Origin of the sequence: Sphingobacterium sp. WOUb80, from assembly GCF_050058145.1 — a bacterium.
Taxonomy (GTDB): Bacteria; Bacteroidota; Bacteroidia; order Sphingobacteriales; family Sphingobacteriaceae; genus Sphingobacterium.
In genome coordinates this window covers 5,248,104-5,305,774 of record NZ_CP165617.1, presented here as the reverse complement: position 1 = coordinate 5,305,774, position 57,671 = coordinate 5,248,104, and the positions used below count along the sequence as shown (strand labels likewise).

Annotated in this window: 44 protein-coding genes (1 of these 44 only partly in view); 7 read left to right on the top strand and 37 right to left on the bottom strand. The window is 40.3% G+C overall.

Annotated features, from left to right (window positions below):
- The first annotated feature begins 98 nt into the window (after window positions 1–98).
- The 3 genes from AB1Z56_RS22025 to AB1Z56_RS22015 are packed head-to-tail and all read left to right on the top strand — an operon-like array spanning window position 99 to window position 2,849.
- Entirely contained in the window at window positions 99–626 is a 528-nt protein-coding gene (locus AB1Z56_RS22025) for a hypothetical protein (RefSeq protein WP_426790180.1), read from the top strand.
- Window positions 627–646: 20 nt separating this feature from the next.
- The gene (locus AB1Z56_RS22020) at window positions 647–1,450 is read left to right on the top strand and encodes a hypothetical protein (RefSeq protein ID WP_426790179.1); all 804 of its coding nucleotides are present in this window, start codon (window positions 647–649) and stop codon (window positions 1,448–1,450) included.
- Entirely contained in the window at window positions 1,425–2,849 is a 1,425-nt protein-coding gene (locus AB1Z56_RS22015) for a hypothetical protein (protein ID WP_426790178.1), read from the top strand. Before AB1Z56_RS22020 ends, AB1Z56_RS22015 begins: the two co-directional genes overlap by 26 nt.
- Here AB1Z56_RS22015 and AB1Z56_RS22010 read toward each other — a convergent pair.
- Entirely contained in the window at window positions 2,846–5,680 is a 2,835-nt protein-coding gene (locus tag AB1Z56_RS22010; RefSeq protein WP_426790177.1) for an MSCRAMM family protein, read from the bottom strand. The two genes, AB1Z56_RS22015 and AB1Z56_RS22010, sit on opposite strands and share 4 nt — an antisense overlap.
- 85 nt (window positions 5,681–5,765) lie before the next feature.
- The gene (locus AB1Z56_RS22005; RefSeq protein WP_426790176.1) at window positions 5,766–6,377 is read right to left on the bottom strand and encodes a LuxR C-terminal-related transcriptional regulator; all 612 of its coding nucleotides are present in this window, start codon (window positions 6,375–6,377) and stop codon (window positions 5,766–5,768) included.
- Between the two features lie 410 nt (window positions 6,378–6,787).
- On the opposite strand from AB1Z56_RS22005, the gene AB1Z56_RS22000 reads away from it, so the two are divergent.
- Complete coding sequence (locus tag AB1Z56_RS22000) at window positions 6,788–8,683, top strand: tetratricopeptide repeat-containing sensor histidine kinase (RefSeq protein ID WP_426790175.1); 1,896 nt, start codon at window positions 6,788–6,790, stop codon at window positions 8,681–8,683.
- A gap of 34 nt (window positions 8,684–8,717) precedes the next feature.
- On the opposite strand, the gene rfbA is transcribed toward AB1Z56_RS22000, so the two are convergent.
- The 5 genes from rfbA to AB1Z56_RS21975 form a co-directional block, all read right to left on the bottom strand.
- Window positions 8,718–9,584: a glucose-1-phosphate thymidylyltransferase RfbA gene (gene rfbA, locus AB1Z56_RS21995; RefSeq protein WP_426790174.1), complete on the bottom strand. Its 867-nt coding sequence runs from the start codon at window positions 9,582–9,584 to the stop codon at window positions 8,718–8,720.
- 60 nt (window positions 9,585–9,644) lie between these two features.
- Window positions 9,645–10,505: a dTDP-4-dehydrorhamnose reductase gene (gene rfbD, locus AB1Z56_RS21990; protein ID WP_426790173.1), complete on the bottom strand. Its 861-nt coding sequence runs from the start codon at window positions 10,503–10,505 to the stop codon at window positions 9,645–9,647.
- A gap of 6 nt (window positions 10,506–10,511) precedes the next feature.
- Complete coding sequence (gene rfbC / locus AB1Z56_RS21985; protein WP_426790172.1) at window positions 10,512–11,066, bottom strand: dTDP-4-dehydrorhamnose 3,5-epimerase; 555 nt, start codon at window positions 11,064–11,066, stop codon at window positions 10,512–10,514.
- 1 nt (window position 11,067) lies between these two features.
- A complete protein-coding gene (rfbB, locus tag AB1Z56_RS21980) occupies window positions 11,068–12,123 on the bottom strand; it encodes a dTDP-glucose 4,6-dehydratase (protein WP_426790171.1) in 1,056 nt (351 codons plus the stop codon).
- A gap of 200 nt (window positions 12,124–12,323) precedes the next feature.
- Window positions 12,324–14,324 (bottom strand): polysaccharide biosynthesis protein, encoded by a 2,001-nt coding sequence (locus AB1Z56_RS21975; protein WP_426790170.1) that lies wholly within the window; start codon window positions 14,322–14,324, stop codon window positions 12,324–12,326.
- A 477-nt stretch (window positions 14,325–14,801) separates the two neighbouring features.
- On the opposite strand from AB1Z56_RS21975, the gene AB1Z56_RS21970 reads away from it, so the two are divergent.
- Entirely contained in the window at window positions 14,802–15,596 is a 795-nt protein-coding gene (locus tag AB1Z56_RS21970; RefSeq protein WP_426790169.1) for a tyrosine-protein phosphatase, read from the top strand.
- A 31-nt stretch (window positions 15,597–15,627) separates the two neighbouring features.
- On the opposite strand, the gene AB1Z56_RS21965 is transcribed toward AB1Z56_RS21970, so the two are convergent.
- From AB1Z56_RS21965 to AB1Z56_RS21870, 20 genes are all read right to left on the bottom strand, one after another.
- Entirely contained in the window at window positions 15,628–16,572 is a 945-nt protein-coding gene (locus AB1Z56_RS21965; protein WP_309367465.1) for a UDP-glucuronic acid decarboxylase family protein, read from the bottom strand.
- A gap of 27 nt (window positions 16,573–16,599) precedes the next feature.
- Window positions 16,600–17,730 (bottom strand): hybrid sensor histidine kinase/response regulator, encoded by a 1,131-nt coding sequence (locus tag AB1Z56_RS21960; protein ID WP_426790168.1) that lies wholly within the window; start codon window positions 17,728–17,730, stop codon window positions 16,600–16,602.
- Window positions 17,731–17,851: 121 nt separating this feature from the next.
- Window positions 17,852–18,910, bottom strand: a complete 1,059-nt coding sequence (locus AB1Z56_RS21955) for an endonuclease/exonuclease/phosphatase family protein (RefSeq protein ID WP_426790167.1) — start codon at window positions 18,908–18,910, stop codon at window positions 17,852–17,854.
- An 11-nt stretch (window positions 18,911–18,921) separates the two neighbouring features.
- On the bottom strand, window positions 18,922–20,739 hold the full coding sequence (locus AB1Z56_RS21950; RefSeq protein WP_426790166.1) for an ATP-binding protein: 1,818 nt from the start codon (window positions 20,737–20,739) through the stop codon (window positions 18,922–18,924).
- Between the two features lie 13 nt (window positions 20,740–20,752).
- Window positions 20,753–21,937 carry a glycosyltransferase family 2 protein gene (locus tag AB1Z56_RS21945; RefSeq protein ID WP_426790165.1) on the bottom strand — a complete coding sequence of 395 codons (1,185 nt, stop codon included), beginning with the start codon at window positions 21,935–21,937 and terminating at the stop codon, window positions 20,753–20,755.
- A 38-nt stretch (window positions 21,938–21,975) separates the two neighbouring features.
- A complete protein-coding gene (locus AB1Z56_RS21940) occupies window positions 21,976–22,827 on the bottom strand; it encodes a glycosyltransferase family A protein (RefSeq protein ID WP_426790164.1) in 852 nt (283 codons plus the stop codon).
- A 27-nt stretch (window positions 22,828–22,854) separates the two neighbouring features.
- A complete protein-coding gene (locus tag AB1Z56_RS21935) occupies window positions 22,855–23,997 on the bottom strand; it encodes a hypothetical protein (RefSeq protein ID WP_309367453.1) in 1,143 nt (380 codons plus the stop codon).
- Between the two features lie 115 nt (window positions 23,998–24,112).
- The gene (locus tag AB1Z56_RS21930) at window positions 24,113–25,561 is read right to left on the bottom strand and encodes a lipopolysaccharide biosynthesis protein (protein ID WP_426790163.1); all 1,449 of its coding nucleotides are present in this window, start codon (window positions 25,559–25,561) and stop codon (window positions 24,113–24,115) included.
- Window positions 25,554–26,495 (bottom strand): glycosyltransferase, encoded by a 942-nt coding sequence (locus AB1Z56_RS21925; protein WP_426790162.1) that lies wholly within the window; start codon window positions 26,493–26,495, stop codon window positions 25,554–25,556. Before AB1Z56_RS21925 ends, AB1Z56_RS21930 begins: the two co-directional genes overlap by 8 nt.
- Complete coding sequence (locus AB1Z56_RS21920; protein WP_309367449.1) at window positions 26,492–27,097, bottom strand: acyltransferase; 606 nt, start codon at window positions 27,095–27,097, stop codon at window positions 26,492–26,494. Before AB1Z56_RS21920 ends, AB1Z56_RS21925 begins: the two co-directional genes overlap by 4 nt.
- Window positions 27,078–28,211 (bottom strand): glycosyltransferase family 4 protein, encoded by a 1,134-nt coding sequence (locus AB1Z56_RS21915; RefSeq protein WP_426790161.1) that lies wholly within the window; start codon window positions 28,209–28,211, stop codon window positions 27,078–27,080. The genes AB1Z56_RS21920 and AB1Z56_RS21915 overlap by 20 nt, the downstream gene beginning before the upstream one ends.
- Window positions 28,180–29,361, bottom strand: a complete 1,182-nt coding sequence (locus tag AB1Z56_RS21910) for a glycosyltransferase (RefSeq protein ID WP_426790160.1) — start codon at window positions 29,359–29,361, stop codon at window positions 28,180–28,182. Before AB1Z56_RS21910 ends, AB1Z56_RS21915 begins: the two co-directional genes overlap by 32 nt.
- Complete coding sequence (locus AB1Z56_RS21905; RefSeq protein WP_309367446.1) at window positions 29,361–30,275, bottom strand: glycosyltransferase family 2 protein; 915 nt, start codon at window positions 30,273–30,275, stop codon at window positions 29,361–29,363. The genes AB1Z56_RS21910 and AB1Z56_RS21905 overlap by 1 nt, the downstream gene beginning before the upstream one ends.
- Window positions 30,256–31,701: an O-antigen ligase family protein gene (locus AB1Z56_RS21900; RefSeq protein WP_426790159.1), complete on the bottom strand. Its 1,446-nt coding sequence runs from the start codon at window positions 31,699–31,701 to the stop codon at window positions 30,256–30,258. Before AB1Z56_RS21900 ends, AB1Z56_RS21905 begins: the two co-directional genes overlap by 20 nt.
- Window positions 31,702–31,707: 6 nt before the next feature.
- Window positions 31,708–33,864: a hypothetical protein gene (locus AB1Z56_RS21895; RefSeq protein ID WP_426790158.1), complete on the bottom strand. Its 2,157-nt coding sequence runs from the start codon at window positions 33,862–33,864 to the stop codon at window positions 31,708–31,710.
- A gap of 4 nt (window positions 33,865–33,868) precedes the next feature.
- Window positions 33,869–34,609 (bottom strand): TolC family protein, encoded by a 741-nt coding sequence (locus AB1Z56_RS21890; RefSeq protein WP_309367443.1) that lies wholly within the window; start codon window positions 34,607–34,609, stop codon window positions 33,869–33,871.
- 20 nt (window positions 34,610–34,629) lie between these two features.
- Window positions 34,630–35,826: a sugar transferase gene (locus AB1Z56_RS21885; protein ID WP_426790157.1), complete on the bottom strand. Its 1,197-nt coding sequence runs from the start codon at window positions 35,824–35,826 to the stop codon at window positions 34,630–34,632.
- Window positions 35,826–36,191 carry a response regulator gene (locus AB1Z56_RS21880; RefSeq protein ID WP_075994586.1) on the bottom strand — a complete coding sequence of 122 codons (366 nt, stop codon included), beginning with the start codon at window positions 36,189–36,191 and terminating at the stop codon, window positions 35,826–35,828. The genes AB1Z56_RS21885 and AB1Z56_RS21880 overlap by 1 nt, the downstream gene beginning before the upstream one ends.
- Window positions 36,192–36,314: 123 nt before the next feature.
- A complete protein-coding gene (locus tag AB1Z56_RS21875; RefSeq protein ID WP_309367441.1) occupies window positions 36,315–38,558 on the bottom strand; it encodes an LruC domain-containing protein in 2,244 nt (747 codons plus the stop codon).
- Between the two features lie 250 nt (window positions 38,559–38,808).
- Window positions 38,809–39,639: a helix-turn-helix domain-containing protein gene (locus AB1Z56_RS21870; RefSeq protein WP_309367440.1), complete on the bottom strand. Its 831-nt coding sequence runs from the start codon at window positions 39,637–39,639 to the stop codon at window positions 38,809–38,811.
- Window positions 39,640–40,851: 1,212 nt separating this feature from the next.
- On the opposite strand from AB1Z56_RS21870, the gene AB1Z56_RS21865 reads away from it, so the two are divergent.
- Window positions 40,852–41,007, top strand: a complete 156-nt coding sequence (locus AB1Z56_RS21865) for a hypothetical protein (RefSeq protein ID WP_426790156.1) — start codon at window positions 40,852–40,854, stop codon at window positions 41,005–41,007.
- Window positions 41,008–41,058: 51 nt separating this feature from the next.
- Complete coding sequence (locus AB1Z56_RS21860; protein ID WP_426790155.1) at window positions 41,059–42,867, top strand: hypothetical protein; 1,809 nt, start codon at window positions 41,059–41,061, stop codon at window positions 42,865–42,867.
- An 877-nt stretch (window positions 42,868–43,744) separates the two neighbouring features.
- On the opposite strand, the gene AB1Z56_RS21855 is transcribed toward AB1Z56_RS21860, so the two are convergent.
- The 10 genes from AB1Z56_RS21855 to AB1Z56_RS21810 form a co-directional block, all read right to left on the bottom strand.
- Entirely contained in the window at window positions 43,745–46,012 is a 2,268-nt protein-coding gene (locus tag AB1Z56_RS21855; protein ID WP_426790154.1) for a DUF4838 domain-containing protein, read from the bottom strand.
- 11 nt (window positions 46,013–46,023) lie between these two features.
- On the bottom strand, window positions 46,024–48,432 hold the full coding sequence (locus AB1Z56_RS21850; protein WP_426790153.1) for an aminotransferase class V-fold PLP-dependent enzyme: 2,409 nt from the start codon (window positions 48,430–48,432) through the stop codon (window positions 46,024–46,026).
- Window positions 48,433–48,452: 20 nt separating this feature from the next.
- Complete coding sequence (locus AB1Z56_RS21845) at window positions 48,453–51,323, bottom strand: tetratricopeptide repeat protein (protein WP_426790152.1); 2,871 nt, start codon at window positions 51,321–51,323, stop codon at window positions 48,453–48,455.
- Window positions 51,324–51,329: 6 nt separating this feature from the next.
- Window positions 51,330–52,838, bottom strand: coding sequence for a glycosyltransferase family 2 protein (locus AB1Z56_RS21840; protein WP_293887230.1), 1,509 nt, complete (start codon window positions 52,836–52,838; stop codon window positions 51,330–51,332).
- Between the two features lie 10 nt (window positions 52,839–52,848).
- Window positions 52,849–53,928: a HEAT repeat domain-containing protein gene (locus tag AB1Z56_RS21835; protein WP_426790151.1), complete on the bottom strand. Its 1,080-nt coding sequence runs from the start codon at window positions 53,926–53,928 to the stop codon at window positions 52,849–52,851.
- 3 nt (window positions 53,929–53,931) lie between these two features.
- A complete protein-coding gene (locus tag AB1Z56_RS21830) occupies window positions 53,932–54,948 on the bottom strand; it encodes a ParM/StbA family protein (RefSeq protein ID WP_309367434.1) in 1,017 nt (338 codons plus the stop codon).
- Between the two features lie 25 nt (window positions 54,949–54,973).
- Window positions 54,974–55,786: a response regulator gene (locus tag AB1Z56_RS21825; protein WP_309367433.1), complete on the bottom strand. Its 813-nt coding sequence runs from the start codon at window positions 55,784–55,786 to the stop codon at window positions 54,974–54,976.
- 261 nt (window positions 55,787–56,047) lie between these two features.
- Window positions 56,048–56,698, bottom strand: coding sequence for a response regulator transcription factor (locus AB1Z56_RS21820; RefSeq protein ID WP_309367432.1), 651 nt, complete (start codon window positions 56,696–56,698; stop codon window positions 56,048–56,050).
- A 22-nt stretch (window positions 56,699–56,720) separates the two neighbouring features.
- Window positions 56,721–57,491, bottom strand: coding sequence for a hypothetical protein (locus tag AB1Z56_RS21815; RefSeq protein ID WP_426790150.1), 771 nt, complete (start codon window positions 57,489–57,491; stop codon window positions 56,721–56,723).
- A 1-nt stretch (window position 57,492) separates the two neighbouring features.
- A protein-coding gene (locus AB1Z56_RS21810) for a histidine kinase (protein ID WP_426790149.1) crosses the window boundary here: on the bottom strand, window positions 57,493–57,671 show its 3' end. 2,752 nt of this gene lie beyond the right edge of the window; only the last 179 of its 2,931 coding nucleotides appear in the window; its start codon lies off the right edge, out of view — the gene reads right to left on this strand; the stop codon is at window positions 57,493–57,495.

Here is a 57,671-nt window from a genome sequence, read left to right as displayed (position 1 = left end):
CCAACTTTATAACATCATTATGTGACTTGTTTACATTGCATTTAGCGCAGTTGCTGAGTAACTTTACTAGAGTTTAATCCCATAAAATAGAGGAAATTATGAAAAAGAACCTATTTATACCCCTCATTGCACTTGCAGCCATATGCTTTGGAAATCAAGCCAAAGCCCAAGTGAAGCCAGCCGCAACCTCCCAACCTGTCACAGTCAATATCAACTTGACAGATGCTATTTCGATTACATTGGGCGCAACCCCAACCGTTAATTTTACGTATACAACTGCGGCAGATTATACCGCATCAAAAACTGTTGAGAAAGCAGGCCACTTTACTGTGGTGAGTAACAAACCGTATAATCTTACTGTTGTGGCTACGGGAGCATTTACACCTTCTGGAGGTCCTGATCTAGATATTGTAACAGTTACGGTACCAGCGGCGAGCGCCAATGGAGGCACTCCTGTGGCCAATGTACCGCTGAGCACTACTGCGGCATCGCTGGTTACCGGCTCAACAGCATCTACAGGGGCAAGCTATACCGTGGATTATACGATAGCCAATCCTGCATCACTCTTAAATCTCGGAGCATCGGCTTATAGTACAACAGTAACTTACACAGCGACACAACTCTAACTAGAAAGATAATTTTATCTGTGAGATATTATTTAACACTATTAGTCCTTTATATCTGTAATACCCTGATCTATGGACAGGGTATTTCAATTTCTCCTTCCCGCATATTTTTTACTGGCGAGCCGGGACAGACGGTTTCTCAGGTGATTACATTTAGCAACACCTCGAACGCTGAGCTCCATTTTGTCGCCAATCTTAAAGATTGGGATCGCGATTCGATTGGGGTAAAAAAATATTATTCTCCGGGCCAAAAACAGCAATCAAATGCGGCTTGGCTTACACTCTCAGAAAACACGGTACGCTTGACTCCGGGAGAGACCAAATCGGTGAATCTTTCCATGACGATCCCAAAAAATCCAGCTCCGCAGCAGCTAAGCAACGCTATGCTTTTTTTCACCCAAGTGAAAGAACAAAAAGCCGCACTCCAAAATGGCCTTAATATGAACGTGCTTATTGAAGTAGGCATCCAGGTTTACCATACTCCTTCCGGATTAAATCCTGGAGATCTGGAATTCCTAGCTTTTGAGGACAGGCATAATATGCCAAATCAAACGGGTCAGTCGGTGCGCCGAATGGATGTACATGTAAAAAATACAGGGCAGATTAACAAAGACGCCTATGTACGTTTTGAACTAACCAATACAGAAACAGGAGAAGAAATCCCTATTAAGGCCGTCGCTATCGCGATGCTCCCTAGCGCGGATCAATGGGTGCAAATCGACCTTCCAGAGAAACTTGCTGCAGGACGCTATCTTGCTGTTGCAATATTAGATGCGGGCAGCCAATATGATTTAAAAATTGCAGAAAAAGAAATTACATATTAAGCGAAATTTTGCGGTTTATTTCCTAAGCTTATTGAGCTTCTATGGGCATCGTATTCATGCGCAAACGACGTCCATCACTTTACCGCAAGCAAATATCCAGGGCCAAACAGACTACACTACATCAATCAATGCAGGTACCTATTCCAGCGTGATTACCTTACTTCCTTCTTTTTCAGTAAAATCCAGTTCAGCAACTTTTACCAGCACAACAAGTGGAAGTTTTCCGTCAAGCGTAGTGCATATGAAACTTTCGAGTATTGGCAGCTTAATATTACTTGGCTTGGGCACGAATAATGAGGTCGCCCTATCCACTGGAGGCGGTTTACTCTATACGGCGGTGGCTAGTGTTGCTTCAGGCGCAGTCTCCGCCAATGCGCGCATTGCAACAGCAAGCCAGACCTGGACCGCGGGGGTATTTAGCGATGTTGTCAGCTTTTACACGCAGGGTTTATTGGCGGGATCTATCTCTCCAGCAAGCTTCACGCTATCCATCACCGTACCCGGATTTATCAGTCCGCCAAGCAGCATAGGAACAACGAATATAGCCGTAAACGATCTTAGTTTTTACCGTTCTGCCAATGGAATCAGTGCCAGTCAAATTATACCTGTGTCAAGTACCGTATCTTACATCCCAAGTATAAGAACCAGCAATGCTCAATTTAATTTTAGCACGAGCTCTCCCTACAACACGTTGCCTGTTTCACCTGTCTCCACAGTGAGCGCCTCACTCAGCGGAGTTGCAACGGCAATCGCGGCCAACCTATCCACAACTGACCAGGCCCTAACGAGTGCAACCGGAATACCTGTCCCCACAAACAACAATAGCTCAATTACACATACCTATACGATCGGATCGTCCTTACTTAAAAGCAATTTTATACAAGCTGGAACATACACTGTCCCCCTCACTTATACTTGGAACAAGTCGTCCTCGGCCACCTACCCTACAACACCAGTGCAGGCGCAGGCAAGCGGAACTTTGAATGTTGTAGTCAGCGCCCTAGGAGAAATCATCGCAAATCAGCAATCCGTTAACCTTCCTTTTACGACGACCAGTAATTATGTTAATGGTGTTAGTACGAATATGCCCGCACATTTAAAACTGAGTAATACCGCGCCATACAACTTGTATGTACGCGCGACTTCTTCTAGTTTTACCTCTGGGGTCAACAGTATTCCATTAAGTGTTTTGCGCATCGGTCCAATGAGTGGTCAGACTGGCGTGAATACGGTTACACTGTCCACAACAGCCCAACAGCTCATCCAAAATGCCGATCCCATCATCGATCGAACAATCGATATGCAGTATAGTATTCCTGCATCGCAGACCAGCAATCTTTTTGGGAAACCAGCTGGCACCTATTCCGCGAATATCATCTATAGCTTTGTGGCTCCCTAAAATCTTTTGATACCGACTTTACGCCTTTGATCTTGATAACGCAGGGTTGGTAGATTGATCATCCCTTCGGCTTTCACCTCAACTTCGCAATTCGAATTTTCAATGACAAAAGGCATCCCTTCAGAATCAACCGTCAACTTATAAAAGCCTACGGGCAAATAGAAGATATAGGCGCCATCCTCGTTGCTCAATGTATTGTATTTTTTTCCCTGACGGTCAATGGCGGTAATGCGGATACCACTCAAATCTGGCCTAGAATCCAGGTATTTAGTGGCAATTAACTGTATTTTGCCCTTGGCAGATTTAGTTTTGATAAGCGGTATATCCACAGACTTGTTCTTGGTCAGCACAACGGTCGACGGCCCCTGGTAGATCCAGCCCTGATTGTTCACCGCTTGAATTGAAAAAGACCCCGCTTCCATAGCGACAAATTTAACGCGTCCCTTCGCATCTGTGATGGCCGCTTCTTTTCCGATTCGAATCAACACAGATTCTACAAATGGCTCATCATCATCCCGGATTCCATTGTTGTTCTTATCGTCAAAACAAGTCAACGCTAAGCTAAAACCTTTGTAACTGCCTGTCCGTCCAAAACTCTTTTCTATCCCCACTCTGATCTGTCTGTTGTTAAACGAATAGCGATCTAGAGATTGCGGTTGCGGCGGATTTATTGGATCTGTTATAATCAGTAATTTCCCTTTGTTAAACATATAAAAAATATCTGCAGTAAGGCTCCAGTTGTCTTTCATTCGCCAACGCGCATTTCCATTGATGGACAAATTATTACTTCTCGAGAAGCCATAATAACTGTACATCGTTGCAAGCTGTACCTGTAAGCTGTGCGCAAATGCTTCAAAGTGCGTGTTGGGGCCCAGCGAATACATGCTATAGTTAGAACTTGTATAAGTAGCCAAAAGATCACTTAAATAATAGGGGTTGATCTGCACAAATGCGTTAAATCCAAAAAGTGAATGATCATAATTACCCGATACACGTAATGAATGAAAAGGAGCTATCGGCTTTTCAGCGGTATTTCTGTAGGTATAACCATAATCCGTCTGCAGCGAGAAGCGATGGTTCGAGGTAAAAAAATTAAGATCTGCAACCGTTCTTATTGAACTGGATTTCCAGTTTACAGCATTAGCGCCTAATCCCAGCCAGCTGTGGTAATCTGCACCCTGCTTCATCCAATAGGGTCTCAAATCAACATTCAATCGTCCAAACATTGTGCGGTACCCAAGCTCATAAATCTCGATACGATTGCTATTGTTAAAAAGATAGTTCCTATCTCCAATTTGATATTTAGGCTGGTTATCCATAAAACTCATCCTGACGGAAATACTCTTCGTTTCCTCGAGCGGAATGACAACACGTGAGTCCGACTGCAAGAGTCCTCTTCTGAGCCCCACATAATAAGGAGAACTGTAGTAATTGATGCTTGAAATCTGAAAGCCGTCGAAGATTCCATTATAATTTATGCCTGCCGCCAAACCAGCCTTATGGCCGCCAGCATCCAGCTGTTCGATACTTGTTCCGCCTTCCCAAGTGAGGTTTTGTTTTTCGCTCCAGTCTTTATAGCCCTTTCCGCTGAGCAGATGGCTCCGGACATTTCGGTAATTGTCTTTGCTGTGCAAATAAGCCAAGCTGCTTTCTTGATTTTTTTCTGATGTAAAAGCATACTTAAGTCCTAGAACTCCTCCTCCGGGCGAAAAAGTATTCATCTGATTCCAGAGGAAATAATTGTTTTGGACTGCATACGCATTGATCGAACGCGACTTATCAAATTTATAGCTTGCTCTCACTCCCCTGCCGTTAACATATTGGTCGAGATTTTCGTAAATATTACCAGCTTTCAGCCCCCATTTTTTAGTTTGATAATCGAGGAAACTATCGTACATCGTAAAAGCATGCTGATCATGAAAATAATCCATATTCATGCGATAGCTCAACGAAGTTCCCTTATTCGATTCAAGATTTCCATAGCCCTGAAGTTGATATACATTGATATCCTGCCCCATACTCAGATAACGTAAGGCAGCCATATTGCTATAGGGCTGATTCTGTAAGTTCATATCGGACCCAAAACGTTTGACACTCCCGACGGTCATAATCCTGACCCGATTGGCAGCCAGTTGCTTGCCCCCAGCTCCGATCGCAACCATCGACAGGTCGACATCTGTAGCGACCTTCTTGGTTCGCATATGCGCTGTAAATCGCAGTGCAGATTGTCCACCTGCCGCTAAGGTGGTTGGTAAAGTTTCCCCTACGACCTCCAGTTCGGAAGGCAGGTTCGCAAACTGCAACTGAAAAGTAAGCGGTATTAAACCCGTATTGACGATACGCACCAAAAACTGCGTCAGTCCAGTCGACTGATCAATAAAATATTCCGGTTGGTCGGACTGAATCAATAGTGATGCCTGAATATCCAGTTTTGTGCAGAAAACCTGGGGTGGCTGTATATTTACAGAAGCATCCTTCGAATTCAGCCCGATGCTGAATTTTTGTATTGCATCCGAGATTGTTCGTCGATCAGTCATGTATTTCAACGGAAGGGTTTTCGTTTCATGTGGTTTCAGCTGTATAATTGGCGGCAATTTGATCAATCCCTGCAAGGCCTTCGTATTATTCGCCTCTGGACTTAGTTCGATTGATCTATCTGTATTATTAACGATCGTTAATTTGTTGGAAAAGGTCTGTGATGCGGAAACCTGAATGGAATCATATTCGAAATGATAGGCAATATCGTATCGTTGCTGACTTTTCGCAATGGATAAGAAAAGAGCAGTATAGCAGAAAAGAAACACAAAAATTAAAAGGCTTCTTATTGGCATAGCATATCATTCAAATACCCATAAAAATCAGGCTAAATTTAAAGAGATCGAAATTTAAGTAGTCACATATTCATGTAACGAATTATTAAGCGGTCAATTGGGCGATCAGTTCACCTTTGCTATTGATCTGAAATTTTCTATAGATTCGCTTGATATAAATACGGACGGTATCCAAAGAAATCGCATATTTCTGGGCAATCATTTTATAACTAAGGCCCTCAATGATGCCATTGGCGATCTGCAACTCCCTTGCAGTCAGCAAATTTTCGGATCTCTTGGCGCTAAACGCCTGTTCAATCAAAGCACGATTGACAGAAGGACTAATAAAAGAACCATTTCCAAGCGTCATTGTTATCGCATTTTTTAAAGATTGCAAACAGGTCTTCTTAAGCATATAGCCTACAGCGCCTTGCCTAAAGCAGCTACGCACCACCCTTACATCACAGTTATTGGTGAGCACTAATATTTCAGCACGTGGAAACAGGCTTTTAACCCGTTCAACAATTAAGCTATCTTGATGATCAATATCGATAATCATCACATCAGGGATTTGGTTGTGACGGGAAGAAGCAAGTGTCTCCTGATCAAACAGTACATGTATCGGTATTGTTGATTCAGATTTATCATTTTTGGATATGTTTTCTTTTGTTTCTATCCGCTCCTTCTCATCTATGTCAATTATCCCAACTGTAATCATGATATTTCACATTTTATTAAATTGAAAACTATACACTTAACTGATCTTTCACGCAATGATCGCTCAATTTTATCAACCTCTCGTAGTATAGACAAACCTATCCTTAAAATTGTTTCTAAAGAAAAAAAACAGCCAAAATAAAATTTAAAACCAAGTAAAATTAACAACATTAAAAATGAATTTCACAATAATTTACTTGAGTCCGACAAATAGATTTAAAACAATTTATATAAATATAATTTTTATTATTTAGAAATTCAAGTTTCCTTGTTAGAAAATTTAAGACAATAACATTATCTACGGCTGACAACGCTATCGACAGCGATCTAGACTTTACTAAAAACTTAATTATATTTGGAAAAAAAACGCCGATGAGCCGCCTCCCTATCTTATTTATTTTTATTTCAACAATGTTGTTTAGCTTTTGTGCATACGGCCAAAATAGTGGCTGGGACAAGTTAGACAAGCAACTTGCGGAGGCAAGTAACGATTCTACCCGAGTATTGGCTTATTATAAAACCGCCTCAGAAATTTACCGCAGCAATCCCCAAGAAGCACAGGAAATTGTTTCAAAAGGCCTTAATATGGCTTCAGAAAAGAAGTTTGCAGCGTTGGAAATTGACCTGCTTAATCTACAAGGTGTTATTTATCTGAAGCTAAATAAGTTCGATGAAAGTGTAAAAACCCATTTCAACGTACTCAAAAAGCGGGAAGAACGTAACGATAAGAAGGGGGTGATGCTTTCTTACCTTAACATAGGAAATGTGTTTAATAAGAGTTATGATCCCGATCAGGCTTTAAAATACTACCAACGCGCACTAGATCTAGCAAAGGAACTGCATGATACAAGAAATCGGGCAAATATATCGACCAATATTGGAAATATATATGCCCAAAACGCATTAAACGGAGAGAAGAAACAGGATATAACCCATGCAATTGACTATTTGGTAAAAACGGTCGAGTTCTGTAAAGCCAATGCGCCAGAAGTTGATCTTTTTAATACCTACATTTTATTGAGCTACCTCTATCTCAAGGCAGATAAGCTCGAGTGGAGTACGTACTATACCGACCTTGCGATTGACATCACCACGACAAAAAAAGACCCCGTGGGCGAAAGTTATGCCCGTATTAATCGAGCTAATATTTACGTCAAAGAAAAGCGTTTTGATCTGGCAGCAAAAGAAGTAGCTCTTATCAAAAGTGTGATCGCTAAAAGCGGTTTCACAAATCTGACGGAAGATCTTCAAGGGGATTTTGACAAAATAGCAAAAGCAATCAAAGCGCAGGATGCAAATTTAATACTGAGCGATCAAGATAGTTCGGATCGGAAGTTTCACGAAGATGCCGAAGTCCTCCGCGTCCGTATCCGGGAAGAACTCCGCGAGAAGTATGAAAGCGACAAGAAAGAGCTTGAAAATAAAAATTTATTACTGAAAAACGCGAATGTAGAACGAGAAGCCCATTGGATAAAACTGATTTGGCTAGCCACCATTTTTGTCCTTTTAATTATCTCCGTTATGGTAATGTTACTGATCAAAAAGAACAGACTATTACGTGAAGAAAAACGGAAGGTGGATCATCAGGCTGCTGAGATCAAGCATCAGCATCAAGAACTGATCCAGGCAGATCGATTTCGTTCGAGCATCTTTTCCGTTGTCTCCCATGACCTCCGAAGTCCTTTATCAACTTTCCAAGCGCTGCTTGCTGTATCCAAAATTGTCGACCTTCCAGCAGACGAAATTAAAAGTATGCTAATCAATATAGGCAATCAAGTTACAACAGCTTCCAAAATGCTCGACAGCCTACTCGTATGGTCTTCACAACAAATGGCAAATGAAAAGCTTGAAACACAGGAAATCTCACCTTATCAAATTGTTAGGGAATGTGAGGCATTATTTATCGATCGGATTAATTTAAAAAATTTATCAATAGACATCCGTGTTTCTCCTCAATTGACCATCCAAAGTGATGTTAAACGATTTGAATTTATTATTCGCAATATCTTTAACAATGCTATTAAGTTTTCCTTTAGTGGTAAGACTATTATTTTCGACCAGTGGGAAACAGACAGTGAAGTACTTATTTCAATTACAGATCAGGGAATTGGAATGGACGAGCGAAAAATTGCTGCACTTAAAAATATGCAGAAACAGCAACACAGTCTAGAAGGCACTTTTGAAGAAAAGGGAGCTGGTATCGGCTTAATGCTTTGTCATGAATTTGCAAACCGTATGGGTTATTCGATTACGGTTGAAAGTAGTGAAGGTTTTGGAAGTACATTTATCGTTCATATACCAAAATAGCATTCTGTCCCAGAAAACAGAATGCTTATAATTATTAAAAGCTTTTTACAATTCGCTTTAAGTACTCTCCATACCCCGACTTACAGAGGGGTACGGAAAGTTTTAGCAACTGCTTTCCGTCAATGTAGCCCATTCTGTAAGCGACTTCTTCAATTGCTCCTATTTTCATTCCTTGCCGCTCCTCGATTACTTGCACAAATTGACCTGCCTGCATAAGCGACTGTATGGTCCCGGTATCCAACCAAGCTGTGCCACGATCAAAAATACCGACCTTTAATTTGCCCCGGCGAAGATACTCTTTATTGATATCGGTGATCTCGAGCTCACCACGAGGAGAAGGCTCTATATTCTTAGCAATCCTAACCACCTCGTTGTCATAAAAATAAACGCCAGGAACAGCATAATTCGACTTTGGAAATTGTGGCTTTTCTTCAATAGAAATAACGTTATTTTTTTCATCAAATTCAACAACACCATACCGTTCCGGATCCTGCACCGGATAGGCAAAGACTACCCCGCCATCAGGATCTGCCGATGATTGCAATAGTTTTGAAAGCCCCGAGCCATAAAAGATATTATCGCCTAAAATTAAGGCTACTTTATCCTCACCGATAAATTCTTCACCAAGCAAAAATGCTTGAGCCAGTCCATCTGGACTAGGCTGCTCTTTATATTCGAAGCGACAGCCTAATTGCGAACCATCCCCCAATAACTTTTCAAAATTTGGCAAGTCTTGCGGTGTCGATATAATCAAAATCTCCCGTATATCAGCCAGCATCAATGTCGACAAGGGGTAGTATATCATAGGTTTATCATATACAGGCATCAATTGCTTGCTTACGGCCAATGTAAGCGGGTGTAAGCGAGTCCCTGAGCCCCCAGCTAATATAATTCCTTTCATTTTACTGTTATTTAACGAAAAAGACTTTACAACTATATTGACAAAGTCTCCTTATTATTTCTAATTATCTTTAAATCCTTCAACGAGCATATTGCCCAGACTTATTTTCCAATCCGGCACTTCCACGCCAAATATTCTCTTAATCTTTGATTTATCAAGTAGCGAATACTTTGGCCTACGTGCAGGGGTAGGGTACGCACTTGTGGGGATCGGTTTTACCTGACAATCGAACGAACGGAAATCACGTATCGCTACAGCAAAGTCGTACCAAGAAATTTCACCTTCGTTGCTATAATGATAAATACCACCTTCCCATTTGGAAGAATCTGCAATCTTTAATAGAGCTACGGCAAGATCCTTCGCATAGGTAGGGCTTCCAATTTGATCGTTGATCACACTAACTTCATCACGTTCGGTCATTAAGCGGCACATGGTTTTCACAAAGTTTTTACCATAGGTAGAATACACCCAAGAAGTACGTATGATGATCGCGTCGGGGCACCATTTCTGGATCGCCTGTTCTCCCGCCAGTTTCGTTCGTCCATATACATTGATGGGAGCGGTTTGGGCAGTTTCTGTTAAAGCAGAAGCAGAAGATCCATCAAAAACATAATCTGTTGAAATAGCGATTAGGCGTGTGCCATGAAGATGACAGTATTGTGCAATCTCGTCACAAGCCAAATGATTGACCAAATCAGCATTTACCTGATCCTCCTCAGCCTTGTCAACAGCCGTATAAGCTCCCGCATGTATAATGAGATCCGGCTGATACATCCCCAAGATATCCTGAATAATCTGGATTTGATCCAATGGCAATTGTTTCCGATCCAAAAAGTAACACTCCTTTTCGGTATTATCCAGCAAAAGATGTTTTAGTTCTGAGCCAAGTTGTCCCGAAGTTCCTGTTATAACAATCCGCATAGCATCTTAAATTAATTTCAAACGTAATCCTTCAAAAGATTGCGCCTCTTGGTCCTTTTGGGAGAGAATCATTTGTTCTGCGGGAATTTGCCAGTCTATCGAAAGTTCCATATCCAAAGGATTTACGCCATCTTCCGACTCTTTATGATAATTGTTATCACATTTATAGAAAAAGACCGCATGTTCGGACAATACAGAAAAACCATGCAAAAAGCCTCTAGGCACAAATAATTGCTTTTTATTTTCAGCAGAGAGTTCTACGCCAATATGTTGTCCAAAGGTGGGTGATCCTGGACGCACATCGACAGCGACATCCAATACTTTACCTTCCAAAACACGGACCAATTTCGCCTGAGCATGCTCACCGCCCTGCAAGTGTAGACCTCGCACCACACCAAACTGTGATTTGGATTGATTGTCCTGCACAAAGTGTGGTGTGTAACCTAATATGGCGGTTAATTTCGTTTTATTAAATGATTCAAAAAAATAACCTCTTTCATCCTCAAAAACAGTCGGTTCAAGTATAAAACAGCCTTTTAATTTTGTTTCCGTATACGTCATTCTATGCGTCCTTATATTGGTTGTCGTAATATTTTTGATAATCACCAGAAGTCACGTGATCCAACCATTCGTGATTAGCCAAAAACCAGTCTATCGTCCGTGACAAACCTTCTTCAAAGGTTACTGAAGGCTTCCACCCCAATTCCTTATTGATCTTCGTCGCATCAATTGCATAGCGCAAATCATGCCCTGGTCGGTCCTTAACAAAACTAATCAATTGCGCCGAAGAGCCATTTGCACGCCCCAGTTTCTCATCCATTTGTTTGCAGAGCTCTTTGATCAGATCAATATTTTGCCACTCATTAAATCCACCGACATTATAGGAATCTCCATTTTTCCCTTCGTGAAAAACGAGATCAATGGCTTTAGCATGGTCAATGACATACAACCAATCACGGGTGTATTTTCCATCACCATATACAGGTAGAGATTTATTATTCAAAATATTATGAATGCACAGCGGAATCAATTTCTCCGGGAAATGATTCGGTCCATAATTGTTGGAACAGTTTGTCAAAACAATAGGCAAGCCGTAAGTATCATGATAAGCCCGCACAAAATGATCTGAACTAGCTTTGGACGCTGAATAGGGTGAGTGCGGATCATATTTTGTTTCTTCCGTAAAAAAACCCGTATCACCGAGCGCGCCAAACACTTCATCCGTTGACACATGATGAAAACGTTTTCCTTCGAAATTATCCTTCCAGATTTCTCGGGCCGCGTTCAGTAAATTGACCGTTCCAATTACGTTGGTCATCACAAAAGCCATGGGATCAACAATTGAGCGGTCGACATGCGACTCCGCCGCCAAATGAATAATACCATCTGGATGATACTCTTGGAAAATAGCCGAGACAGCCTGCTGATCGGTAATATCAGCCTTTACAAAGGTATAATTAGGCAGATGCTCTATATCTTTTAAATTTTCCAGATTACCCGCATAGGTCAAAGCATCCAAATTTATAATTTGATATTCAGGGTATTTCAACACAAACTCACGGACAACGTGTGAACCTATAAAGCCTGCTCCTCCAGTAATTAAAATTGTTTTATTCATATAATGATTCTCGAATGTTTAGACCATTGGTCTGCGAATGATGAGTTCAACAAATAGTTCGCTAAAATTAGGATGATTTTTGTTAATTGACAAGTTTTAATCCATGAGTAAATGGAATAAACAGAAAAAGCCTTCAATTAAGAGGGCTTTTCACTTCTTTATCGCGTTGTTATCTAAAACTTATCCGTCTTATAACGGTATTACAGCACATTCTTTACCAAAGAATATACCGGCACTTCTGCTGGTGATTCATTAACCATTTCGATATCTCTCTCCTCCACGGCTGTATCCAAAACTTCGTATTCCGAATTTTGAGACTTAAACTCCGGAACAATCTGCTTCATCCCGGCAACAAGTTCCATAAAATCTGGCAACTTAGTATCAGCATCCAAAATTTGTTGGCAGATTGCATTAATACGCTCCGCTTTAAGCGACAATTCATCGTGATTTACTTTCGCGATCATGATTTTTGGATGGTGTGTCTTTACCGTATTCTCATTATTCGCGAGCAATTCTTCATAAATTTTTTCACCAGGGCGCAGTCCAACAATTTTGATATCAATATCTTCCGGGTAACGATAACCTTTCAATTTGATCATGCGTTTTGCCAGATCAATGATTTTAACAGACTTACCCATATCGAACACAAAGATCTCGCCTCCCTTACCCATCACGCCAGCCTCTTGCACCAATTGACAGGCTTCTGGTATGGTCATAAAGAAACGCGTGATTTCAGGATGCGTCAGGGTCAGCGGGCCTCCTTCCGCCATTTGCTTCTCAAAGAGCGGAATAACCGAACCATTTGAACCCAGTACATTTCCAAAACGTGTAATGATAAAACTGGTCGTTGATTTACCACTGCAGCTACTGACATAAATCTCAGCCATACGCTTGGTCGCCCCCATCACATTGGTTGGATTCACCGCTTTATCGGTAGACACCATGACCATCTTTTTAGTACCATACTGCATACAGAGATCAGCCACATTTTTGCTGCCCAATACATTAGTCTGGATAGATTCGTAGGGATTCGCCTCCATTAATGGCACGTGTTTATAGGCCGCTGCATGAAAGACCAAATCGGGCTTGTATTGTGCAAATATCTTCTGCATAAAGGCATAGTTACGCACATCACCTACCACGCAGTGCATCTGCTCAGGTTGTGTTGTCTTAATCGATTGTTGAATATCATATAGCGCGGACTCGGCTTGATCCAATAGAATCAAGGTCTTATAGTGACGTCTGGCGATTTGTCGGGCCAACTCCGAACCGATAGATCCAGCAGCACCGGTAACCAGGATCACTTTCCCTTGCATCTCTTCTTCAATTTCCGGATGATCCAATTTAATCGGCTTACGTCCCAATAAATCCTCAATCTTTAGTGGCCTGATTTCACGTTTGGCGCCTGAATTAAGTAAAATTCGTGCCGGCGGCATGATCTTCAATTCGAGTCCAATATTTTGGAACCAGTCGGATACATACTCCAAACGCTCGGGGTCGTTATTTTCTACAGCAATAATAACCTGAGTAATTTGGCATTTTTCGACATATTCTTTTGTAATCTCGGTAATATCTTTAATTTTAATTCCTGCCAATCGCTTTCCTATCCGTGATATCTTATCTTCCACAAAAGCAACTACTTGATATTTCGTTCTCGGATCCTCCTTCAATAGGGAGAATGATACTAGGCCTGGTCTCGAAGCTCCAAATATCAACACATTTTCACCTTTCCTACCAGGCAAGAAGAGATATTCATAAATCGTCCGATAGATTACACGTGCGCCCACCATAATAACCAGCAAAATTGTGGCTTGCATAGTCAACACACCATAAGACAATCTAAGATAATCTCCCGCCAAAGTTCCTTTCTCAAAAATAGCTTTAATAATGAAGGTGAGCACCATTAAAATCACATAGGCAGACCCCACCGTTTTAAATATTTTAATAGTATCCCGAATCCCTGTCTGCCGTACAATACCCCTGAAAGTATCATAACATAAAAACATCAAGAGATATATTGGCAATATGACGACAACTTTCTTCAACATCAATGCAATATCAAATACACCCTTAAAGTTATTGACCACAAAATTAGAAAAGACGTAGCTTGCAAATACAAACCACATATCGATCATTAAAATGACCCATCTTGGATTGTCCTTTCTCAGGCGCCTTCTTAAATCTCCTAGAGAACCCATCATAGCTTTTTCTCTTATTTAATTAAAATGTTACTGACGTGTTTGCGACAAACGAACACTATCTGATATGGCTTTATTATAATATTTTATAATGGAGATGCAAGATAGTCAAATTTTCACACCTAAAATGCCTCTTTGATAAAATATCATTAAAAAAGAACCCTATCCATTCGATCAATTTATCAACGTGGATTAAGCAACTATTATACCGAAACTGTTACATAAAAAAAATAATAGCATTTATTCTTCATAACTAACATTACAAGCACATAAAATAACGATTGTCTTAACATCAGCGATCGAACTCCCTTGGTGCTGTATGTAGGCACACAGGAATTAACGCAATTATTGGCATATTGTTTGTGTTAAATAATAAGCAATAGTCATGGAAAGGAATTAAATTTTTACTTCTCCGCTTAATATAAACTGAAACGCCGCTCCTTAACTGAACTATTTTTCACAACATAATTAATGTACATCATGGGATTTTTTAGCAACCTGTTTGGGAAAAAGACTTCATCTATTCGCTCTTTGGCGCAGTTGGAATTTCTAGAAGTAGATATGCATAATCATCTGTTACCAGGCATCGACGATGGGAGTGATTCTGTCCAACAATCCTTACATTATATACAGGAACTTCAACGCTTAGGCCTTAAAAAGTTTATTTGTACGCCACATATCATGGCTGGAGTTCATCAAAACACCAAATTTAGTATTGAACATGCGAAAGATTCGCTTGTCGAGGGACTAAAAAACTCGGGCAATAATGTGGATATTTTTGGCGCTGCCGAGCATATGATTGACGAAAATCTTCCTTTACTGATTCGTGAAAATGAACTGTGTGTCATGCCCGGCGGTTATGTATTAATCGAGATGTCGTACCTCTCAGAGGCGAAAGCATTATTTCATACCATTAGAGATATTCAAAAATTAGGGTATAAGCCCATTCTTGCGCATCCCGAACGCTATAATTATTACCATAGCAATTTTAATATTTATAAGCAAATTAAAGATGCAGGTTGTCTGCTACAGTTAAATCTCCTTTCATTAAGCCGATATTATGGCGTCGATGTGAAAGCCATTGCTATGACCCTATTGAAATCAGGCATGTATGATTTTGTGGGAACGGACCTGCATCATCAGCGCCATCTGGACGCTTTAAAAAATATTGTTGAGAAATATCCAATTCGTGAGATGTTGAAAACTTCACCGATTTTAAATGAAACGCTTCTTGATCATATCACGCAGCATAAAGCCCAAGTTATTGCTGGATAAAGCAATAATATAACAGATTGGCGTTAATACTTTATAAACATGTTTTAAAATACGCTATTGTCTTGGACAGCCCTTCTTCCAGCTGAACTGTAGGATTCCAGTCCAGGCTTTTCTTCGCAAGTTCAATGTCTGGCTTTCGCTGTTGCGGGTCGTCTTGTGGTAAGGGCAAAAACTTAATCTTTGATTTCGATCCAGTTTGTAGAATCACCTGCTCTGCTAATTGTAATATCGTAAATTCATTTGGATTACCAATGTTTACCGGGCCAATAAACGACTTTTCAGTAGCCATCATGCGAATCATTCCTTCCACCAGATCATCTACATATTGAAAACTGCGTGTCTGATTTCCTTCTCCATAAATGGTAATATCCTTATGCTGTAAAGCTTGCATAATAAAGTTAGAGACTACCCTTCCATCCTGGGGATGCATACGTGGACCATAAGTATTAAATATACGAACAATCTTTATTGCAATATGATGTTGGCGATGATAATCCATAAAGAGCGTTTCTGCACATCGCTTTCCCTCATCATAGCAGGAGCGAATACCGACAGGATTTACATTTCCCCAATAGCTTTCTTGCTGTGGATGAACCTTCGGATCACCATATACTTCACTGGTAGAAGCTTGTAAAACGCGCGCGTTGACCCGTTTTGCAAGCCCAAGCATATTGATCGCTCCCATCACCGAAGTTTTAATGGTCTTAATTGGATTGTACTGATAATGAACAGGGCTTGCTGGACAGGCCAGATTATATATTTCATCAACCTCAGCCAAAAAAGGCTCCGTCACATCGTGCCGCACAAGCTCAAAATAGGGATTCTGTAGCAAATGAACAATATTAGATTTATCGCCAGTAAAAAAATTGTCCATACAGACCACTTCATTCCCATCCTTCAATAAACGTTCACAAAGATGGGACCCTATAAATCCAGCTCCACCCGAAACCAGAATTCTTTTTTTTAGGTTATACATAAATTATCAATTTATAATTTCGAGTTTTTACCGATTAGATGCTGCGTCCATTAGCGGAATACGAAAACCGAAACGGGAGCCGACATTTTCTTCCGACTCAAAAAAGAATGCTCCACCATTTTGATGGATAAAATGGTAAACTACCCATAGACCTAAACCTTTACCTTTCTCCCTCATAGGGGTTATCTTTCCCTCTTCCATTATCTGCTCTTGCAGTTGGCGTTGTGCTTCCACACTCATTCCTACCCCCGTATCGACAAATTCAACAACAACATCATCTCCATCTCGGTATAAATTGAGCTTAATCAGGGAATCTTCATGGCTAAACTTCACCGCATTAATCAAAAGATTCCTTAAGATACTTTTCATGATATCCGCATCAAAAAAGATTTGTAATCCGGATTGTAAGATTAATTGAATTTCAATATTTTTTAATTTAGCTGTAGGCTGAAGGGTCTCTACCACACCTTTGATCATTTCATCAAGCTCAATTTCTTGTGGCATATAGCTCAATACACCCAGGCTGTTTTTGGTCCATTTAAGTAGATTGTCCAAAACACTGAAAAGTTGTTCCGCAATATCATTGCCTGTATTGATCATATCTCCATACCCAGTATTACTTCCCTCAGGACTCATAGTCAAAATATTTAAGATCATTTTGAGTGAAGAAATCGGACTTCGGAGATCGTGTGCCAGAATAGCATACATTCTATCGCGGTTTAATATTGCTTCCTGAAGCTGTGCTGTCTGCTTGGCAATTGTATGGCTCGATTCAATAAGCTTGATTTGATGTTTGATGCGCTGAAGTAATTCCTTTTTATTGAAAGGCTTCGGAATATAATCTACACCGCCACTATCAAATCCACGCACAACATCATCCGGAGATTTTAAGTTCGTAATAAATAACACTGGAATATGCTTATATAATTCCATTGTTTTTAATTCCTTAGTGAGATCAAAGCCGTTCGTATTCCCCATCATGACGTCCATTAAAATAAGATCTATCCTTTGCTGTTGCAAATTTTCAAATGCCCCTTTAGCACCGGAAGCGGAGAATACGTTGAAGTGCTCACGCTCTAAAATCTCTTTTAGCACAAAAAGATTGAGTTCAGAATCCTCTAAGATCAGAATATTATACATTGAAAAATCGATTTCCATAGATCATTATTAGCTTGTTTAGACACTGTCTAAAAGGATGCTATCCTTTTTATAAAATTCATAAATCAATAATACACTAATAATTGTACCCATAATTTGTGTAGCAAAAATGTTATAAATATCAATTTACTTTAAAATCAACCAATACGGGAAGATGATCACTATAGTCTACATCTCCTGTTCTATAATTTACAGCCTGAAAAGTAGTTCCAGAAAAGAATACAAAGTCAATACGAAAGAGCTTCATTAAATTACTGTAAGTATATCCATACCCATTACCTGCTTCCCGAAATGCATCCTTTAAACCTCCTTTAATTTTATGATAACTATAGGAATTAGGACTATTATTAAAGTCACCACAAATAACCAAAGGAAAAGAAGATTGATCGATTAAATTTCTCAAATAATCAGCCTGTCCACCTCTCAACCTAAAATTTTCAGACATAGTTTTAATTGCATTCCACCATTTAAAGGCCGTATTTTCAGCAGGCAGTAAATCCCCTTTTAACTGGTTCCAATTTGTTGTCTGCAAATGGCAGTTTCCGATCCTGATCTTTTCTCCTCTGAGGGAAAGGTCGGCAAAAAGTGCACAATTGGGCCGCTCTTTAAAAGAAACAGCCTGTACAGAGTCCAGCGGAAATTTACTTAAGATAGCAAGTTGATTCTGCCCTGATTTACTCCCTGTCATTATGAAATATTGAAACTGGCCAAAAGACTGCTTGAGTTCCGACACGGAACAGTCGGCAGGAACTTCCTGTAAACATAAGGTATTTACTCGCTGCGAATCAATATAGGAAGCAATCTGTTGCATCGAAGATAGATTAAAAATCATTTTGAATTCACGAACGTTGTAAGATGCGAAGCGTATGTCTGTCATTTCTGTTTGCGCTATCCCGTTTATCTGAATTACTTTTATGAAATAATGAAAGTTGGCCAATAGTGCTATTAAAGGGCAAATACTGTACCAACTACGTTTATATACCCCGATAATAAAAAAAAGAAAATTACCACATATAAGCCCAGGTAACAACACACCAATCCATTGGAAAATAACAGTGGTCTGTGGGGAAATAAACAAAGCCAAAAACGATAAGGAGGAAAGTATAGCCACCATTAGGATGACAATCCGGATCATTAACCCGGAGATGCTCAATGGCCTAAATTCAATATCTTTACTCATTGTATGCTATTTTAATTTTGTTCGCTTAAGGGCAATCTTATGCTAAAAGTGGCTCCCTGTCCGAGCTCCGACTCGACATCCAACTGTCCATTCATCTGCTCAATTATACCTTTACAAATTGCTAGCCCCAATCCCGTACCCTTATCCATTGAATTAATTTTATAAAATCTATTAAAGATCAACTCTTGATTTTCCTTGGCTATGCCAATACCATTATCTTTAACATAAAATTCTACATGATCACTACTTAGTCTGTAACCAACGTGTATAACACCCTCAGGTGGTGTAAATTTCAAACTGTTATTGATTAAATTGACGAGAACCTGAATCACTCTTCCACGATCCAAACGTGTCACTAATTCCTTTTCAGGAATGTCAAAAATTATGGCTGGCTGTTCCTCATCTGACAAGAAACTCATTGATAGCTCATTTAATATTCCTTTAAGGGACACGTCTGAATTCTTTAACCTTACTTTACCTGAATCCATCTGCGACATTTCCAATACATCCGTTATCAGCCGTAGCAGCTGGCTGCTATTTGCATTGAGGAGCTCACCATATTCCTTTCGCAGCTCAGGATCTGGCGTATCGGCAATAATACTTCCAAAGCCCATAATGGCGCTAAGCGGCGTCCGGATTTCATGATTCATATTGGAGATAAATGCAGATTTTAACCGCTCAGATTCCTCAGCAGCTTCTTTTGAACGCAACAGCTGCTCCTCGTAACGAAGCTGATCCGAGATATCCCGCTTGATCGTCCAGATTATATCTTCACCATTACCATTTTTGATCATCAGGGAACTGCATTCAGACCCAATAATATCCAGTTCTGGATACACCGTATCACAACGATATTGATAATAACCCGAAGCAGAAATGATTTTTTGCACAGATAAGTCCCAAGCTTCTTCTGTTGTGAACTCCCGCAGGCATTCAAAAACTTTTAAGTCTGCGATGATCTCTTCTTCTTTCAGACCATTTTGCTGTCGGCAGGCCTTATTTGCAAAAGCCATAGTCCCATCTTTATGACATGCAAAAATACTATACGGCGCATTGTCAACGACGGAAAGCACCATTTCAAGTTCATTTCTGTTTTTAATGAAATCGCTTACATTTTGAGAAAAACCGTCTATAATATGAATATTGTTTTCCAGGCGCTTGGCATATTTTGTCGCCCGTACATACGTGATGGGTGTATCGGGTTGTTTTATCCGGTACTCAAATGTGCTATACTCAATGGCATCGTTATACAGAAAAGCCTCCATCTTCTTTCTATCATCCGGGTGAACTTGTGTGAGCAGATCCTGCAAAGCGATTTTCTCAGGCTCTTCAAGATTTTTCTTTCGAAGGTTCGAATAGCCATTATGCGTAAATTCCTGCTGCTGCAGATCATAAGTCCAATGCCCAATCATAGCGACCTTCCCCACCTCGAGTTGGGCAGTCAGTGCAGATTTAAGACGGTACTTCATGTTACTACGCTGTGTGATATCCCGATATTGGCAAATTAAATGTTCCTCGTCAAATTTGTGAATGACGAACTTAAAATAATACATCTGCTCTTCAGTAGGCAGGTCATAATTTAGATTGGAAGTCTCTCCTGTTTGGCGGCAAAAGTTAAATTCCTGTTCGATAAGAGCCGAAGTTGGCTGAGGTAAAATAGACAACAGATTTCTCCCTACTAGATCAATATCGGAATTTAAAACCGGATTATTTGTCTTCATTATCGCATCCACACATATATTATCCTTATTCACCAGCAACAATGTATCACAAGTCATATTCAAGACCTTCTCCAAGAATTTTAAATCATGTAATATTTTTTTATCCATAACATTCATTAGATTATTTTCTTTGAGATTTCTCCCATCCGCCAATAAAGCTTCTACTAAACAAATAATAAATTCCACGTATTACATTGATATTCATAAACAGAAAGTAATATGGAATATAAAACAACTTTGTACTATTGGGATTATTTCGCATCAAATAGCCAAAAGCCGCACAAAGATAAAAGACACACTGAAACACAAAAATGACAGAAAACACATTGAAAGATGACGAACACCGATATCCAAGAATTGCCGCCAAGGGGAAGAGTGCAAAAAGCGCAAAAGGTGTAACAGACCAACGCAGCACACGATGTGAAATATATTGGAAGCTCAACTTCCCAAATTTAAACCCATTTAGTAACGGCAGTAACCTTCCTATAGACTGCCATCCCCCAGCAGCAATACGTCGTTTCCTTTTTCCTTCCTCTTCCATATTCAACGAACCGTACTCTACAGCATAAGCATTTGGTGTATATGCAATTCGATATCCTTTTTGCGCAATGCGCATTGACAGCATAAAATCATCTAACAGGGTATCTTCTTCCATTGGTGCAAATAATTCAGTACGTAAAGCAAACAATTCTCCAGCGGCACCTACAGCAGAATAAAATTCGTAATCTAATTTTTTTAATAGCGACTCATATTTCCAATAGGCTCCCTCCCCTTTCGAGGAAACCGTATCACCATCATCAAAAGCCACTCTTTTTTCACCCGAGACGCAGCCAATTGTCGGATCTTCAAATTGGCGAGCAATAATCTTCAACGCCCCGGCATTCAGTAAACAATTTGCATCGCTAAAAACGACAATTGGAGTTTTCACATATTCCATACCATGATTCACAGCGGCAGTCTTACCTTTCCTATGGGCTGAACTGACAATCTTAACCATAGAATACTTTGTTAACAGCTCACAACTATCATCAGTACTTCCATCTATAACCCAAAGAATGTTTAATTTATCTTTAGGATAATCAAGCTCAAGGCAGTTCAGCATTTTTTCTGGAATTATTTCTGACTCATTGTAAGCTGTAATAAATAGGGCCAATGGGGGAAGATCATTCCCGTCGTTATTTTGAGGCCTCTCCTTTATAGCAATAGGGTATGGAAATAATCTTGCCAATACATAAATTAAGATAGCATAACCGATATAGGTATATAGCACTAAGGATATACAAGTCCAGAAAACAAATTGAAGCATAGGCCGGATAGAATTTAGACAAAAATAGACAATTATTTCTACTGAATCCTATTCGATTCCTCATCCTGGTAATGCTTTTTCCCCGAAAATAGCCCACCCATGGATGTTATCGCTTTTCGCAACCTGACAAAAAAGCTATTTGCAAGAGATCCGTCGGCAGCGATTGTATTCTGCCCTGTCATCGCCCGCGCCTTTTTACTTCGAATAAACTCAATCCTTCCATAGGCCTTAAGTCCCAAAGCCATTGACCCGTCTTCGCCACGTTTTATATCTGTCCTAAAATTAACCTTGCGCCCCAGCTCGGTTTTAAAGGAAAAGACCATCCCCCGCACGCACAATTCAGGCCTTTTTATAAATTGCAGGTTCAGGTAAATATCCCGAAGTTCTTCATAAAACCAAAGGAAAGTTCTGGACTGCCCAGCTCGGGGCAAGAAACTCCACAAACTACATGTGGCGGATATCCCTGGCCTATCTAATACTTTCATATGCGTTTCAGCATAGCCTGGGGGATACATGGTGTCTCCATCCACGCAAAGCATAAATTTACCCCGTGCTTGATCAAGACCACACTGTCTAGCAAAGCCAGGCCCTTGCTTTAGTTCATTGTGATAAGTCGCACCGAGTCGCTTTAAAAGCGATTCCGTTTGATCCGTCGAATTATTATTAACGACAATTAATTCCATGGGCAAATGACAACGCTGTTCTGCTAAAGACCAGAGACATGCCAAAAGCTTCTTTTCTTCATTATAGGCGATGACCACAATACTTATAATCGGGTCAGAACTTGAAGAAAGCCGGATCTGTGCCCGAATCTTCTCGATAACATCATTATCTACAGAACCCACTTCTTGGTCATAGACCTTCTCATATTGTGAATACCATTTAGCCATCCTAGCGTCGATTATTTTGTTAAAACATTAAATTGCTTGCAGCACTTTATTCATCTGTTCGGCCCATGATAAGTCCAAAATACTATTGCGAATACAGGCTGGAGAAAATTTTTCCTTCTTTAAAAATTCCAGTATTTTAGTGATATCAATAGCGGATTCATCAGGACTCGCTTTAAGCACATAAGGTTGCCCGTCAAAGTCAGCATCAGATTCCGAGTAGATAAACGGAATTCCACGCGCCGCATATTCTCTATTCTTTAAGGTTTTTATGACTTGTATACCACTGCGATGACGGCCTAAACTACCGATTGCAAAGTCGGCCAGATTAAATATGGCATCCAATTCCTCTCCCCAAAGCGGGCCATGTAAGACTACATGTTGCTGTAAATTGAATTGCGTTATCGGCTCCAAAATAGATGTCCGTTCAGGTTCACCGCTAAATTTCCCCACCAAGTGAAAAATAATTTGACAATCAGGATGACTTTGTTTATAAATACCAAGTCCGCGAACCAGTCGATCAAATCCGTGCCAATAATGTATCTCCGCAACGCCCAGCAAATGGATCGTGCGTTTTTCCGCTCCTTCCTGTGGTTTACGAACTGGGATGGCGCTGAAGTCTATTCCATTGGAGATACATATGGCTCGCTGCCCAAAAATTGTCCGGGCATCAGAAAAAGTGACAAAAGCATCCAATTGCTTTGCAAGCTTTTTACGATAAAGACGATCGATTGCCAATTCGAGGCGCATGCGCAAGGTGACATATTCCTGATCATAGGGATAAGTTGGAATCTCCATTAACACTTTTGCTCCCGAAAGCCGCATCATCTTCACCATGCTTAATGTGAAAGGATTGGCATTATGGTCGGACCGGATATAAATCAGTTGGAACTTATTTTTATGTACGTATTCTGAAATCGCCCGATAGTCTATACGTTTACGTATTTTGGCTATTGGACCTCTACCGAAATCCACAAGAATCTCGTCTTCGATCTTCCATACACGTGATCCATTCCTCTCCACCGTGTAATAACAAAGCTGCACATCGACGCCATTGGATTTCAAACCATTAATTTGACCCCATATTTTTTTACTAATACCATTATATTCACTAAAACCATGGAATACTAAAAAAAGTACCTTATACGATTTATCTTTCACTGGGACCTTCACGTTCGATTGTTGTTAAAGACTTTTACTGCTTGACTGGAAAATACAAAAAGATTATGAATACAAGAAAAAATGATCAAAATGCTTTAATGAAAAAGCTTGATAAGATAATTTAATCTTACTGAATTGATGACTTACGTAAAAATGCCAACAGCAGATTGCGATACCCTCCGAACCAAATCATTAAGATCAAAGATAAAATATAGATACCAGTTTTGAGTGCTAAGCGAAAAACCAAATTATGGGGCAAATGGTAACCTATGACCAAATGAAAAATGAGCCCAAGTAGGAGTGCAAAAAAGATCGGGCGCCATAGGCTATTAAAAAAACCAACCATACTCCGTTTGAAAACCACGCGATACATTAACCAGTAGGCCTGTACAAAATTGACACTAAATGTAACCAATAAGCACATGGCCACTGCGTCAATACTTTTAGCGTAAAATACACCAAATAGTATTCCCGCAACATTTAATACTGCCGAAAACAAACCGCATATAAACAGATTTTTGGTATCTCCTGCCGTTTGGAAAATGGACCCCGATGACGAGAGGATCAATTGGATACCTACTGTTAGACTCAATATTTTAAAGGAAGGAACTGCTAATCCCCACTGCGGTCCAAAAAATAATAAAATGAGTTCTTCAGCTGAATAAAACAAGAAAACTGATAATGGAAATCCGATAAGCGACAATAGGCTGGTTAATTTTAGATTTGCTTCATAAAGATATCCACTATCCTTTCCTTTCTGACTTAATATCGGATGGATCACTGGTGTAATCACCTGCGTAATGTTTTGGAGTGGCAATGACATTAGTCGATAAGATTTGTCATAGAAGCCCAGCGGTACCATGCCCAGGTATTTACCAATTAATAGGGTATCCGAATTTCTGCTGAAATAGTTGATAATATTAAATAAAAACTGAAAAATAGAATAAGAAAATAAAGGCCGAAGAGGTTGAAATGAAAAACGTGGGCTAAATTTTAATGGATACTTCAGGTATGAAATAATAAAAATCGATAGTGATGAGAATATCGGATTTAAAATAAGCGCGTACACCCCCATTCCTTTAAAGGCAGCAATTATAGATAATCCTCCGCCGATAATTTGTACAATCAAACTTCGTAAAGCAATCGATTTAAATAACCTATCGCGAAAAAATAAGGCATTTGGAACTACGGTAATTCCCGAAAAAAATAGACTTAGCGCCAGTAATTGGCAGATTGGTTTCAATTGAGGCTGTGCATACCATTTTTCGATAATTTCAGCAGACAAAAAGAATAGTACTGACAAAGTGATAGCAATATATACAGAAAGGGAAAATAAATAGCCTAATGCCTTTCGATCCAGCTCTTTATGCTGTATAACTGCAGGAGACAGTCCGAAATCAGCTATTAAATTTAGGAAAGCAATGGCCACCGTAGCTATGGCCACTACGCCAAATTGATCTGGTGCGAGCAATCGTGCTAAAACTGCGGTAACGACCAGCGAAATCACCAAATTCGTGTATTTGGCCAATGCTGTGAAAAATACTCCAGAAACGATTTCCTTTTTTATGTTATCCATGCAAAAAGCCTTTCTTAAACAGTAGAACTCCCATAGTTTTAAATGAAACATATCTTCGCCAATGCTTCAAAACCAAGAGAAATACTTTCCAGCGGTCAGCGATCGACAGCACATGTGCTTTCCATACCACTGCGTCCAACATACGATGCAGATATAACTCAATAATTTGTCTGCTATCCGAATGCTTTCGTCCATACTCCCTCAAACGCAGGGCAACTGTGAAGTAACATATTATATTAAAAAGTTTTAATCGACTTGTCATAATGGAATCCGGCCTCACACGCCTCTGAAAAAATTGCTCTGGTATAAAAGCAACTCGAGCTGCCGCTAGATACAATAAGACTGTAAATAACTCATCCTCATGCACAATACCGGGTTCAAATCCAAATCCATTACGATCAAGTATGTCTTTACGAATTAAATACATACAAGCTGAAGAAAAGAAGTCGTTTGCATTCAGTTGCTGTTGCAATGCGTCCGGCCCACTAAAAACAGTATAAGCCGGCATTTTTTGTCGGGAATAATTAAAATCCTTTAGTATTGAGCTATCCGAATTATCCGCAAAAACCGAAGCATCAAAATAAACAAAATCTAGGTCTTTCTTTTCACAATAATCCACACACGTGAATAGTGCATCTGCACGCAGCAGGTCATCGCTATCCATAAAATAAATATACTGGCCGTTCGCAAGAGAAAGGCCTCTATTTCTGGCTGCAGATAGACCTTGATTTTCCTGGGAAAATAATTTGACACGGTTATCGCATGAACTCCATTTTTCCAGTATGGAGAGACTTTGATCGGTCGAACCATCGTTGATTAGTATAAGTTCAACATCAGCATATTCCTGATGAATAATACTCTGGATAGCCTGATCAACATACATAGCTGTATTATAAACAGGCATTATAATGCTAATCAATGGTCTTTCATTCATGATTTGATCCAGGCATTAAGATTAAAATCGTACTTTTTCACAATTTTGGCCGGGTTTCCAACGACAACACTATATGGCGGAACATCTTTTGTAACCACGGAGCCCGCACCTATTACAGCATGTTCACCTATGCTAATACCGGCTAAAATAACGACATTCCCGCCTATCCAGACATCGTCAGCAATCGTCACTGCAGCGGTGCTGACTCCCTGGTCTGCAATAGCTTTGGTCACATCTTCATATGTGTGGTTTAATCCTGAAATAAGTACATTTTGACCGATATTCACTTTATTACCAATCGTCACTGGCCCAATGATCGTATTCGAAATTCCTATTCGGCTATTGTTGCCGATAAACAAGTCGCCGACAGCGTTATTCAATACCGCAAATGACTCGACCACGGATCGGGACCCTATAATACATGTACGAAAAGGAACAAGATCCCGTCGTACGCTACGATAAATGACTGAACCAGCCCCCCGTTTAACATAAAAGAACTGCAGCATGCGAACATACCAGCGCGGCCGTGTACGCACAGGATTCATGATAAACCAGTGCAGCAAGCGCTTAAATTTAGGATGATTATGAATGTACGCTTTCATATATTGCTAATGTATTTTTTCCTGTATACTCCCAACTGAAAGCTTTGCTTCGCTCCAAACCTTTACGAACAAGCGAGCTATATAACTGTGGTTCATCTTCCAATTTCAACATGCCTGCTGCAATGGATTTGATATTCATCGGGTCTGTATATACTACATTATCCCCGGCTACCTCAGGAATAGCAGATGTATTGGACGTAACTACGGGTGTGCCACAAGCCATAGCTTCAAGCAACGGAAGTCCAAAACTTTCCCGGACAGAAGGATACAAAAAAGCAAAAGCACCATTGTAAACCTCAACCAATTTGTCATGAGCTATATATTCTTCGACTACAATAAAATCTTTTATTGTCAACAGATCAAGTTCTTTTAATAGTTTTTCCAAATATGTGTTATCTAAATCGGCTAGGAGCAACCTTTTCTTGTAATTGCTTCTCTCCAAATAAAAAGCATAAGCCATCAAGGTATTCCTCAGGTTTTTTTTGGGATCGGTATTACCTAAAAGAAGCCAAAAAGTCCCCTTCTCAAGCTTTAAAAATGTGCTTTCCGAAGGTATATCCATCGATTTAAATCTTGAACTTACACCATTATAGACCGTGATAATTTTTTTCTGTAGATGTGGAAAGGCCGCTTCGATATTTCTTTTTTCAAAGTTAGAGACAGTGATCACGGTATGAACCTTTTTCAATACACGCGGCACAACCCAACGCCTATAGATACGTCCCAAATTTTGATACATGGACGAATTACTACCAATCTTTTTCTCCATAAAGATGATATCGTGTAACGTAAGTACCAGTGGAATAGATAACCCCAATGGGGCAGTATTGGAGGTACAGTGCAGGACATCCGCATTGCTGGTTTTAATAAGTTTAGGTAAGAGAAGTTGCTCCCAAATAAAATAATTAGAGCTTTCCAAAACTTTAATCTCAAAATTTGCTGAACCTTCCAAACAGCGGTCCTCTCCCGGTCCGACAGCAATAATATACCGGTTAAAGGTATCCAACTTTTGAAGCGCACGGATTACTTCCAAAGCCACAAAATCCATTCCGTGTTTATTAAGGCGAAAGATTCGTTGTGCCTCAATTACTATAGTCTTCTTTTTTTTCGCCATGCGGTGTATGCACAAAAGTATTACGTCCCGATTTGATTCCCATAAAGCTACGTAAGATTGCCATAAAAATAAATGGTAATTTTAAAAAGCAGAGCAGAGTCCTTCTCGTATAAAATTTATTTGGTATGGCCAGAGCAAGTGACACGATAAACAAGCCATAGAGTATAAGCCATTTATAGGCCAACGCTGGAGCTACCAAATAGACGATACAGCCCAAAATAGGAACCATTCCCAGCAAAATAATGCGGGGTGGAATCGACCATTGGATCAGTTTGTCGAGCATAGGCCAGTTACGGGTAAGAATTATTGTGCGAAATCGCTTCAAAGTAATCAAAAAAGTGTCAATTTGAGCAGCAATCCATCTTTTTCGCTGATTTGACAGATCGCGACGGTTCTGTACTTTCTCGTCTAATACATACACATCTTCCAAATACACCGTAAATATTTTATCTAAGAGCAAATAATACTCCAGCTCTTTATCCTCACCCATGGAGCTTATTTTAGCCATCGTATTTTTAAACCACTTAATTTCAAACAACATGCCTGAGCCCGTCAATGCGGCGGGTAACCCCAGGTTCACATGCCCCTGCCTAAAAATTGAATTATTTATTTCCTCACTGATCCCATCGAGATATGCGGTATCGGTATTGCTGTTTTTTGCTATGCGATGTGTTTGGATGGCAACCGCGCCAGATGCAAAGCAATCGTTCACAAGTGCTAGATAATTTGGAGAAACTAAATTATCAGCATCCAATATAACCACGCCATCAAAATCTTCTTCTTTGATAACGTTCATTGTCAGATTTAGAGCAGCGGCTTTGGATCTTTTTTCATACGTAGGAATAAGTATTCGAGCGCCTAAATCTTCAAGTTTCTGATTTGTCTCTCTCGTCATACTATCAGAAACAACGATAATTTCGAAAAGCTCTTGAGGATAGTCTTGTTTTAAAAACGAGCGTATGCTATCAACGATTACTGCATCCTCTTTATATGCAGGAAATATGATAAGAAATCGATGTTGAATATTCGATCGTTCAAAGAATAATTTCTTAGGAATGCGATAACCGACTGAAAAAACAAGGAAATACATGATCCAGACCAGGAAAGGAATAAAAATCAATGTTTCAATAATAAACAAAACCGTTCCCATCAGCATAGACTCTCTTTAGAAAATAATTTAATCCCAGACCATGTCCCTGAACATACTGCACCAACATGCCTCCACATACCCGAAAAAACAAATCTAATCAATCTTGTACTGTTCGCTATCCCAATAAGATAAAAAATAGCCAAAATCCGATTTATCCCCGACCTATTTCGATAGGCAAATAACAAGCGGTTACGTGTCAGATAAAATGTTTTTAATGGGGAGTCCTGGCCCGTGGAAGCGCTTTCTTTATGATAAATATGGGCAGCTGCAAAATACACTATTTTATACTTCTTATTGATCCGACAGCTCCAGTCCAACTCCTCATAGTAAAGAAAGAAAAGCTCCGACATCACACCAATTTCCTTGATAATCCTGCTGGGTACCAACATAGCTGCACCATGTAAATAGGGGATCTCAATGCTTGTATCATATTGGCCTCTATCCATTTCCCGATAACCGATCTGTTTATTACGTAGGGTAATTGATGTCAGCGGTGTACACCCGGCAAATTGGATCATTCCCTTGGGTTGATAATACATTATCTTAGGTGAAATCCCACCTACTTGTGAATCTAGCGCAAATACTTCTAACATGCCCAAAATTTCGCTATCGGCGTTTTCTGGAAGCAGTGTATCATTATTTAAGAAATAAACAAACTCGCCAGTAGCTATTTCCAGCCCCAAGTTATTTCCTCCTGCAAATCCCAGGTTCATGCTAGTATAATAGCCCTTTATAAAAGGAAATTGATTTTTTAGCAGGCAATATTCGTCTTTTAACGAACCATTATCAATGACAATAACCTCATATGCAAAAGATAATCTCGCATTCACAATACTTTCCAGCAGAGAAATCGTATCAGCCAATCCATTATAATTGACCGTTATGAAAGATATTTTATACGGTTCTAATGTCATCGCTCAGTTTTTTGTCCAAATAAGGCGAAAGCATAATAACCCCCATTAGAATGTATACGGTCTGCCCAGTAGGCATTTGATGGAGCACTTCATTCGCATACCCCGCGACCATAATTCCTGCAAGACCAGATGTAGCCGCCATCGCAATAGACTTGATCCGCCTATCTTTAAGTCGAAAAATCACGTAATATGTGCCATATCCCAATATCGTTAGACATAAAATAATATAGCCTATAAGACCGATGACCCCCGTTTCTACCCATATAAAAACGAAGGAAGAATCGGTTGCGATACCATGTATTGCATCTCCTTCATTCGCATGTTTAGACCCGCCCAATCCTATCCCAAAAGGATGGTCGCCCATAAAGGTTCGCATTTTTTTCTGGTTCTCCAAGCGAACGTTGAAAGAAGCATCCTTTGAAAAAGAGAAAGCCGTCCGCATACGACGAATATCGGAACTGCTATTGCCAATGGTCGTTAAATTAAAGAAAGCAAAAGCCATTATTAATAAAGAAAGACCAAAGATTACCCACTTCCACTCCTTCACAAGGATAATGAAGAAAGCAAAGCCTGCAAAAGGAACGGCAATAGCGGCCCTCGTTCCGGATATCATTAGCCCGTAAGCCGCAAAAGCGACAACAACAATATAAAGAAAACGCCTTTTTGCCTGCTTCTCATAAATAGCTAAGATCGTAAAAACAACCATAGCCAAACCCATATGGCAGCCAAAGTTTGCTGCATCACTGAAGAATGAAAAGTAACGGATCCCACTATAAATAACATGCGTATGAGCGCCGAATGTATATAGCCAAGCAGACTCGAATCGGTCTAAACCAATATATTTTTGGCCTATTGCCTTTAAAGCTCCCAATAGAACAAGTATACCCCAAACTTTAAAAAATAAGCGCAATTTGGGAATGTTATCCAGACTAATAAAAACCAATAATTGAAATAAGACAATATGCATTCCAATGCTACGAACTGTCGTGATCCAGTTCGCAAAAGTGGACATTGGATTTACAATCTCCAGCATGCAATAAAGCATCCAAAAGATGGAGATCAGGAGAAAAGAATTAAAGTAAACCTTGCCTAAAGGATTTCCCCGAATAAAGTGTAAAGCTAGCGAGAAAAAATTAAATAAAATCAAAAGATCAAGTATGACTCCTACCGGAAGCGGAAATGTGATATAGCGTCCAAAACCCATCACCAGGTAGGATACAATATACAATAGGAAGAAACAACTTATTGGCGAAGACAGCAGGACAATAATAACCAATAGAAATACAGGCAACATATAGAACACCATAGCCAATGACAAACCGGCAAAAATAAAAATGCAAGTTCCTGCCAATCCCCCGAGTATGAGGAACAGCAGGAGAAAATGCCGGCTGGTTATCATCGATTTTGTATGATCATACTGCATCATATCCCACTATTTTCCCAGCGATGTCAGACCAAAATTACCCAATTGATATTCCAGGCGTCTCAAAAAGGTAAACGGAGGCAACATTCCTGTAAACTCTTCCACAACATATTTTTCTGCATTCATTAAACAGATGACAATCGGTTTACCGGCCGAACGTTGCAATAGATCTGCAAACATCAACTCATCTTCTGTTTTCCATACCGAGTCAGCCCTTAATACCAATAATGTGGCCATCCCACGCTCTAAAAATAGAGAAGGGATAGGACGTAATGCCATAGAGCCATGCTTCACTAATGAAATATCATAATTACCCAGTTTTTCCGCCCACGCATCATCCACTAAATATTCCCTCGATTCTGCACTAAAATCTGTTCCTTCTTTATAAGCTAGTACATTGATACCCAATCCCTGCCAGTAGGCTGTTAAAATATCTGTCAGTGAGCCCAAATCTAGTGTAGAAGAGAACTTGACGATATTGATAAAGTTTATAGGATTCGAGTTGTTGTAAAAACCATATAATCTATTGGCCAAAACATGTATCGCTCTTTCTTCGATTTTAGTCTGTTTTGCGCCGCCTTTACCAAGTTTGGGCAATGCCGCAATTACTTTTCCCTTTGTAATCCGTTCAGTACGCGTTTTATCCCTTAGCGTGCGGTCAAAAAGTTCAATAATAAGCAAAATACCAAGTATAAATGCCACGGTCCCAAAAAAGACAGCAAATACAATCAATTTCCTGCTATGTGGAAGTGCATTTAACGGAAAGCTTGCCGGATTGATCACTTTTAGTGTCGCTGAATTCATTTCCAAACTCTTCAGTCGTAAGCGGGCCGCATTTAGACTAGACAAGATTGACAAATAAGACTGTTCTGTGAAAGATATGCCGCGTTCCTTACGTTTTAAGACAGAGCCAATAGGTGAATATTGGGTGTATTTGTGATCCAGTTCTTGTTTAAAATCACGGGCGACATTAAGTTCTGCCTCCGAACGCTTAAAACGTAATAGCTCTTCTACCCATTGCTTTACATAATTTGCATTTGGATAGCCGTTTTTAGTATATTTTTCTGCTGTATATTGATCCATAAACGAACGGAACCCTTTCTCCTTTTGATCCAGCTCATGCGACAGTACATCTAGATCAGCTCCGCCCTGCTTTTGCTTTAGGGAATCTACACTCAACGTCCGTATCTTTGAAATATTATAGTTGATGTCTGCAATCTGATTCATACGTGCCAAAAACTCCGTATTATTTTTGATCGCACGCATATTGGCATCCATTCCCGACTCCAATTGTTTTATAGCTGCTTGCGCACTGTTATACACAAACAACACATCCTGGTGCCTTAGTTCATACTCTTTATCCAATAACGCAATCGCCTCTGTCTGTTTATCATAATTGATCACCCGGTTTTCTACGTTATACATGGTCAGGGAATCTTCCTGTCCGCGAAGTTCCCGGCCTATACGTTCAAGCTCAGCCTCAAAATACCGGATGACGTTGTTTGTACTGCCAAATTGCAAATTGGTATATTCGATCGCAAAAACTTTACTCAAAATATCCAATGTCTGAAAAGCAACACCTGGATCGTTTGCCTGATAGTTGATCTGTAAAATATCGCTATTGTCTACCCTATTGATTTTAATATTTTCTCTAAGAGCATTATAGCTGAAATAAGGATGGTTCCAGTTGAAAAGACCATAGACAAAATTATTGCGGTCTGCTTTCTCATATTTTTCCAGATTCTTTACCGTATTCTCTTCCGAACTTTTGTCAATCAACTTCTGTACGTCTTTTGGGGTAATTGCGACGAGCTCCTTATAATGTTTTGCGGTAATATATACATTATCTTTAGTGGGATCACCGTGAATCATAAGCCGTGCATAAAGCTGCATGGAAAGCCTTTTGATCGTTTCCTTCGAATTAATGGTATTGATAATATTCTGGATCGAATTGTTTAATACGTTCCAGTCTTGCGAAGCATTGGATTCGCCCGGATCACTTCCATAACTTGAAATAACACCTGTATAGATTGTAATATCAGTCTTATACTGCCGGTCCATTTGACGAGTCAGGTAGATCGCCAACAAGGCAAAACCTAGCGGCAAAATCAACAGCCACCACTTAATTCTGAAAATGGCCCGAAAGATATAATGGAAAATATTCATGATGCTATTGGCTTATAATTTTTGTCTTACTCAGGATTTCTAAGGTAAGGATTTCATTGGTAATAATAGATTCGTTGGTTTTCAGAATTTCATAAGCCTCTGTCTCCAACTTCTTTGCTGTATTAAGATCGCTAATATTTGCATTGCCCGACTTAAACTCATTTTCAGTCATTTTGTAATTCGCTAAAGCGATATTGTAATCTTCAATTTTTTTCTTGAGTGTAGAAAGAGCTGTTTTTACTTTCGTATAGGAGTTGACGATACGGATCCGTTGCTCATCGAGCCATTTGTCCAATTCCAGCTGTGTAAACCGCTGTTCCATCTTCTGACGTTTGATTTTATTCCCGCGATCGAAGAGATCATCCAAAGGAATATTCACTCCGGCAGTTCCATAATAGGAACTTTGGGTTACGCCGGAAGACTGATAGAAAAGAGGAGTATATTCATTCGTGAAAGCAGAATTGATCGCAATATTGCCGTACTGCCAAGATCCACCTACTCTGAAATATTTTAACCAACTTCTCTTTTCTGTTATCAACTGATTAGCCTGAGCCTCCATTTTTGCCTCATACATTTCCACTCCGGGACTTTGTTTGGCATTTTGATAAAGGGTTTCCAAAGGCGGCAGTTTAAGCTTTGTAAAATCAACCATATCCGTTGGGTCCATTACAGATTGTGCTTTTAGCAATAGGCTTGCTGTAACTAAATTTAACAGCAAGAAAGCCCCTTTAAGCAATAAATTCATCGAAATAAATATTTATGTTATTAAACATCCGCCTTTTGGATGAATGCGGAAAAAGTCTTATACAATATTTTTAAATCCATCCAGATCGAATAATGCTGTGCATAGTCAATATCCAGTTTTATTCTTTCCTGATCAGACATACTTCCATTATCGCCCCGCTTTTCTACCTGCCATAGGCCGGTTATACCTGCCGGCGCCATAAATCGCTCGACACTATCGTCTGTCGTCAGCATCTCGGCTTCATAGAGTGGCAATGGTCTATTTCCCACAATAGACATATCACCTTTAAGTACATTAAACAACTGGGGCAGTTCGTCAATGCTATATTTACGGAGAATGCGACCTACCCTGGTTACACGAGGATCTTTTTCCAGCTTAAAGAAAGCTGCTTTTTTTTGTCTTCCAGCGGTATCAGAACTTTTTACAACACTTTCATCATCAATAAGCACATCACGTAGCTCATCTGCAGTAAAATGTTGTGCATCGGTATCGCTTATCATAGCGGCCACAGTACGATGATTAATACTTAATGATGCATCTGCATACTGATTAAGCGCCATATACTCTTTTAGACGCTTGTCAGCATCCGGGTACATCGATCTGAATTTATAAAAATCAAACATATAATAGCCAGATCCTATCCGTTTCGACTTATAGACTGCCGAACCTTTACTTTCCAATTTGATGGCAATATAAACGATTGCCAGTATCGGGGAAAGCAGGAGGATTAAAATCGAAGAAATTGCAATATCAAACAATCTTTTTCCCAACGGAATTCCTATTTGAGGAAAAGAGGTATTTGCTGTTTCAAATTTTTCAGTCTGCGTTGTCGCCTCAAAATATAGCCTTATGTATTTTCTAATCGATTCAAAAACATCCGCATGCGCACGTGGACTAATGGTATTTGTGATACCAGCCTCAAAATAAGATTGTTTCTCAAAACGTGAAAGATCATTTCCAATCAAGATCAGTAATGTATCTTTTCCATGTTGGACAAGCTTTTTCAACCGTGATAAGTCTTTACTTAGACTTTTGCTTTTTTCATAGAATATTACAGAAAAAAACTGCCCTTCTTGTTCTTGAAAATACATATCCATGGCTTCAAATGAATCAAAAAACCTCAAGTCAACACCCAAGATGTCTTGGACTTGTTGATGAAAATAATCAAAAGTTTCCAGATTATCGCCAAAGTATATATAATCGCTATATTGGGGCATTATTTTAATGCTTTTTTAATTCGTAATTTTAACTCAAGGGGATTAAATGGTTTTAAGATAAAATCATCAGCACCAGCTTCGAGCAGACTGATGCGTGTATTGGAATTATCCTCGCCAGACAAAAAGATAACCGGAATATTCTTTAGAAACTCGTTTTGCTTAATCATAATGAGCAAATCGTATCCATTCATCTCCGGCATGGTATAATCCGATAAAATTAAATCAACGCTGTTCCCTTCCTTCAGCCAATTATAGGCGTCCATCGCATTGCTAAAGAAACGAAAGTCATAATCTGCACTCAAATAAAGTGTAATCAATTGACCAATTGCTGGTTTGTCATCAATTATTAGAATCTTTTTTTTCATAGGGTCTTTAGAATATAATGATGCAGGCGTACGGATTGCATTATTTAAGTATACCTCCATATACCAGAGCATTCGTTCCTATTAGACTTACTACTTTGGTACATGGAGATATTGCTGTTTTTATTATTTCTTATGCAGATACCAATCTGTATTTTGGCTACCTCCGCTCGTCGCCCAAGACTCAAAGAGCGGATACGCAGCGGTAATAGCCTGTCCTTCGGATGGATACACAAAAGAAACAGGAACTAACAAACCAAACGGCTCATTCGCTTTTGTCTTAAATGGATCCGTAGGTGACAGCAGGTTACCTGTTTCCTTTAACACTAAACTTTTATTGATTTTATCAGTCGCTTTATAACCAACCAGGTGCACCTCATTTCGGCCAGCAAGGTTTTGGTTGAAGTTTACAATAAAGGCATTTAATGTGCCATAGGTAAAATTATCTATTGGTGTATTAAACTCAACAGTTACGATCACCTCTACTGGTGCATATTGGCCCGATTGAGTCGAGATAAAACGTGTATCGGACACACCAAAAGCTTTATGCGCATCGTCCCATAATGGAAGCACAGCATACGTTTGTCCGGATTCCGTACCATTTGCTCCGAGAGGCAAGGCAGTACCAACCAAATCTTTGCGAGAATACGTCACATTTTTGACATTTCCTGTTGCGATGCCATCAAGCTGTACTGCGGTTGAAAAACGGATCGAAGCACCTATCGAACGCAATTTCGCTTTCAGAGCCACTTTTGTCACCTTATTTGCGGTATTTTGATATTTGGTAATGTTCATATCCAACACACAGTCATTCATATCATAATCACCTTTACTCGGCCATTTATCCTCAAAGATATAAGAATAAGTTCCTAAATTAACTTCAGTTACGGTTTGGTCTGTTGGATTGCCACCTGAAGAGTTATTTCCGCCAGCGTTACAAGAAGTCCCTGCAATCACCACTGTCGATTTATCATAAGGAACTATTTTTGCTGGACTATTGATCACGTAATAGGTGCTCCATTGTGGATTAGCTGTATGATCCGAGCAGGCTATTTCTAGATTGCCACCATAGGTAATAGCCATCCATTGATTATTTACATCAACCTTTTTCAGACGGGCCAAAGCCTGACCTGAAGTGGGGCCAGTCATTGTGCTCGACTGGCTGTTAAATTTGGCCAGGGTGTTGACATCTAGAATTGCTGATGTTGCCAAATTAATTTTTGTACCACCCGCATCTAATTTATCTAAACTCAATAAAGCTCCTTGAGAAACCGAAATAGTTGCCCCATTAGTTGTTAATGAATTGATTACCGTATGACAAACAGCTTCCAAAGTTGCATTTGTCAAAGTCGCATTTTGCACAGTAAGTGTGCCCTCATTGCGCACGACTGTGCCGTTTGTCGTACTGCTCAAATTTTGGATTGTCGCCACACCATAGTTGGTAAAGTTACCATTAGTGATATCCGCTTTATCAGCAGTTAAGGTTCCATAGTTAACGTACAAAGTATTATTCTTTGTTTCCATTTTGGAAAGTGAGGCTGAGCCATAATTGACAAAACCGCCTACGGTATTCTGCGTTACATTCACTAGGTCAATCGAACCAGCCTGTGTGATATACAATCCATTATTGCTTCCAAGGTTTAGCTCATAGCTGGTATTTTTCCAAGACCCCTGAATGTAAATCTTCACATTACTTGTACCGTTGTTTGCATCGATCTTACCTGTAAAAGTGACGCCAGCTTTGACGACATAAGATTTATTGGACTCGACTGAAATTGTCGAGTTTCCCGATAGGGCGATCGCGTCCGAAGGGACCACTACTGGTGTAGCTTCAACCGCAGCCGCCTTTAAGCCACTACTAGCCAATACACTTGCCGTGTTCGCAGCACGCAAAACACTCGCTTTGCTGCTTGATACAGCTTTTGTACCGTCGACAGCGATTGTATTTTGTTGTCCAACTTCAATCATGCTGATAGCAGCAACACCCAGAGGACTAGTTTCTCTCAAATAGACATATTTTGCAATTGTCGGAATCATCAGCTTGCCAACAAAATCCTGACCTGATTTCGCCTGACCGGCAGCCAGCAGATTGGCTCCACTAGACAAAGTCGGATCATTATCAAAAATCTCAACCCGATAAAAGTATTTACCGCTAAATTGATCGTCTACAGCAACGCGCACATCTACAGCACGTGTTGAATTCCACATAAAATCGGCTGAAATATTGCCTCCACCAGGAAGTAGGGTGGATGAATCAGATCCTTTTTCGGTTTCGTTGTACAAATCTTTCACTTTTGAACAACTTGCCCCGAAGAGCGCAATCCCTGCAAGACCCACCAAGAAGAGATTTAAGCTTTTTCTGTTATACATAATTAAATAATAATAATAGATCAATATCAAACAGCCCCATCGTAGACGTCACAAGACTTTAATACTTGGCTTTGCGAATAGTATTAAGGTCGAACTGTTTAAAGCAAAGATATAACTAATTCAGCTGAGAATAAGGCAAAATACACAACTACAGTATAAATTACAAATCTTGTAGCGCTTCAACTACAACAGCACATCGTAAACTACAAAAAGAGTTTATAACTAACAAAAATTTATTTAACTATAAGGGTTATTTCTGCCACCTTTTTCGGTACTCGGTCGGCGTCAGGGTGGTCTCCTTTGAGAAGAAAGTACTGAAGTTATTGACATCAGCATAACCAAGTTCCCAAGCAATCTGTTTAATACTCAGAGAAGATTCAACGATAAGCTTTTTACTCACACGCAGCAATTCTTTGATGATAAGTTCTTTTGGCGTTGCTCCCAAAATTTCTTTAGTTAGATTGGTTAATTTTTTATTTCCGACATGGAGTTGTTCGGCGTAGAAGGCGACCTGTTTTTCTTGTTTTACATATTTTTTGATCAGCTCCTGAAAGAGTGTTATCAGCTTTGCATCAGCACCTTGACCCACTAATCCATTTGACGGCCTATCTTCAGCAGAAATTGCTGCAAGCAGCACAATCTGTTTGACGATATTATGCGCTAAATCACGATAAATTGCAAGATTATAATTCTGCTTAGAAAGCTTAAGCTGCATGCTTACAAATTCGTAATAGCTTGCATACTCTGCAGGAACACGCAGTACACGGTAGGTATATTCGTTCTTATTGAATGATTTAAAATTATGCAGAAAAGCGGTATCTATCTCCGTACGTGCAAAAAAACTTTCCGAAAAATAAATAATAAGAAACGGTCGCTGCTCATCTGGGTTGGCTTCAATTTTTATACCTCTTGGAATTAGCACCAAACAGAATTCTTCGATTTCTGTAATCTGATTATTGATTTCCACGCTACAGCCACCCTTTGACACAAAAAGAACAACATAATTTTCTTTTGCTGTTGCATCCGTAATTTCGGAAGGCTCCTGCGCTACACCAATGACTCGATGAACTCCAAATTCCATATTTTTATCTAATGCATATAAGGCCCGACAAGCATTTCATATTACTGAAATAGGGGCAATTTAGGAAATAAAAGCCAAACACAAAAAATTCATTTCCAAAGAATCTAAGCGTTTGCAATATGTTTTTTTTGAGAGCATCAGGAAAACCTGGATGATTGTTATAGAGAGCACTCTTCAACTAATTTTGAGGACAATCAAATCGACCAATCATTCTATAAGAGACACTAAATGAAATAGAATACAATTAGGTTGACGAAACAAATATTAGAGAAATAACCACGTACAGCCCTCAAAAAATCTTTTATTTTACAACAAAAAAATAATTTAGTTTAAACAACAGACATTTCCAAAATCTTCACTTCAAGATTAATAAGCCTGTTTTTTAACACTTCTTAACACAACAATTTAAGGCGACAAAAGTTTAGTTGCAACTGCAATTTTCCTAAAATGAAACAAAAGAAATAAACAAAATGAATTTAAAATTTAAAACAAAACAAACATCATATCTCCTTAAAATATAATGACACCATCAAAATATTGAAATTCAATAAAAAATAAAAATTTAAAAACAGACTATAAAGACATTTAATCACTAAAAAGAAATAAAAATAAACACTACACATATCACAACAAGAAATATATTTCCAAATAAATCGCAAAAAATCGAATAGTCAGCTTTTAAAAACAAACTGTTTAAACATATTAATTATAAAACAATAATTAGACAAAAAAATATTTTATAAAAAATGATAAACAAAATAAACGATGATTTGTTAATGAGAAAGATGGCAGGAAGAAGGCCAGCTTTTAAAGCGCTTAAATTCAGATTTGAGAGCAATAAAAGAGAATAACCGACACATCTTATAGAATAATAACAATGAAGAAAGTTGTTTTATTACAAAATCAATAATAGTTGAAAAAAAAGTTTACAATTTTTTTTTGCACAAGTTGATATTAAGTCGTAATATTACAATTCAATTCGGGAAAAGTATTACTAGCCGATAGCAAAAAAAGTATTAACAATTAAATCAAGAATCAACAAACAGACAAAAAAATTTAGGAGCACCTAAGTGATAACAGCAATATACTGCCTATACGCAAAGGCAAGCCTTTATATGCTTAAGTGTTTCTATCAAATAAACAAGGGTTAAATTGTCCATTAAATTTAAACCCCGCACTAGTGATAGTGCGGATTATCCAAATAATATTATCATGAATAAGAACGCAAAAAAAATGTACGAAGCTCCGTCCATCAAGGAGCACGTAGTTGAATTGGAACAAGGCATTGCCGCAGGATCTGCAACCCCAGCCCCTACCGACGGAGGTTTCGGTGAAGGCACTGGTGGCACAGGTACTGGCGAAGCATAACCAGCCTGAAAGGACTTAAAAAAGCATTTATTACACGATTTTAAGAAATTTATGAACTTTTCAACGATTAGAAAAGCTAATTGGATTGTTGCGACCGTCCTTTTAGCGACATCTGGAATGCTTGCTACAAGCTGTTCCAAAGAGCGCGGCGCTGCAGTAGAGCAAGCCGATAACCATGAGGGCACAAACATTGTGCTGTCCATCAAAGGTATTAATGAAGGATCAGATAATACCATAAAACAAGCTTCAAACAACAGTAAATCCTCAAAATTACAGGTAGAATCCTTTGGTGATGTGGACGTTGTATCAGCTGTTGACAACAATGTTCCATTCAAAGCCGTAGCATCAGATGTTGTACAAAGCAGAAATACAGATGGTACTATTGCTGCTGCAAGTACAGGCCTACGCGCTGCAGCATTAGAGAACGGCGTAACTTACCGAGTTTACCTTTACTCTGCCGATGGAACACAGTTAATCTCTTCAAAACAATACAGTGTTTCAGGACCAGATCTAACAATCTCTGTAACACCTGGCACCACGTACAAATGGGTAGCCTTATCCTATAACAATACGGATGCGATCCCAGACATTACTGTTGCAAACCCAACACTTCAATTACCGGAAAATAAGGATGTCCTTTACGCTTCTGGAAGTATCACTATTCCAAGCACCCCAGGGACAGATGTAACTTTACCGATTACCTTCGCACACAAATATTCACGTATCGCTATTGAACTGAATACCATGGGTGTATTTGGAAATATGGTATCTGGAAATCTTGCTGTATCTAATTTAGCTTTGCGGAGCGCAACGCTTAACGTAGCTACTGGAGCCCTTACACCTTCTGCTACAACATTTTCACCGACATTAAACTGGGCTAGTTTTACCAATATTGATCCAAGCTTTTCGGATGCGAAAATTGCTTACGTCTATACAGCCGGAACGACAGCTTTAAATAACGTTACTGTCTCTGTAACGAATTTAGCGATTAAACATGCCGACAACGTAGACCGCACTTTTGCGACCACAGCTCCGATCAATATTTCTTTTAATGTAACTCCGGTATTAGGAAATAGTCATCGTCTATTGGCAAATATCGTTGAATCACCACTGACTTCGACAGGATCTACGGTAAAATGGTCTCGTTCAAATCTATATTACACTGCTGGTCACAACCCGTATCGTTTCTTCGCGAATAACAGACAACGTTCTGAAGCGAATAGCTATTTCGCATATGGTGCTGCGCTTCCGGGCCAATTCCAATCCATGGCAGCATACGCTGACCCTTGTACACAAGTATATCCGCAAGGACTTTGGAGAAAACCAACTCATGCTGATTTTTCTACCACAGCTTATGTCAGTTCGAATGCTCTTTTAACAGATGTATTGCAAAATATCACGGATCTTTTGATCGGAACAAAAGCACCAAACTCTACACCTAGCCCTGCAACTGGATCCACTACAGGAAATTATATTCAATATAGCACTACTTCAGGTACAGGTAATTCAGCATTTGATGCAGCATCCAACAACCTTCGTTTTTATTACAATGGTCAATTGGCACGCGTAAATGTATTGGATCCCAATTTTCTTACTCTTGATCTAACAGCTATTCAAGCCCTATTAGGACTAAGCTATGGCCGTGAAGCGGCTTTATGGACTTCAGATCCACCGAACAGCATTTTAGGTTTGGTTAATTTAGGTACATGGGGATATCTGGCAGTAACTAAACAACCCTTATTAACTGGACGTATTGCCACAGCACAAGGTACAGCTGAGCTATTGTCTACGGTAAGCCTACTGGGTATTAACGTAGCAAGTTCATCACTTAAAAACGTTCGTTGTGTACGCACAAACTAGAAATATTAATAATTGACCTTTCGGCAACCAAACGAAGACGGCTAGAAATTCTAGCCGTCTTTTTTTATGAATGATGTAGCCCTTCAACTACCCCGTCGATTTTTACACGATTATGGTAAATTTTTACCGGAGAATTTCAATAATATTTTTTTACATTTGGGCCATCAAGTCATTTTTTTTGCGTTCGACTTGATAATATTAATGGATATAATGGGGCGAAGGCGTTCGCCCCATTTATTTTTAACCCCTTATAAACCTCATTAAAACACCTATTTCCTGATTTGCTTTGATCTCAAACTCCAAGCTTAATTCATTATAAATAAGATGATTGATTCACCCGATTCAGCTAATCTGCTTGATCAGCATGATGTATACGATAACTTGCACCAAAAAACAAAATAACCAAATGGTCAGAAACAGTAAATAACCATATTTGGCTCTTTCGCGGCTCGAGCAGCATTCAGACCAGGATTCTATACATCTAAAAAGAATGACAAAAGTCGTTATCACGAGCGTGGGAATTCCTACAATAATACAAGCATAAAATAATTTCTGCGGCCACAACTCGATAAATTCATTAGCTGAGATACACAAAGCAGCTATTAACATAGCCGAAAACGTGAGCACGAGTAAACAAAAAAATGCTATCCGCTCCCAAATTTGTCCTGCGCTATTAACAACAGTAGCCTTTCGATAGCCCCAGCAAATCAAATTATAGCTAAAAAAAGCCCCAAGCATAGCACAGGGTAAATACAGCAAAAAAGACAAAAAACCATTTCCTAACGACATAATGATTTTCTTAGGTCAGATAATCGGTTCAATAAATTTAGGAAAAATTCGCTTTAAGATTACCCAAATATTTCTAAATCCTCCGTATCTATTTTCTAACGTGAATTTCATCTATGGCAAAAAGCGGGTTACGATGCTTCGACCCTTCAAACCAATGTGGAAATTCTTGCGAAAAAGAAATTTTCACTTTTAAAAAACGTCCTTTTTGTTGTTTTAAGCCAAATGAAACTGGAAAACATATCGGGCCTTCAGGAATAAGACCAGTATCGATCTTATACGTCCCGATGTTAACGTACGAAATATTATCTTCTGAGGATTCTACCGCTATTCCATCCGGAAGAAATAGATAATGTGCCGGATCCAGAAGGAAGTTAAGCTGAATTTGCGAAGCCATTGTTTCATTCGGAAAAGGAAAAGTAATCTCGACATCCTTACTATCAAACAATAGCCAATTGTAACTGTAATCTGTTGTTCCCGATAAGCCATCATTCAGTGTTGTTTTTCCATTTGCGGGAAAATCCTCCAAAAACGAAGGTTTAAACTGAGGATGTATTCCTTGGAGCAATGACGGCAAATAGGGTTTATTTAATAGTGTTAGCCATTGCTGCCGGTATTGCTCAAGACTGCCACCAGTTTCAGCCAATTCGATGGCTCCGCCTCGAAGTGCATGGTCCAAAAATTCATCTATCCGCTTCATCCAATTGGGATTGACCATCCATTGACCATCAGCTTTCCTGTTCAAAAAGCCGAGCGGATGATCACCATAAGCCTTTGCCTGCTCCAAAGCTGCATACTCAAGACCTAAAGCAATCAATTTGACACGACTTAAAAATTCAGGATCTCCAGCTACAGTTTTTTGCGCGTTATTCAAAAGTTCCTTAAAAAGTTTCATCTTTTCAGAACTCAGATATCCATGCCGCGAAAGGATAGGGTTACCATAGATATCAAGCGTCGAGCGACTTGTTTTTCGAGCTTCAATAAGTTGTTTTAAATACTTTTTAATATCCTTTGATGCTGCACCATAATAACCGTCCAAAAAATCCGCTTCCACCTCAGCTTGATCTAGCTCAGGATTCCATAGACTCTTGGCCTGCATATAACTCGCATAAGCAGACATATCAGCCAGCGTATGTCCAGGCCCATGTTCAAAGATCCCTTTTACACCGTTTTGATACATATAGGCGATATTGCTCTGGTAGTGATCATACATTGGAAAAGGATTTAAATAGGATGTAAATTGCGTGGTATAATCCCACACAAAAATATGCGATGAGATCTTTGACCAGTCTTTGAGCTGGCGTCGCAAAGGAGCAGCTGTTGGATTAACCGCCAGGCCCTGCTCCCGCGTTGCATCTATCGTGCTTAGCAACACATATACATTAGCCGATGGCCGAGTTATTTTGGGAGCTTCTGCGGTGTAACCATAGGCTAAGGTCGTAAAATTCTGTTCTGGAAATTGAGCTGCCACACTGTTCACAAATCGGATCAGTGTACCCTGCGGTCCGCCTTCCTCCTGGTCAACCTTTGTACAGCGATCACATGTACAGTACCCTTTTCCATCCATTGGCGCTATAGACCAATAGACCGCATCAGAATTATCGGCAATGGCCTGACGAAAATAATTGATTGCAATTTTCTCGACGTCAGGATTTGTTAAACAGAGTTGTGTTGCGCTGCGCTTTCCGTTTGTTAAAGCGAAATATTCAGGATGCTGCTGAAAATAGTCTTCCGGTGGTATAATTTTAAAAAATGAATGCCCCCATAAGCCCCACAGATCTTCAAATCGATGCAAATGATGCCAATCCAGGTATTCACCATCCGCAGAAGCAGGGTAGTAAGACTCTCTATAACGTAATGGAGGTTCAAAGCGAAAATTGAAATCTTGAGGAAGTGACAGATTCGCACGCTTCGGGACCCATGCAGGCCCTTGATCATATTTCCGAGCACCAAATTGCTTCTCGATAAGTTCATATACGCCATACAGCAATCCTTTTCCTGAACCTCCAGTTAGATATACTTGTCCGTCCCGAACACTAATTTCAAAACCTTCGTTTCCAAGCTCAACCTTCTTTCCAATCCGCTGTTGATAAAAATTATTCCCGATATATACTACGTGTTTTTTCGTCCCAGAAGGGCTCGACAATATCGCTAATGGTACGCCAGTAATACGTTTGATATAATCTTGTAGTACCAGAGCCGCCTTTCGCTCCAAATTTGATGGATGTGAGGAAATAAGGATTTCAGTTTCGGCTTTCCTATCGCGTACGATGTCCACTTGCTGCGCCATACAGCTGCTAATGAACAGCAATCCAACAAGAACGAACAAGTTCAGTTTATAATTTGCATCTTTCATCATTGCATATTAAACTAGATCACCAAATCCACTTCTTGCTTATCCATGATCGCACAATCCACAAAAGAAGCTATCGTATCAAGTACCATGCGCAAGCGGCCCATATTTTCATAATAAGGTATACCAAAACGAAGTACGTGTCCAACCTTCGCTTCTACGCGACAATGCTTAATGCATTTAATATGGATATCTTTCTTTCTCAAAAACTCGTACAGCGGATAAGGATCATAATCTGACACCAGCAGACTTACGACCGGAGATACATCATCCCCCATAAAACAGTGCGCAATGCCAGCATGGCCCAAGATCCTATTAAGCTCTCTTTTCAGATAAGCTGCCAGATAGATACTGCGATCAAGGATAGCTTTCGGCCCAATTTCTCGATAGCGTTTTAGGCTTTGCCTCAACTTTTCATACAATAAAAAATCCTGCCCCCCCGGAATGCTAAACCCATGGGTTTGCGGATCTTCAAAAAGATGCTGCTTATTCCAATATAAGGCCCCGATCCAACTTGCAAAATCTTCTTTGAGCCAAGCTAAACCACCACCCAACGGCCCATGCAACCATTTATGTGTACTCCCGATCAATACATCAGCATCCCCAAAAGGAAGTTGCTGAATCCCTAGTGACTGTGCTACGTCAAGAATCAGAATTGCATTCGGAACAGCCTTTTTTATATTGCCCAGGCGCCACTTGTCTTGCATCAGTTTTCCTGTGGGATAATAGACATGGGATAAGAACACGATGTCTGGTTGCATTTCGCGCAAGCATCTGTTAAATTCCTCCGCGTCATTAAGGACAACATCAGGGAGATAAGTGAGCTTATATTCTGGCAAATGTTCAAAGGGGCCAATACCGCCCGGATGTTCATGCTCACTTGTCAGGACCTGAAAACACCCCTTCCCATCCTCCTGCAACTTCCGTAAAAGCACCAATGCCAATAAATTCATGGCCTGAGATGTGCTGGAAGTCACATTACAGCGATAACCGATAGCTGGCCACAATTTAGCACATTCCTCCTGTATGGAAGTAAATGCTTCCCTCCCTAAAGCATATAGTGAAAGAGGATTGCCGTTTATCTGATTTTTGATGGTTTCGAGTCTATCCTGTGGCAACGTAGCCAGGCAGCCCGGATTCAGATTCACCCGGGTCGAAGGAAATGTGTTGATCCTGACCTGATCCCAATACGCTTCATTTTCTATTTTTCGGACGGCATCTACTCTTTTAAGATCAAGATTTTTCCCATGAGAACATTCGTTCCAGGCGCTATGGGGTGAAAAATGATGCGATAGAAGTGTACTATATTGTTTTTGTAAAAGACTGATGGATTCTTTTATCACGATATGGAAATCGGTATGATACAAATGACTTCCCTGCAAACTTGTCTCAATGGTGTACATAAGTTTCTTGGCAGCACTTTCCCCCCTAAGATCGGAGGTAAAAGAAATCTTGGGATCCAACCCCGCGCCTCTGGCAATGTCAGCAATATCCGCCGCTAATTCATTGATGGAATAGTGTGTTTCTGTAACATGGTTCACCACACGATGTTCACCAACTGGTGGTATATCTTCAACAAATCGGGCCAGCGAATTGACCGCATCGTTCAACGCCATGAGTCCAGTACGCTGGTTTCCGCTACCATATATTGTCATCGGAGAACCAGAAACTACCTGCGCTATAAAACGGTTGGCTACCGTTCCAAATATCGGATCGTAATCAAAACGGGTAAAAAGGTCAGGCGAGGCATCCATTTCGGATGTTAGCAGACCAAAGACCGTTGCTTGCATCACTTCTGTGATGCGAAGCCCCCAGGTACGCGCCGCCATCGCTACATAATTCGAGTCATTTATTTTAGAAACATGGTAAATATCGTTTGCCGCCCTAGGGTAAGGTAAAGGCGTCGACGCCAACTGTCCTTTATAACCAGGCTTAAAATAGCCTTCTGCTATCGGCAATCCGCCCTTGGCATATTCACCAAATGATCCAAGCTTAATAATATGGGCTTTCGGAACATATTCGCGTACTGCCCAGAGCAGACGCATATTACCTTCTTCATTGTTACGGATGGTGTAAAGAGCCTGTTGTAATCCCAACATCGAATAACTCGCCGAACACTGCTGTGCGAGATGATAAATCGTATGCGGCCGTTCTCGACGAATCAGTTCCGCTAAATCGTCCGAACAAACCTCCGCGTGCACAGCGCACATATTAGCTAAACCATATTTTTGGCGAAATGCTTCGATACGACTTGAGAGATCTGGAATCTGTAGCCAGGGGCCAAATCCGAGATTGGCAACCGTGCTTTTGCGCCAGCCATTATCCAGCAATATAATTTTTTGGTCTGGATGATGCAGCGCTAACTTCATGGCCAGCGGCCAGCCCAAGTACCCTTCGGCACCTAAAATTAAAATTGTACGATTCATTGTTCAATTATTGGCTAGAGTTAAAATTTCACCTGTAAAGCGAGCAGTAGATCATATTGATTACGAAATGTTGCCGTACCAATTTTTTGACTCGTGTAAGTACCATTTAGACCTAACGATGTACGATAATTTATTGTGCGTCTGTATCCCGCGCCCACACTTCGACTCATAACACCCCCCAATTCAGGCAATAGAATAAGCCTGCTTCTATCGTCTGGTGAAGTTCCAAGTCCAAAATTTGCTTGCAATAAATCGGCTTCAGTAAGCTCATATTTTGCGCCTGCCTGAAAAGCGAAGTAGAAATCCTTTTCCTCCTTGATGGCAAAGATTCGTGCATTCAGCAGAAAAGGGTCAAAACTTTTGCTCGCACCAACAACCAATGATACCGCTTTGATCGCGACAACTTCCAGAAAACGCGCCCCAATCTCCCCTTCGAAACCTTTTCCGAGCTGCCGATAAAGCGAATAGGCCAATCTATATTTGGGAAGCAACACATTATTGGATATACCTATCGAAGCATTCCAGTAAAGCAATTTATTCGCCGTATACGTCAGGTCGCCTTCTCCCATAATGCCCGTACCTGATTGCCTTCCTGTGAATAACAGCTGTGCACCATAACTTATTTTTGGCGACAAACGGCGGGTGTAGTACAGTGTCGCAATACGGTATGCAGGCGGAGCTGGATTATCATCAACACCTGAAAAGGAGCTATTCAGCAAAGAAAGTCCAAAAGCGTGCTGCATGGTTTTACTTCGCAGAAGAGCCGCATATTCCCTGTGTTTCCGCAGATCGAAGCGCTTGGAGAGCGTATCAGCATATTGGGCCGCTTCAACAAATCGCCCCAAACTGTCGAGTACGATTACTTTTTTTAGGAGAAAAGGTTCGGCATACTCAAAATGCTGTAATGCCGTATCCACACTCTGCAAGGCATATACAAAGTCTCCTTTTGCCATCAGAAGGTTTATTTTATTACTATAGGCAAGCGAATCTGTTCGATTACCCTCGAGCACGCGATCAAAACAAAAGATTGCGCTATCGGCTACCCCCTTTTTTTGAAAAGCCAATCCAGCCGACATCCAGGCATCCTGTACCATAGTACGGTACTTTTGATTGTACGGATATTCTGTCCGCAACATGGTGGCAACTTGAGCAGCTGCCATATACTGTGCACTATTGTGAAGGATTGCAGCTTTCTTCTGAAGAAATTCGCGGTCACCCGGATAACTTTGCAGGGCCTGCTTAACAACGAGCAAAGCTTCCGGATAGCGTCTTCTAAGGTCAAGAATATTAGAAAGGTAGTGTAGGGCTTCTTTATTATCGTTGTCTTCAAGGAGTAATTGACGAAGATGCGTTTCCGCTTCACCGTACTCTTCGACCAAGATGCAAGCATTGGCTGCGGCAAGTTTCTGCTCCAAGTAAAGCGATTTAAGTTTCGGATTTCCCGGATAACTGGCGTAAAGTTTTTCGCTTAAAGCTACAGCTTGTTGTATTTTCCCAGATTGTGCCAGGAATCCCGCCTTTTTTAACTGCAAATCGATATCATTTGGATAATAACTAATGGCCTGATCCAGTTCCCGAAGAGCCGAGGATAAATTATTTTGCAATACAAGCGCCGAAATGCGCCCTTGCAGGGCTGGCATATTGCTGCGGTCTAGGTGAAGAGTACGATCGTAGTAAACGATGGCGCTGTCGGCTTGTTGCTGTTGCAAATAGTAATTGCCACAAGCATTGATCATTTGTAATGCTTCTGACCTGAACGCTTTATCTCCATTGCTCCCATAGAGCTTAACAGCAATATCTGCCGCTGTCTGATAACGGCGCAGTTGAAATTCAAAATCCATTTTTCGGCGCAGCAATACACGGTCGGCTGTATTTCGCTGTAAAGCACGGTCTACCCAATACAGTGCCTGCGTCGTCTCCCCCCGAGACGCAGCTATGCCTACCACCTTCTCCAGGGCTTCCCGATCGCCGGGATTCTGATCCAAAATCGACTGATAAAGTGCATAAGTATCCGTGTTCTGATAATACCCGGCTGCTTCTTTCCGTAAACTATTGTTTAGGTCAAGGGCTTTTTTATCTTTCGGATAATAGCGTAAGATCACACGTAACACTTCTAAAGCCTCTGCATAACGATGTGATTCCTGTAGCAGGCTGAGCTTTTGGAATAACGCATTGTAAGATTTACTATCGCTGTTCAATAGCGCATTTGCCTTGGCAATTCGGGCGTCATAATCACCGCCTTGCGATACGAGATTGTTCATTTTTTCGATGAGATCTGTATTTTTCGGTGCGAGTTCGAGCGCCTTTTCATAATAAGAATTGGCCAGATTATCCATTTTATTGCCTTTATACCAATCCGCTTTTGCTTCATAATGACCGGCCATCGCGAGCCTTACACTTCCATCGGTCGGAAAACGCCGGATTAGAACCTGTGCCCAGGAATCTCCATCCTGATAGCGTTTGAGCATATCCAGTATATTGAGCTTTTTGATTCCGAAATCTTTATTGGCAGCAAAACGTGCCAATCCCATTTCGACGTACCGCAAGGCTTCAGCAGGCCTATTTTTTGATAAATAAGAACCTATAATATAATAATACACATCTTCATATTCGGGCGAAGCACGCAGTACCAGTTGTGCAGTACGGATCGACTGATCATAGTGTTTCTGCGCCATATAGATTCGGGCAAGTTGCACCTGCGCATCGATATGGGCTGGATTCAGCTTGATGGCCTCCTCCAATGACTTCAAAGCTTTCTGCTGCTGAGCAGATTTAATTTCTACCACAGCCTGCTGGTACAATTTTTCGGCACGTACGGAATTCCAGGTCTGCGCTCGCAACACCTGTGTAGACAGTAGGAAGAGAATAAAAATAGTATAACGGAAATTCATAATAGCTTAAGCTTGATTTTTGACAGTAGACTTTTGGCTTGCAAAACCTTTACGCTGCATATTCCCCCATACTAGCTTTTGCCTGAACATGGACTGTATGTAGCCTTTGATACTAAAAAAAACAATGAGCGGATGATAAATAAACGGTTCAGCAAAGGCCGTGAGGCACAATCCTATCACCTCACTCGTTTTGCGGTAATGTCTTTCAATTAATTGATCCCACAGCACAGCTATGGAGCTTACCAGGACAGAGAACATATAAAGAAAAGCGAGTAATGTAAATGTATTTTCCCAATTGATAGCGCCTATTACAATAAGATAGATGTAAAACAGTAGCCCCAATACCTCGAAAATAGGCGCCAAAAACTCAAATAGGAAGTTATAAGGAAAGACAATAAGACCTAGCCTTTTAAACTTAAAATTAAATAAAACATGACGGTGTAGCAGCATGATCTGGATCAATCCCCTTGCCCAGCGTACACGCTGTCTACTGAATACCGGCAAGGTTTGTGGTCCTTCCGTCCAGCACAACGAAACAGGAATATACCGTATCGCATATTTGTGATTATTCTGGATCATGTAAACACTCATACGTGTCACCATATCAATATCTTCAGCAAATGAGCGTGGATCATAGCCCCCTACTTTCACCGCAATATGTTTATCAAAAAGGCCAAGTCCTCCAGATACATTTGGGACACAATTAATTGAGCTCCAAGCCATTTTTGAAAGCAAGTATGCGCGAATATACTCGAGTTCCTGAAAACGTGGGAGTACTTTATGTGGTGGTTTGAAGCGTGTTATTACACCATTATCCACTTCAGAAGAATTGATCATCCGCAGTGGCGCCCCTACCGCTATAACCCGACGTTGATTATTCTCCACGTGGATATAACCGGTATCGGGAATCACCTGAATGTCTTTTAAGCGGCTCCGGCTCTTTTCGTCTAAAATAGGGCGCATAAGCCTGGATAGGGTATCTTCATGCAGAATGCAGTCCACATCTGTACAGAGAAAATAATCAAATTTTGAGGCATTGATACCTGCATTCGAAGCGTCTGCTTTGCCTTTCCCGTTTTCTTTATCAATGACCAGCAACTTTTCATAAGCGCGATTAGTAGATCGAAAAAAGCGCTTTACAGCCTTCGTTTTGATCTTTTCATTGTAAGGGAGATCTACCTCCTTAAGTTCGAAATGCTCCACCAATTTTTCCAATGTATCATCCGTACTGCCGTCATTGACAATAATAACTTCGTATAATGGATAATTCAGATGCATTAATGCATACACATTATCAATAATGGTCAGGCCTTCGTTGTAAGCCGGAGCAATGACCGAGATGCCCGGTGAAAGTGGGCTCGAAATTACATTTTGTGTATAGTGCTCTCTATTTTTCCGTCTATATAACATAATTCCCTTATACGATAGCACCGCCATGATGACGTAGATCACCATGGTCAGGCTACTGTAAGAAAATATAAAAAGTTGGAAAACGTCAATTATATCTTGGATCATATTGTATGCGTTATTGTTCGTGCAGATAATAGTTTAAAATGCGTTGTTTTCGTGAAGGCAGATGTAAAGGATTCCACGCCAATTGTTTGTTGCGTACCAAGCGGGCGAGTATTGCCGCAACATGATTTTCGATTTCAAAATCAAAAGCTGACTGGAATTGTTCCGTCAGAAATTCCATGGCTCTTGTTGTTCGAAACATACCGAGCGAAAACAGAATTTCGCACTGGCAGTCGACAGGTTGGTTTGGATACATTTTAATCAGTGTTTCCTGAGTATGTACAGCCCTTAAATGCCCCAGCGCATTGATGGCGTGCGAACGCAAACTATGGTCGTTCACATTGAGCAATCCTTCGATACTGTCTATGGCCTCTAGGCTCTGCTCGTGTGCGGCAAGCTTCATGCAGCAAATAACAACTGTTTTGTTGCGCGAATAACGGATCCAGTTTGCAAAGTTTGATTTTACCGTATCGCGGGATTGTTCTAGAATCCGAAAAAAACCGATCAATTCCCATATACTCAATGGATCGCGCACCTCATCAAAAAAGCGGAAAGGCTCGTTCTTGCTGAAGCGCATAAAAGCGCTTCGGGCTGCAGAGCGCAGTTCAGATTCTTCACTGAGATTGAATCGGAGAATATCAATATCCGAAATCGCGTAGTCCATTAGCGTCAGTTCGTGCAATCCCTGAACATTGCGATACCATTTGCGCGATTTCATCTTTTGCAGCGAATCCAGATTTAGCCCGAGTAGCACATAAATTCGATGAAGAATCAGCGCGTTTGTTCCGGCCACATGCCATCGGAGACGGATTAAGGTATCAATTAAGGTCTGGCGGTTTCTTTTGTCCATCAACGCCAACTCATCCAGCACAGCCTGATCGATGGATACATGCGCACTTTCATTACCCATTTCCTGAATAAACTGCGGCAGTATACGATCTTCTATCAGCTGGTCAAGCTTATCTTGCCGACGCTTTGCTTTTGCCGTTCGGAAACGAAGCACCATGATCACAACATAAGCGACAAAAGTTCCAATAAAGGATGTTGCCACAATCGCCTGAATCACCGCTATAAACGTTTGATCTACCGTCATACCTTAGTTTTCAGCAAGGGCTACACGCGTTTGTATATTCCCAAGATCGATCCCCACCGGTAATTTGGACTGATCCTGAATGTAACGCATGGAATTTAGTAAGTAGCCTTTTACAGCGAGGGATTCAGGCTGGTCGACAATTTTAACACCGGCAATATCGCCAAACTCTTCGAGAATACAGTCGATGAGATCGCCATAGTGCGCCCCACCACCACAAAGAAAGATCCGGTTTGATTTAGCTAGATTTCTATCATTGACCACATCACCCAATGCTGGCGAGACAATTTCGGCATAATAGGTCTGTATCGCTTTCTTGCGCAATCCCTGAAGGTCAATTTTTTTACGGTTTATATAGAGGTAGCCGTTTCGAAAAGCCTCATCCAGCTGCTGCATGCTCTGAAATGACAGGTCATAGGTCTGCTGCAGCTGTTCGCGGAGAATATTGACAGCATAATGCATACCGGGAGCACTCCCCATCGCATTTTCTACTACGCCTTCATCGGTACTCAGCCCAGTTTCCAATGTACCAAACCCAAAACTAAAAACAAAGAAAGCCCCCCTCTCACAACTTTCTCCCCTGCGCAACGCCACCATACAACTCACCACCTCCGGCAACACGTCAATATGCGCAACCTCAATTGGCAATATACCAGATCCGTCCTCTCCATAAACAGCGGGATCCGACTGGATGATATGTTTTCCACGGAGCGTTTGTTCGGCAGTTTCCCGATACAAGCGGTAGGTACTATTGGGCAAGCCGATAGTTACCATCAGTGGAGTGTCGGCGCCGACACCGCTCGTCAAAATTGCGGCCTTAAACAGCAACTGGCATTCCAATGATTCCGGAGATGCATTCAGCGGTCTTCTAGGGCTATTTCCTTCATTTAGTGCTAATTTACCACAGATATACCACTGCTGCCCCATTTGTATTTTCAAGCCCGTCAATAATGAATTAGCGGTGTTTACCAAGGGAGAATTTGTTGCCTGCATCAGGCTTGAGAATGATTGTATTATATACATAAAATTTTTCGTGTGTATTAATTATTTACCACCATCGTTTACCTGACATGACCGGAGATTTCTGTGTAGCCGCTACTAAAACGGGTTGTTCAGGTACGATATCTATTGCCAAAATTTCTTCTCTTGCTACATATTCAGCTACAAAAAGCTCGTTCATGGCATCTTCTTGCGCACGTACCACCGCCTGCATATCTATCTTTTCATGTACCTCTTCTATCTCACGCACATCTATCAGCTCCTCCAGAGCTACTAGATCCTCCACAGCTACTAAATCTTGCATATGGACTATTCCCTGAGGTTGTTCTGAATGTGTTATTTTTGAGTTCTCCAGGAAAGAATCCTGCTGCATTTGATGCGGCTCAGCTTCGTTGCACTGGCTCTCAGGCATATTTATGACCTTAGACCCAACTTCTGGAAGTAACTGTCTAGCAGCCTCCGGATCACCTTCCATGATTAGCTTCACTCTTTCCAATAGTTTTCCCACGACCAGCGGTTTTTTAAAACAGTCTTCACGCACAATTTCCAGTCCCTCACGAATATGGAGATAACTCATGTTAGATGTGATAAGCGTCCGTGTACGCGGCGATTCCTTCATCACCTTATTGATAATTTCATACCCATTTGCATACTGCATATGCATTTCGGTAATGACGATATCGTACTGATAGCCCCTTGATTCCAAAAGGGCAAAGGCTTCTTTTCCATTGGCGGCGGAATCCAGCTGAAATGCTTCATTGGAGAAAACATTCGAAATTATTTTTCGCATGAGCAGATCGCTGTCTGCATGCAATACCGAAAACACCCTAAATTGCTTAGGTGAGAGATCATAACTTTGCATACTTTTAATTAAATAGATTAAGTTGCTTTAAAATGGCATCACAAATTTAAAAATACAAGCAAAGTGATTACCTGCCCATAAGGGTGGTTTTTACAAAAAAAATTAACTTAAAATAGGTATTTGTCGGTAAGATAGAATCTTCTTAAGATGTTCTTAAGAAGATCTCAAAAACAGATAGTGCATGCATCGCATAGTTAATCCATCAATTGAAATGAGTTTCCTGTTTTCTTTAGGTATCGTTTTTCGCGAAAAGAAGTTCTGTCAAATCGGTTTATTATATTTCAGCATAAGCTCCGAGCGGCTGTTAACCTGTAATTTTCCATAGATATTCCTAATGTGGAATTTAACGGTATCAACACTAATAAACGCGGTTTCAGCAACTTTTTTATAGGTATACCCCTGTTGCAAAAGGGAAACAATTTCTATCTCGCGAGGGGTAAGCTGCTCGCGATGCCGATAATCGACTTTATGATCAAGTGCAGGATTAAAGTGAGATATCACCAAACGAGCTACCTGCGGACTCATCACCGAACCTCCCTTCATGACCTCCACGAGCAACTGCTCCATCTCCGGTAACGGCGTACTTTTAAGCAAATAACCAGCGGCACCCGCACAAAGTGCCTGAAATATATGTTCTTTATCATCAAACACCGTAAACATAACAACTTGTATATGCGGGAATTTACGTTTTATAAACCAAGTTATTTCAATGCCGTTTTTATTTGGCAGTCCAATATCGCAGAGCAGCAAATCTAAACATTCAGGACTCCAGGCACCTTCAAGCAGCTCATCAAGTTCACGTGCTGCAACGACCAGGTCAAACTGAGCGTTATCCTCAAAGTAAGACTTTAACGATTCGAGAACAGGCATACGGTCTTCTATAATTGCAAGTCTAAATTTTGCGTTTGGCATAAAAATATAAGATAAGTGTGTGTTATTTTAAGTCGTATAATTTTGATTTTTTATTTCCATCCAGCATAAACCACAGGCTAAACAAAAGAAAGCAAAAGCTTACCCAGACCAGCTTATCCAGACTTTTAAGAATATAGGCCTCCTGACTGCTGTTAAGGATAATAGCTAACACGATACTACACTGCAACAATAGATAGGTGCTGTAAACGCTGTTAAAAATCAGTACTTCCCTTTTCGTAACTTTCGCATCTATATCTGCATTATAATATATCCGCCATTGCCCAATGGCATAGGCAATAGCGAGCCCAAATCGCAGCATATAATGTAATTGCTGATCCACGAAACCATAATGGTGCTTAAATCCAAGCGGAATGTCTTCTACCAGCATTCTGAGCAGTTTTTTCTGTTCTTCTATAGGGGCTATCGCATAGGGAATGACATCAATCAATCCAAAGCAAAAGGGTAATAAATGTAGTATCCAATATTTAGGCAGTGTCGCATTGGGATTAAATTTGAGCCAAACATAAAAATAAAAACAGGGCCCCACAAGATAATAAAAGGGTATTCCTTTGTTATAAATATGCGGATAATACTGAATTTCTCCCGTATAGATCATGCAATAGATCATGACATGCCAAATCAAGGCCATCACCCCCGCACTGATCAGTAGCTGCCCTATATCTTTGTATTTAAAAAAACGATAAAAGCGGGATAAAAGACCTGATATGCAAAAAACTCCCCCCAGTATAGCGAAGCTTAAACTTATCCAAAATTGGGGGTTATGCTGCATCATATCAATTAAAAAAGTCAAGAAAAAGTTTATTCACTTTAAACTTAGCTACTAATTGAATGCAATAACGGTCCTCGAACCTTGCTGCTTCGAATTTAGCCCCTATAGCCTCTGCCCGGCGTTTCATATTAATCGTACCTTGACCACGACGTCTAGGATACGTTGTATATGAAGCCGTTCCTT

Excerpts from the sequence above, each read along its gene's own strand:
- AB1Z56_RS22025 (WP_426790180.1), top strand. The coding sequence starts at position 99 with ATGAAAAAGAACCTATTTATACCCCTCATTGCACTTGCAGCCATATGC.
- AB1Z56_RS22010 (WP_426790177.1), bottom strand. The coding sequence starts at position 5,680 with ATGCCAATAAGAAGCCTTTTAATTTTTGTGTTTCTTTTCTGCTATACT.
- AB1Z56_RS22005 (WP_426790176.1), bottom strand. The coding sequence starts at position 6,377 with ATGATTACAGTTGGGATAATTGACATAGATGAGAAGGAGCGGATAGAA.
- AB1Z56_RS22000 (WP_426790175.1), top strand. The coding sequence starts at position 6,788 with ATGTTGTTTAGCTTTTGTGCATACGGCCAAAATAGTGGCTGGGACAAG.
- rfbA (WP_426790174.1), bottom strand. The coding sequence starts at position 9,584 with ATGAAAGGAATTATATTAGCTGGGGGCTCAGGGACTCGCTTACACCCG.
- rfbD (WP_426790173.1), bottom strand. The coding sequence starts at position 10,505 with ATGCGGATTGTTATAACAGGAACTTCGGGACAACTTGGCTCAGAACTA.
- rfbC (WP_426790172.1), bottom strand. The coding sequence starts at position 11,066 with ATGACGTATACGGAAACAAAATTAAAAGGCTGTTTTATACTTGAACCG.
- rfbB (WP_426790171.1), bottom strand. The coding sequence starts at position 12,123 with ATGAATAAAACAATTTTAATTACTGGAGGAGCAGGCTTTATAGGTTCA.
- AB1Z56_RS21975 (WP_426790170.1), bottom strand. The coding sequence starts at position 14,324 with ATGATGGGTTCTCTAGGAGATTTAAGAAGGCGCCTGAGAAAGGACAAT.
- AB1Z56_RS21970 (WP_426790169.1), top strand. The coding sequence starts at position 14,802 with ATGGGATTTTTTAGCAACCTGTTTGGGAAAAAGACTTCATCTATTCGC.
- AB1Z56_RS21965 (WP_309367465.1), bottom strand. The coding sequence starts at position 16,572 with ATGTATAACCTAAAAAAAAGAATTCTGGTTTCGGGTGGAGCTGGATTT.
- AB1Z56_RS21960 (WP_426790168.1), bottom strand. The coding sequence starts at position 17,730 with ATGGAAATCGATTTTTCAATGTATAATATTCTGATCTTAGAGGATTCT.
- AB1Z56_RS21955 (WP_426790167.1), bottom strand. The coding sequence starts at position 18,910 with ATGAGTAAAGATATTGAATTTAGGCCATTGAGCATCTCCGGGTTAATG.
- AB1Z56_RS21950 (WP_426790166.1), bottom strand. The coding sequence starts at position 20,739 with ATGGATAAAAAAATATTACATGATTTAAAATTCTTGGAGAAGGTCTTG.
- AB1Z56_RS21945 (WP_426790165.1), bottom strand. The coding sequence starts at position 21,937 with ATGCTTCAATTTGTTTTCTGGACTTGTATATCCTTAGTGCTATATACC.
- AB1Z56_RS21940 (WP_426790164.1), bottom strand. The coding sequence starts at position 22,827 with ATGGCTAAATGGTATTCACAATATGAGAAGGTCTATGACCAAGAAGTG.
- AB1Z56_RS21930 (WP_426790163.1), bottom strand. The coding sequence starts at position 25,561 with ATGGATAACATAAAAAAGGAAATCGTTTCTGGAGTATTTTTCACAGCA.
- AB1Z56_RS21925 (WP_426790162.1), bottom strand. The coding sequence starts at position 26,495 with ATGAATGAAAGACCATTGATTAGCATTATAATGCCTGTTTATAATACA.
- AB1Z56_RS21920 (WP_309367449.1), bottom strand. The coding sequence starts at position 27,097 with ATGAAAGCGTACATTCATAATCATCCTAAATTTAAGCGCTTGCTGCAC.
- AB1Z56_RS21915 (WP_426790161.1), bottom strand. The coding sequence starts at position 28,211 with ATGGCGAAAAAAAAGAAGACTATAGTAATTGAGGCACAACGAATCTTT.
- AB1Z56_RS21910 (WP_426790160.1), bottom strand. The coding sequence starts at position 29,361 with ATGGGAACGGTTTTGTTTATTATTGAAACATTGATTTTTATTCCTTTC.
- AB1Z56_RS21905 (WP_309367446.1), bottom strand. The coding sequence starts at position 30,275 with ATGACATTAGAACCGTATAAAATATCTTTCATAACGGTCAATTATAAT.
- AB1Z56_RS21900 (WP_426790159.1), bottom strand. The coding sequence starts at position 31,701 with ATGATGCAGTATGATCATACAAAATCGATGATAACCAGCCGGCATTTT.
- AB1Z56_RS21895 (WP_426790158.1), bottom strand. The coding sequence starts at position 33,864 with ATGAATATTTTCCATTATATCTTTCGGGCCATTTTCAGAATTAAGTGG.
- AB1Z56_RS21890 (WP_309367443.1), bottom strand. The coding sequence starts at position 34,609 with ATGAATTTATTGCTTAAAGGGGCTTTCTTGCTGTTAAATTTAGTTACA.
- AB1Z56_RS21885 (WP_426790157.1), bottom strand. The coding sequence starts at position 35,826 with ATGCCCCAATATAGCGATTATATATACTTTGGCGATAATCTGGAAACT.
- AB1Z56_RS21880 (WP_075994586.1), bottom strand. The coding sequence starts at position 36,191 with ATGAAAAAAAAGATTCTAATAATTGATGACAAACCAGCAATTGGTCAA.
- AB1Z56_RS21875 (WP_309367441.1), bottom strand. The coding sequence starts at position 38,558 with ATGTATAACAGAAAAAGCTTAAATCTCTTCTTGGTGGGTCTTGCAGGG.
- AB1Z56_RS21870 (WP_309367440.1), bottom strand. The coding sequence starts at position 39,639 with ATGGAATTTGGAGTTCATCGAGTCATTGGTGTAGCGCAGGAGCCTTCC.
- AB1Z56_RS21865 (WP_426790156.1), top strand. The coding sequence starts at position 40,852 with ATGAATAAGAACGCAAAAAAAATGTACGAAGCTCCGTCCATCAAGGAG.
- AB1Z56_RS21860 (WP_426790155.1), top strand. The coding sequence starts at position 41,059 with ATGAACTTTTCAACGATTAGAAAAGCTAATTGGATTGTTGCGACCGTC.
- AB1Z56_RS21855 (WP_426790154.1), bottom strand. The coding sequence starts at position 46,012 with ATGATGAAAGATGCAAATTATAAACTGAACTTGTTCGTTCTTGTTGGA.
- AB1Z56_RS21850 (WP_426790153.1), bottom strand. The coding sequence starts at position 48,432 with ATGAATCGTACAATTTTAATTTTAGGTGCCGAAGGGTACTTGGGCTGG.
- AB1Z56_RS21845 (WP_426790152.1), bottom strand. The coding sequence starts at position 51,323 with ATGAATTTCCGTTATACTATTTTTATTCTCTTCCTACTGTCTACACAG.
- AB1Z56_RS21840 (WP_293887230.1), bottom strand. The coding sequence starts at position 52,838 with ATGATCCAAGATATAATTGACGTTTTCCAACTTTTTATATTTTCTTAC.
- AB1Z56_RS21835 (WP_426790151.1), bottom strand. The coding sequence starts at position 53,928 with ATGACGGTAGATCAAACGTTTATAGCGGTGATTCAGGCGATTGTGGCA.
- AB1Z56_RS21830 (WP_309367434.1), bottom strand. The coding sequence starts at position 54,948 with ATGTATATAATACAATCATTCTCAAGCCTGATGCAGGCAACAAATTCT.
- AB1Z56_RS21825 (WP_309367433.1), bottom strand. The coding sequence starts at position 55,786 with ATGCAAAGTTATGATCTCTCACCTAAGCAATTTAGGGTGTTTTCGGTA.
- AB1Z56_RS21820 (WP_309367432.1), bottom strand. The coding sequence starts at position 56,698 with ATGCCAAACGCAAAATTTAGACTTGCAATTATAGAAGACCGTATGCCT.
- AB1Z56_RS21815 (WP_426790150.1), bottom strand. The coding sequence starts at position 57,491 with ATGATGCAGCATAACCCCCAATTTTGGATAAGTTTAAGCTTCGCTATA.